Annotated in this window: 41 protein-coding genes; 22 read left to right on the top strand and 19 right to left on the bottom strand. The window is 71.6% G+C overall.

Annotation, left to right across the window (positions count from 1 at the left end):
* Positions 1–332: 332 nt before the first annotated feature.
* From FL311_RS07535 to FL311_RS07520, 4 genes are all read right to left on the bottom strand, one after another.
* Complete coding sequence (locus FL311_RS07535; RefSeq protein ID WP_141324251.1) at positions 333–2171, bottom strand: patatin-like phospholipase family protein; 1839 nt, start codon at positions 2169–2171, stop codon at positions 333–335.
* 450 nt (positions 2172–2621) lie between these two features.
* Positions 2622–3560 carry a hypothetical protein gene (locus FL311_RS07530; RefSeq protein WP_194869098.1) on the bottom strand — a complete coding sequence of 313 codons (939 nt, stop codon included), beginning with the start codon at positions 3558–3560 and terminating at the stop codon, positions 2622–2624.
* Between the two features lie 135 nt (positions 3561–3695).
* Positions 3696–4643, bottom strand: a complete 948-nt coding sequence (gluQRS, locus tag FL311_RS07525; protein WP_141324250.1) for a tRNA glutamyl-Q(34) synthetase GluQRS — start codon at positions 4641–4643, stop codon at positions 3696–3698.
* A complete protein-coding gene (locus FL311_RS07520; RefSeq protein WP_141324249.1) occupies positions 4640–5851 on the bottom strand; it encodes a PEGA domain-containing protein in 1212 nt (403 codons plus the stop codon). The genes gluQRS and FL311_RS07520 overlap by 4 nt, the downstream gene beginning before the upstream one ends.
* A gap of 449 nt (positions 5852–6300) precedes the next feature.
* On the opposite strand from FL311_RS07520, the gene FL311_RS07515 reads away from it, so the two are divergent.
* Together FL311_RS07515 and FL311_RS07510 are read left to right on the top strand one after the other, a co-directional pair.
* Positions 6301–7155, top strand: a complete 855-nt coding sequence (locus FL311_RS07515) for a metallophosphoesterase (protein WP_141324248.1) — start codon at positions 6301–6303, stop codon at positions 7153–7155.
* Positions 7156–7188: 33 nt separating this feature from the next.
* Positions 7189–8799: an adenylate/guanylate cyclase domain-containing protein gene (locus FL311_RS07510; protein WP_141324247.1), complete on the top strand. Its 1611-nt coding sequence runs from the start codon at positions 7189–7191 to the stop codon at positions 8797–8799.
* On the opposite strand, the gene FL311_RS07505 is transcribed toward FL311_RS07510, so the two are convergent.
* The gene (locus FL311_RS07505) at positions 8789–9172 is read right to left on the bottom strand and encodes a hypothetical protein (protein ID WP_046711388.1); all 384 of its coding nucleotides are present in this window, start codon (positions 9170–9172) and stop codon (positions 8789–8791) included. The genes FL311_RS07510 and FL311_RS07505 overlap by 11 nt on opposite strands.
* 188 nt (positions 9173–9360) lie before the next feature.
* The gene (rlmN, locus tag FL311_RS07500; RefSeq protein ID WP_046711389.1) at positions 9361–10440 is read right to left on the bottom strand and encodes a 23S rRNA (adenine(2503)-C(2))-methyltransferase RlmN; all 1080 of its coding nucleotides are present in this window, start codon (positions 10438–10440) and stop codon (positions 9361–9363) included.
* 167 nt (positions 10441–10607) lie between these two features.
* On the opposite strand from rlmN, the gene FL311_RS07495 reads away from it, so the two are divergent.
* The 3 genes from FL311_RS07495 to FL311_RS07485 all read left to right on the top strand — a co-directional run bounded on the left by FL311_RS07495 (position 10608) and on the right by FL311_RS07485 (position 14592).
* Entirely contained in the window at positions 10608–12098 is a 1491-nt protein-coding gene (locus FL311_RS07495; RefSeq protein ID WP_141324246.1) for a glutamate--cysteine ligase, read from the top strand.
* A gap of 114 nt (positions 12099–12212) precedes the next feature.
* Positions 12213–13640: a hypothetical protein gene (locus tag FL311_RS07490; RefSeq protein WP_141324245.1), complete on the top strand. Its 1428-nt coding sequence runs from the start codon at positions 12213–12215 to the stop codon at positions 13638–13640.
* A 205-nt stretch (positions 13641–13845) separates the two neighbouring features.
* Positions 13846–14592, top strand: a complete 747-nt coding sequence (locus FL311_RS07485; protein WP_228556729.1) for a hypothetical protein — start codon at positions 13846–13848, stop codon at positions 14590–14592.
* Between the two features lie 58 nt (positions 14593–14650).
* Here the strand turns inward: FL311_RS07485 and FL311_RS07480 are convergent, their stop codons facing one another.
* The 3 genes from FL311_RS07480 to hemG all read right to left on the bottom strand — a co-directional run bounded on the left by FL311_RS07480 (position 14651) and on the right by hemG (position 18121).
* Positions 14651–15430, bottom strand: a complete 780-nt coding sequence (locus FL311_RS07480; RefSeq protein ID WP_141324243.1) for a LytTR family DNA-binding domain-containing protein — start codon at positions 15428–15430, stop codon at positions 14651–14653.
* Entirely contained in the window at positions 15427–16482 is a 1056-nt protein-coding gene (locus FL311_RS07475) for a sensor histidine kinase (protein WP_141324242.1), read from the bottom strand. The genes FL311_RS07480 and FL311_RS07475 overlap by 4 nt, the downstream gene beginning before the upstream one ends.
* 253 nt (positions 16483–16735) lie before the next feature.
* Positions 16736–18121 (bottom strand): protoporphyrinogen oxidase, encoded by a 1386-nt coding sequence (gene hemG, locus FL311_RS07470; protein ID WP_141324241.1) that lies wholly within the window; start codon positions 18119–18121, stop codon positions 16736–16738.
* Positions 18122–18217: 96 nt separating this feature from the next.
* Here hemG and FL311_RS07465 point away from each other — a divergent pair, with 96 nt between their 5' ends.
* On the top strand, positions 18218–18916 hold the full coding sequence (locus tag FL311_RS07465; protein ID WP_228556728.1) for an SDR family oxidoreductase: 699 nt from the start codon (positions 18218–18220) through the stop codon (positions 18914–18916).
* Between the two features lie 17 nt (positions 18917–18933).
* Here the strand turns inward: FL311_RS07465 and pdxH are convergent, their stop codons facing one another.
* A complete protein-coding gene (pdxH, locus tag FL311_RS07460; RefSeq protein WP_141324240.1) occupies positions 18934–19518 on the bottom strand; it encodes a pyridoxamine 5'-phosphate oxidase in 585 nt (194 codons plus the stop codon).
* Positions 19519–19595: 77 nt separating this feature from the next.
* On the opposite strand from pdxH, the gene glgA reads away from it, so the two are divergent.
* The 3 genes from glgA to FL311_RS07445 are packed head-to-tail and all read left to right on the top strand — an operon-like array spanning position 19596 to position 22458.
* Complete coding sequence (gene glgA, locus FL311_RS07455) at positions 19596–21029, top strand: glycogen synthase GlgA (protein WP_141324239.1); 1434 nt, start codon at positions 19596–19598, stop codon at positions 21027–21029.
* Between the two features lie 35 nt (positions 21030–21064).
* Positions 21065–21982: a serine/threonine-protein kinase gene (locus FL311_RS07450; RefSeq protein WP_046711397.1), complete on the top strand. Its 918-nt coding sequence runs from the start codon at positions 21065–21067 to the stop codon at positions 21980–21982.
* On the top strand, positions 21982–22458 hold the full coding sequence (locus FL311_RS07445; RefSeq protein ID WP_141324238.1) for an LEA type 2 family protein: 477 nt from the start codon (positions 21982–21984) through the stop codon (positions 22456–22458). The genes FL311_RS07450 and FL311_RS07445 overlap by 1 nt, the downstream gene beginning before the upstream one ends.
* A 3-nt stretch (positions 22459–22461) precedes the next feature.
* Here FL311_RS07445 and FL311_RS07440 read toward each other — a convergent pair whose 3' ends face one another.
* Positions 22462–23805: a hemolysin family protein gene (locus FL311_RS07440; protein WP_141324237.1), complete on the bottom strand. Its 1344-nt coding sequence runs from the start codon at positions 23803–23805 to the stop codon at positions 22462–22464.
* 54 nt (positions 23806–23859) lie between these two features.
* Between FL311_RS07440 and FL311_RS07435 the strand changes: the two genes are divergently transcribed.
* Entirely contained in the window at positions 23860–24642 is a 783-nt protein-coding gene (locus FL311_RS07435) for a pilus assembly protein N-terminal domain-containing protein (protein ID WP_141324236.1), read from the top strand.
* A gap of 3 nt (positions 24643–24645) precedes the next feature.
* Here the strand turns inward: FL311_RS07435 and FL311_RS07430 are convergent, their stop codons facing one another.
* Entirely contained in the window at positions 24646–26199 is a 1554-nt protein-coding gene (locus tag FL311_RS07430) for an LVIVD repeat-containing protein (protein WP_228556727.1), read from the bottom strand.
* Positions 26200–26343: 144 nt separating this feature from the next.
* Here FL311_RS07430 and FL311_RS07425 point away from each other — a divergent pair, with 144 nt between their 5' ends.
* Complete coding sequence (locus FL311_RS07425; protein WP_141324235.1) at positions 26344–27351, top strand: hypothetical protein; 1008 nt, start codon at positions 26344–26346, stop codon at positions 27349–27351.
* 21 nt (positions 27352–27372) lie between these two features.
* On the opposite strand, the gene aat is transcribed toward FL311_RS07425, so the two are convergent.
* Positions 27373–28071 (bottom strand): leucyl/phenylalanyl-tRNA--protein transferase, encoded by a 699-nt coding sequence (aat, locus tag FL311_RS07420; RefSeq protein ID WP_141324234.1) that lies wholly within the window; start codon positions 28069–28071, stop codon positions 27373–27375.
* 12 nt (positions 28072–28083) lie between these two features.
* Positions 28084–28926: an LEA type 2 family protein gene (locus tag FL311_RS07415; RefSeq protein ID WP_194869097.1), complete on the bottom strand. Its 843-nt coding sequence runs from the start codon at positions 28924–28926 to the stop codon at positions 28084–28086.
* A 56-nt stretch (positions 28927–28982) separates the two neighbouring features.
* Here FL311_RS07415 and FL311_RS07410 point away from each other — a divergent pair, with 56 nt between their 5' ends.
* From FL311_RS07410 to FL311_RS07360, 11 genes are all read left to right on the top strand, one after another.
* The gene (locus tag FL311_RS07410; protein ID WP_141324232.1) at positions 28983–29621 is read left to right on the top strand and encodes a hypothetical protein; all 639 of its coding nucleotides are present in this window, start codon (positions 28983–28985) and stop codon (positions 29619–29621) included.
* A gap of 873 nt (positions 29622–30494) precedes the next feature.
* Entirely contained in the window at positions 30495–30719 is a 225-nt protein-coding gene (locus FL311_RS07405) for a hypothetical protein (RefSeq protein WP_228556726.1), read from the top strand.
* A gap of 137 nt (positions 30720–30856) precedes the next feature.
* A complete protein-coding gene (locus tag FL311_RS07400; RefSeq protein ID WP_141324231.1) occupies positions 30857–32974 on the top strand; it encodes a TonB-dependent siderophore receptor in 2118 nt (705 codons plus the stop codon).
* Positions 32975–33003: 29 nt separating this feature from the next.
* Complete coding sequence (locus tag FL311_RS07395) at positions 33004–33684, top strand: HmuY family protein (RefSeq protein ID WP_141324230.1); 681 nt, start codon at positions 33004–33006, stop codon at positions 33682–33684.
* A 37-nt stretch (positions 33685–33721) separates the two neighbouring features.
* Positions 33722–34813 carry a hemin-degrading factor gene (locus tag FL311_RS07390; RefSeq protein ID WP_141324229.1) on the top strand — a complete coding sequence of 364 codons (1092 nt, stop codon included), beginning with the start codon at positions 33722–33724 and terminating at the stop codon, positions 34811–34813.
* Positions 34810–35706, top strand: a complete 897-nt coding sequence (locus FL311_RS07385; RefSeq protein ID WP_141324228.1) for a hemin ABC transporter substrate-binding protein — start codon at positions 34810–34812, stop codon at positions 35704–35706. Before FL311_RS07390 ends, FL311_RS07385 begins: the two co-directional genes overlap by 4 nt.
* Positions 35703–36800: an iron ABC transporter permease gene (locus FL311_RS07380; RefSeq protein WP_141324227.1), complete on the top strand. Its 1098-nt coding sequence runs from the start codon at positions 35703–35705 to the stop codon at positions 36798–36800. The genes FL311_RS07385 and FL311_RS07380 overlap by 4 nt, the downstream gene beginning before the upstream one ends.
* Complete coding sequence (locus FL311_RS07375) at positions 36797–37600, top strand: heme ABC transporter ATP-binding protein (protein ID WP_141324226.1); 804 nt, start codon at positions 36797–36799, stop codon at positions 37598–37600. The genes FL311_RS07380 and FL311_RS07375 overlap by 4 nt, the downstream gene beginning before the upstream one ends.
* 270 nt (positions 37601–37870) lie before the next feature.
* Positions 37871–39562 (top strand): hypothetical protein, encoded by a 1692-nt coding sequence (locus tag FL311_RS07370; RefSeq protein WP_153882670.1) that lies wholly within the window; start codon positions 37871–37873, stop codon positions 39560–39562.
* 507 nt (positions 39563–40069) lie between these two features.
* Positions 40070–40468: a hypothetical protein gene (locus FL311_RS07365; RefSeq protein ID WP_141324225.1), complete on the top strand. Its 399-nt coding sequence runs from the start codon at positions 40070–40072 to the stop codon at positions 40466–40468.
* 170 nt (positions 40469–40638) lie between these two features.
* Positions 40639–41487, top strand: coding sequence for a DMT family transporter (locus tag FL311_RS07360; protein ID WP_141324224.1), 849 nt, complete (start codon positions 40639–40641; stop codon positions 41485–41487).
* 205 nt (positions 41488–41692) lie between these two features.
* Here the strand turns inward: FL311_RS07360 and FL311_RS07355 are convergent, their stop codons facing one another.
* From FL311_RS07355 to FL311_RS07335, 5 genes are all read right to left on the bottom strand, one after another.
* Positions 41693–43618, bottom strand: a complete 1926-nt coding sequence (locus FL311_RS07355) for a tetratricopeptide repeat protein (protein WP_141324223.1) — start codon at positions 43616–43618, stop codon at positions 41693–41695.
* Complete coding sequence (locus FL311_RS07350; protein ID WP_141324222.1) at positions 43618–44256, bottom strand: hypothetical protein; 639 nt, start codon at positions 44254–44256, stop codon at positions 43618–43620. Before FL311_RS07350 ends, FL311_RS07355 begins: the two co-directional genes overlap by 1 nt.
* The gene (locus tag FL311_RS07345) at positions 44253–44783 is read right to left on the bottom strand and encodes a hypothetical protein (protein WP_228556725.1); all 531 of its coding nucleotides are present in this window, start codon (positions 44781–44783) and stop codon (positions 44253–44255) included. Before FL311_RS07345 ends, FL311_RS07350 begins: the two co-directional genes overlap by 4 nt.
* Positions 44780–48052 (bottom strand): tetratricopeptide repeat protein, encoded by a 3273-nt coding sequence (locus tag FL311_RS07340; protein WP_141324221.1) that lies wholly within the window; start codon positions 48050–48052, stop codon positions 44780–44782. Before FL311_RS07340 ends, FL311_RS07345 begins: the two co-directional genes overlap by 4 nt.
* Positions 48049–49517: hypothetical protein (locus FL311_RS07335; protein WP_228556724.1), on the bottom strand; the 1469-nt coding region annotated here is incomplete at its 5' end. The genes FL311_RS07340 and FL311_RS07335, both read right to left, overlap by 4 nt.

Raw genomic sequence — 49517 nt, 5'->3', positions numbered from 1 at the left:
CCTGAGCCTCCTCCTGCTCCTGGCCGCCCTAGCCAGTAGGCCAGGGCGGCCAGGAGCAGGAGGAGGCTCAGGCAGACCAGGGGCAGGGCGAGCCAGCGGGTGGTGGAGCTCTGGGACATGGCGCACTCGGGTGAAGCGGGCGCGCGAGGATATGCCGACGCCGGTGTTCCGTGGAGCCCGCATGGCGCGGAGGCTGGCCGGTGAGCCCGCCGGCTCGTGGCGACAGGCGCGGCGGTGGCCTGGGCGCTGAGGGCCCATCGTGGCGACAGGCGCGGCGCCCGAGGGTGCATGGAGCCGGGGCGCGGAGGGTGGCCCCGGCTCTCCTGGGGACTTCAATCGCAGGAGCGCTGGTCGGGCTTGCCGTCGGTGCACTGGCCCATCGGGGCGAAGCGCGACTCGGCCTCGGTGACGACGTCGTCGACGGGGCGGGCGCACTCGCTCTGGGCGAGCGTGCCGCGCACCTCGAACAGGCGCAGCACCTCGGCGCAGCGCTGCTGGAAGGACTTCACGCCCTCCTTGAAGAGCGGGCGCATGACCTGGGGCGAGAACGCGTAGCCGCTGGCGGTGGCGAGCTGCGACTCGGGTCGGAACATCCACGACGAGCGCCAGCTGGACGCGACCTGCTCGAAGCGGGCGGGGCCCAGCCACATGCTGGTGGCGGCCTGGAGCGAGCGCGGCTCTGTGGGCACGAAGCCCGTGCCGGTGCGGCGGCAGTAGGGCTCCACCGCGGTGGGGTCCTCCACCTGGGCGAGCCGCAGCGCGCAGACGTTGTACTCGGCGAAGCGGCGGCCCACGGCGGCGAGCTCCGCCTGCTGCACCTCGCCCACGCGCGGCTGGGCGACGAACAGGTCGATGGTGCGCATCAGCGTGGTGACGGCGTTGTCCGGGGGCGGCACGGGCGTGGACTCGAGGTTGCCGGTGGAGATGACCAGCACGCGCTCGGCGCCGCGCTGCACGGCCTGGAGCACGGGCAGGCCCGAGCGCACGCCGCCATCCAGGAAGGTGCCCGTGTGGCGGCCCTTGCTGGAGGGAATCCAGGGGACGGGCTCGGCGAGCACGGGCTCCACGATGGAGGCGAGCACGGCGTTGATGAGGCCGTCCACGCGCTGCGCCTCGGTGGCGGTGGGCGAGAAGTCCGCGGGGTCCTGGTCGCTGACGCCGTGGACGTCACCGGTCTCGAAGTCCACGGAGACGGAGACCAGCTCCGTGCCGTTGGTGAGCTGCGCGGGGACGACCATGGCGCGCAGCTTGTTCTCGATGCCGTCGAAGCGGACCAGTCCCTTGAGGTCCGAGGCAATCTTCCAGACCCACGTCGAGTTGACGCAGTACAGGTCCGACTCCACCGAGCAGGTGTAGTTGCCCAGGAGCACGTCGCGGGCCTTCTGCTCGTACCCGGGCGTGTGGAACAGGTCCACGAGCGTGCTGATGAGCGCGCCGGTGCTGGAGCCCGCGGCCAGGTCGATGCGCGCGTCGCCGCAGCCCTCGGGCTCGGGCTTGCCGCGGCACTGCTCGAGCACGCCGAGCAGGCGCCACATGATGCCGGCGCTGAAGGCGCCGTTGGCGCCGCCGCCGCTGAGGACGATGGCGTTGGAGGGACGGCCCAGCTTGCGGCTCCAGCGGCGGGCGCTCACGTACTGCGCGGCGGACTCGGCGCCCTCGCGCAGGCCCTGGTTGAGCAGGCTGGGGTTCATCGGGTCCGAAAGCGAGTCACCCAGCGCGGCGAGCGACGCGGCGATGCCCATCGCATTGCCGAGGAAGCGCTGCGCGTCGACCTCCGCGGCGGTGGGCGCCGTCGGGCTGACGCTCCGGGGCTGGGCGGGCAGGCCCCAGAGGCCGCCGGGGACGGTGGCGCGAAGGAAGGCGTCGTAGCAGGTGGCGTTGCTGCCGCCGGCGTGGGCGCGCAGGCACTCCACCTGCTCGACGATGGGGCGGGGAGTGCTGCCGAGGGCGGACATCCACTTCGCCACCTCGGCGGGGTCGGCGTAGGCGTCGACCAGGTGGGAGCGCGTCAGGCGGCCCACGCGCTCGCGGAAGGAGGGGGGGAGGGGAGGCGTCTTCGGCTCCGAGGGCTCGTTGAGCGCCTCGAGGATGTAGCCGGTGCGCAGGAAGCAGCCGCCACTGAGGGTGGCGAGCAGCACGAGACACAGCAGGGACGTCCGACTTCGGTTCACGAGCTTCCCCCGTCATGGAGCGTGACTGGGGGCCTGGAGGTGTGAGGGCGCCCCCTGATGACGACTCGCGAGCAGGTTACCGCAGGAGGCCCACGGGGCAGCGCTCCGTCGTGAGGGGTAGGGTGCATCGTGAGGTGCCTGGCGGACGCGAGCGACGCCCTGACGTGGAGCGATGAACATCGCAACCCCGCGCCATGGCGCGGCGCGGACCCACCGAGGGGCGGCGCGAGCGAGTCGTGCTCCGTGTGACGCGGGTGCGCGCGAGGGCCCGCCGCCCGACTTCGCGGGGCCGTACGTCACGCGACGCTCCGTCGGGCACGGTTCGCCGCGGTCAGGACCCGACGGGGCGAGCGCGCCTCGGTGCTCGCTCTCGTGGCGGGATGGGGACGAAGCGAGGCCCACCCCGTGGAGGAGTGGGCCTCGCGCATGCCGCAAGGGCTCTTCGTCTCCTTACGGATACACCTCACGGCGGGTCGTCGTTCCCGGCGTGGAGATGGCGCCCTCGGCGTAGACGCGCTGGCGCTTGCTCACGCCCAGGCCCGCGCCGAGCACGGAGGCGATGAGGCCCAGCAGCAGCGCGCCGAAGATGCCCCAGAAGACGCGACCGGACTTGTCCGCGGCCACGAGCGCGCCCTGCTGCACCTGCTGGCCGACCTGGCCGACCTTCGCCCTGGCGGCGTCGATCTGGCCCTGCACGCGGTTGGCGACGTCCTCCGAGTCCTGCCGGGACAGGCGCGTGTTCTCCGCGATGGAGCTGACGAGCAGCTCGCGGTTCACGTCGCCGGTGCGTACGGCGGTGGTGACGATGTCCTTCGTCGCGGCCTCGAGCTGGTTGGCGGTGATGGCCGGCTTGCCCTCGGCGCGCAGCCGCTCGTTCACCGGACCGAGCGCGTCGTTGGCGTCGAGGCCGAAGGCGTTGGCGACCTGGTCACCCTGGGAGGCCGCGCCCGCGACGGCGGCGCCCGTGGCACCCACCACGCCGGTGGCGGTGCGCACCGCGGTGCCGACGATGGTGGAGATGACCATGCCCATGAGGGCAACGCCCGCGATGGTCGTCAGCCCCCACATCACGGCGCCGTGCATCGCGCCGCCGCCCTTGTCCACCACGCCCGCGGTGCGGGCGGCGACGAAGCCTCCCGCGAAGAGGGCGATGAGCGGAGCGATGAGGCCCCAGATGCCGGTGCCGATGCCCGCCGAGCGTGCACTGCCTGGGTTGCTCGGGTCGACGGACGACAGTCCGAGCGCGAGGCCCAGGGAGTACAGGAGGATGAGCACGCCGAGCGCGACGAAGGTGCCGCCGAGGATGGCGCCCCAGCTGAGCTTGAAGGGCGTTCCCGCGCTGGCGGAGATGACGCCGGGTTTCTCTCTTTCCACGATGGTTGTTGCCATGGGCCGGGCCTCCTGCCGCGGTGAGCACCCCTGAAGCGGGCTGCTCGGGTTCCGCGGCAAACATGGGCATCGTCGGGCCGCGGACGATTCCACGGCTCCAGGACGCCTCCTCGGTGAGAGGGAGACGGCGGGGGCTCACCGCAGGTCGAGTGCCTTGAGGAGCACGGCTTCCTTCGCCACCACGGGCGAGCGGGGGAGGGCTTCGATGGAGAAGGCGCGCAGCAGCTCTTCGAGTGTCCTGGGGGTACCGTCTCCGAGTCCGCTCCACGCGGCGAGCAGGCCCAGCACGCGCTCGGGTGCGACGCCGCGCTCGCGCAGCTCAGTGAGGGCGAAGGCACCCTCGCGCTTGGCGAGGCGCTTGCCGTCCTCTCCGTGCACGAGTGGGACGTGGAGGAAGTCGGGCGCTCGTTTCGCCAGGGCGTCGTAGAGCTGGAGCTGGCGGGGCGTGGAGGAGAGCAGGTCGTCGCCGCGCAGCACGTGGGTGATGTCGGAGGCCGCGTCATCGACGACGACGGCGAGCTGGTAGCTGGCGACGCCGTCGTTGCGGCGCACGACGAAGTCACCGACCACGGCGTCGACGTCTTGGGTGTAGGGGCCCATCAGGGCGTCGATGAAGTGGACCTCTCCGGGACGGGCGCGGAAGCGGATGGCGGGGGCGCGGGTCCTGGCGCGCTCGGCGATTTGCGCGGAGGTGAGGTGGGCGCAGGTGCCGGGGTAGCGGGGGCCTTCCTCGGAGAGGCCGTGGGGTGCGCTGACGGCGCGGGCAATCTCCGCGCGGGTGCAGAAACACGGATAGACGAGGTCTTGTTGTTCCAGCGTGGCGAGGGCCTCGCGGTAGAGGTCGTCGCGCTGACTTTGGACGAGGGGAGTTTCATCCCAGTCCAGGCCGAGCCAGCGCAGGTCCTGCATCAGGTCGTCGACGTACTGGGGCTTGCAGCGGGCGCGGTCGAGGTCCTCGATGCGCAAGAGGAAGCGCCCGTTGGCGGCGCGAGCCTGGAGCCAGCCGAGCAGCGCGCTGCGGATGTTGCCCAGGTGCATGCGGCCCGTGGGGCTGGGCGCGAAGCGTCCGCGGAAGGTGCTCATGGACGGACGAGCGGCTTGCGGATGGCATCCGCGGGCTTGCGGACGGGGGCGACGGGCTTCGCAGAATCCGCGACAGGCACGGCGTAGACCGTCTGCGAGACGTGTGCGTTGCGCGAGGCGCCGGGGGTCGGTGAGAGCGGAACGGACTCGGCGAGTCCCGCCTCCACGCCGTGCGAGGCGAGCTGTGCCGCTATCTCGCGCAGCGGGTCACCCGCGTCGAGCAGCTCCAGGTCCATGGCGATGCGCGGCAGCCTGCGCGGCGAGGTGTCCCCGGGTGTGAGGACGAACGCGTCGAGGGCGAGGCCCGAGCCCAAGCGGGACAGCGTGCCGAGCACGACGAAGTCGGCGCCGAGGTCGCGACCGAGCTTCGACGCGGCCTTGAGCGCGGACGCATCGAGTTGATTGTTGGAGAGCGACCTCGCCAGCGACGCGGCGGGGCCATCCCCTGGAGGCATGAGGAGCACGGGCACCTCGCGCTCGGCCACGGCCTCGGCCACGCCCGCGACGACCTCTCCCGAGGGGAGCGTGGCGCGCCACAGGTGCGCGCCCGGAGGCACGTGCAGCACGCGCACCGGCGTGCTGCCGACGGAGACGCCATCGAGCGTGACTTCGACGCCGGAGGGAACGGACTCGAAGCGGAGCGTGGCGCGAGGCTGCGCGGCGTGGGTGGTGCGAACGCGCTCGACGGTGTGCGCGAAGAGCGGGGACGTGGCGGCAAGGGGGAGGGGACGTCCAGGCGCGATGGAGAGCGCGTGCGTGAGGGCCTGGGTGGCCTCGTCATCGCGGCCGACGGCGTAGCGCACGGCGGCGCGCAGGGCGTAGGTGTCCGCGAGCTCCGCGCCATCCGTGAGATGAACGGCGTTGTCCGCGTAGGCCTCGAGCGCGCGGCCGAGCGCTGCATCCGCGCGGGAGAAGCGACGGGCGGCACGTGCGGCGGTGGCCTCCTGCACGGCGGCACGCGCGGCGGCGAGCGCGTCGACCGTGGTCTCGGAGGGCGGGGTCGCGGGAGTGTCGACGAGCGCGAGCCCCGCGGTGCCATGGACCTCGGAGGCGAGCCGCGCGGAGAGCCGTGGGCCAGCGCGCGCGGGGACATCGCCGGAGATGGCCTGGAAGGGCAGCACGGCCACCTTCTTCCGAGGCACGCGCGGCTGCGCGGCGAGGGGAGAGGCGCCCAGGACGAGGCAGAGCAGGAGCGCGAATCGCTTCATGGTCGGCAGTGACTCCGACCGTGTTCCTAGCACGGAGCGGCGTCCCGTGGCGCCCGCCCCTCCTGCCCGACAGTGCTTCGTGAGCGCCGACTGCTGAATCGACGTGGGACGGGAAGTTCCTCGGCGAACGGTTGCGGCGGGACCGCATCCACGACGAGGCACCTCATCGAATCGAGTGCTGGGCGCTGATGGGCAGAGACAAGGGGCGAGGCTTCAGTCCATGGCGCTGCTCGAGCGCGGTCCACTCCAGGGAGAAGGCACGGAATGTCTCCTGGGCTCTCTCGTCGAAGGACTTGTTGAGTTCGGGGACGGGGCGAGGAGGAGGTGGCGCTTCACCGAGACGCTCTCGCAACAGCGTGATTCAGGAGGCCCGCCGATGGCGCTTCCCCTCATTCGCCATCTGGAGAGAATGTCCGCACCCGGCCGCCCGTTCCCGGGCGGGAGTCTCGATGCGCTTCATCCACTGTTCCGACGTCCACATCACCGACGACTACTTCGCGCTGCCCCTGCACAAGCTCGGCTGGCGCCGCTGGGTCGCCCTGGCCGAGCTCACCGTCGGCGGCCGCGCGAAGCGCTACGCCCGCGCCCCCCACGCCCTCTCCGCCATCGCCCGCGAAGTCGACCGCCACGCCGCGGACCACTTCATCCTCTCCGGCGACCTCACCGCGTACGCGCTCGACAGCGAGTTCAGGGGCGCGCGCCAGGCCCTGGGCCCCCTCGCCGACGACCCGAGCCGCTGCACCATCATCCCCGGCAACCACGACGTCTACACCCCCGGCAGCCACCAGAAGGGCCGCTTCGCCAGCCACTTCGGCCACCTGCTCCACAGCGACCTGCCCGAGCACCGCCGCGAGGGCGCCTTCCCCTTCGTGCGCCTCGTGGGCTCCGAGGCCGCCGTCGTGGGCCTCTTGTCCGCCCGCGTCCCCGCCTCGCCCGGACTCTCCTTCGGCGTCATCGGCGACGCCCAGCTCGACGGCCTCGCGGCCCTGCTGAAGGACCCCCGGCTGGACGGCCGCGCCATCCTCGTCGTCGTCCACCACGCGCCCCTCACGCGCAAGGGACGCGCCGACCGCTGGCACCACGGCCTGCGCGACGCCCAGGCCTTGCTGCAGCTGCTCCCAGGCCCCCGCCACGCCGTCCTCCACGGTCACATCCACCAGCGCTACCACCACCCCGCCACCAACGAGCGCCCCCACATCTTCGGCGCCGGCTCCTCCACCGAGGCCGGCCACGAGGGCTACTGGCTCATCGAGGTGGCCCACGGTCAGGTCGTGGGCGGCCAGGTCCAGACGCCGCCCCTGTGACAACGCCGCGTCCTCGGCGGTAGAACCCGCCTCATGACGCATCCGCCGGCCACGGACCTGAGCCTCGAGGAATACAAGACGCTGCGCGCGCTCCACCGCGCGGTGGATGACCTCCTCGAGGAGAGCCTCCGCGCGCGTGAGAACCTCACCCAGACCTTCCGCCGCTGCTTCCCGCCCATCCTCGCCCTCACCGGCGCCCGCGCCGTGGCGCTGACCACGCGCGACGAGGACCTGCGCACCCGCACCTGGCAGGAAGGCGACTGGGGCGGAGACTTCCCCGGCCCGCTGCTCGACGGCGCCCCCGGCTCCCAGCGCATCGGGGACGCGACGCTCGTCACCCAGCCGCTCGACGTCGCCGGAGACCCCGTGGGCTTCTTCGGCCTGCTCTTCTCCGGAGACCACACGTCACCGGAGGCCTCCGCCCGTGCTCTGCGCCTGCTCGACACCATCGCCGAGCAGCTCGACACCGTGCTGTGCCTGGTCCACACCGCGTCGGAGAAGCACCAGCTCATCCTCCAGTGCAACGCGCACCTGGCCAACCCCGTGTTCGAGGTGGGCATGGACCAGGCGGTGCTCACGCTGGCCCAGCGCGTGCGCGTGCCCTCCTTCCTCCTGCTCTACCGCGACGCCGTGCGCCCCCAGGTGCTCCACTACCGCCTGTACCGCAACGGCCACCTGGAGTTCGAGAGCGGCGAGCAGCCCAGCCAGGACGTGGAGCGCGCCCTGCGCCAGCACGGCCACCGCCTGCTGTCCGAGGAGGTCTCCGCCCTGCGCCAGCTGCTCCCCGGCCGCACCACCGAGGCGGTGCTCATCTCCGGCTCCGCCACCAGCGAGCCGTTGGGGAAGATCGCTGTCGCCTGCGACGAGGGCTTCTCCGCGTACACGATGGACCTCTTGCGCGTGCTGGCCTCCACGCTCAGCCAGCGCCTGCTCGACTACAACCGCGAGCGCATCCACCTGTCGCAGTTCTTCCCCACCAGCATCATCGACGCGCTCCTGCAGGACCCCAACTACGCGCAGCACCTGCGAGCGCAGGACCAGGAGGTGGGAATCCTCTTCGCGGACATCAACGGCTTCACGCGCATCTGCGAGCACGGCTTCGACAGTCCGCGCAACATCGGACGCTTCGTGGACGAGTGGAGCGCGCGCGCCGTGGACTGCATCTGGGAGCACGGCGGCGTGTTCGACAAGATGGTCGGTGACTGCGTCATCGGCCTGTTCGGCCCGCCCTTCTTCAAGTCCAGCCGCAAGGAGCGCGCCGAGGCCGCCGTGCGGGCCGCGTGCGACATCCAGGCGCTCACCGCCAGGCTCGGCGCACGTGAGGAAGTGGCCGCGCTGTGCGAGCGCGTGAAGCTCCCCGGACTGGGCGTGGCCGTGGGCGTCAACCTGGCCCACGTCAACTGCGGCCTCTTCGGCCCCAACCGTCAGTACACCGCCTTCTCCAGCGGCATGAACCAGGCGGCGCGCCTGCAGTCACTGGCGGGCTTCCGCGAGACGCTCGTCATGGCGAGCGCCCGGGACGTGCTGGTGGACTCCACCGAGCCCTTCATCCAGGGCCTGCGCTTCGGCGCGCTCACCGAGACGCCGGTGAAGAACGTGGCGCAGCCCCTGCGCCATCACCGACTGGACAGCCTCACGCCGTGAGGTGCGAGGCCGCGTAGCGCCGGGAGAAGTGGATCCACCGGCGCTCGTCCACCTCCACCTGCCACTCGGAGTTGGGCGTGAGCGGCAGCCGCTCCTTGAGGAAGCTCTCCAGCTGGTCCGCCGCCTTCACGGGCGTCAGCCCCGGCGCGCGGAAGGCGATGTGCAGCAGCACCTCCAGCCCCGCGGAGACCTCCACGCACGCGCTGATGCGCAGCGGGCCCACCCGGCGCTGGTACAGCGTGTTCTGACCCGGCCATACGGCAGGGTCCGTCTCCCGGCGCGCGGCCGAGAGCCAGTTGGACGGCTGGAGGATGAAGTCGAGCAGGTCGCTGCTCGCTTCTTCCGTCGTCGAATGCTCCTGGATGGAAAGCATCGCCCACCTCCCCGGGGAAGCCGATGGAAAGAATGTGCCCACGGCCATGGAGCGTGCAAGAGCCCCCCCGCGGAAACCTCGCGGGTGTCCTCCAGCGACACAAGATGAGGGTGTGGGTCCGGAGCTCGGCACAAGGCCTCCGGCGGCGCGACGTTAACGGGCGCGGCTGACATGCGCGCGCGAGCGCGTCACGGGCTGGTGGGAAGTGAACGGCGCGAGCGTCGCTCCACGGCGGACTTGAGCTGACCACAGCCCGCGTCGATGTCGATGCCCCGGCGTTGACGCACGGTGCTGGGGACACCGTGCGACATCAGCACGTCCTGGAAGGTGCGCACCGACTCGGGGCGGCTCGGCCCGCCGTCGTAGCCCACCGTGGGGTTGAGGGGGATGACGTTGACGTGCGCGTCCATGTCACCCAACAGCGCGCCCAGCGTGTGGGCGTGCTCCACCGTGTCGTTGCGTCCCTCGATGAGCGTCCACTCGAAGAAGATGCGGCGCTTGCGTCGGGCGATGTAGTAGCGGCACGCGTCCATCAGCTCCGCCAGAGGCCAGCGTCGCCCCGCGGGCACCAGCGCCGCGCGCTCCGCGTCCGTCGCGCCGTGCAGGCTCACCGCCAGCTGCACCGGTCGGTCCTCGTCCGCGAGTCGACGGATGCCGGGCACCACGCCCACCGTGCTCAGCGTGATGAAGCGCGGCGCCATGGCCAGGCCCAGCGGGTCCACCAGGACATCCACCGCGGCCAGGGTGTTGTCGTAGTTGTGCAAGGGCTCGCCCATGCCCATGAGCACGACGTTGCGCAGCGTCTCGCCCGACTCGCGGAGGATGCGCTGCACGTGGAGGATCTGCCCCACGATTTCGCCGGGCGTCAGGTGACGCGACAGGCCCATCTGTCCCGTGGCGCAGAAGACACAGCCCATGGCGCACCCGGCCTGGGTGCTGATGCACACCGTCGCGCGGCCCTTGAAGCGCATGAGGACGGTCTCGATGGTCTGCCCGTCCTCCAGCTTCATGAGCAGCTTGTGCGTGTGGCCGTCGGAGCTGAACGCCTCGTGGTGCGTGGTGAGCTGCCCCAGCCGCGCGCGCTCGCGCAGGGCCTCGCGCAGGTCCGCGCGCAGCCCCTCCACCTCGTCCAGCGCTCGGGCCTGCTGTCGGTACAGGCCGGACCAGAGCACGTCGCGGTGGTGGGGCCGGTAGCCCCAGTCGGACAGCAGCGCGCCGAGCGCGGGCCGCGTCAGGTCGTAGAGGTTGGTGGGCGTGTCGGACGGCATGGCCAGGACGCCAGATAACACACCCGGGCCCCTCGTCACCCGGGTGCCACGGGGTGGGAGACGGGCGCGCCTCCGGAGCCGACGGCCCGAGGCGGTCCCGGCGGCCGGGCCAGCGAGCCCCTGGCGAGTGCTGCCGGTGCGGGCGACCGTGCACAGGTTGTCCGCGCATGGGGCTCTCCATCCAGCAGGAGGAATTCGGTCCGGAGGACTTCGAGCGCTTCTCGCGCAGGCTCGACGAGAGCCTGGAGGCGCTGCGCGTCGTCCTCGCCAGGCCCGGCTTCGGCGAGGGGCCGACGACGATTGGCGCGGAGCTGGAGTTGTTCCTCGTGGACGACCGGGGCTTCCCGCTGCCGATGAACCAGCAGGTGCTCGCGCGCACGAAGGACCCGCGCGTGACGCTGGAGATGGACCGCTTCAACCTGGAGGTCAACCTGCGCCCGGGGCCGCTGTCGGGGAGGCCCTTCACCGCGCTTGAGGCGGAGCTGGAGGACTCGCTCCGCGAGGTGCGGCGCGCGGCGGCGGCCGAGGGCGCGCGGGTGGCGGTGATTGGAATCCTGCCCACGCTGCGCGAGGCGGACCTGGGCAAGGGCGCGCTGACGGCCCAGCCCCGCTACCGCGCGCTGAACAACGCCATCCGCCAGCGCCGCGGCAAGCCCATCGAGGTCGCCATCCGGGGCGACGAGGAGGCGCTGACGCTCGCCTGGGACGACACGACGCTCGAGGGCGCGAACACGTCCTTCCAGCTCCACCTGCGCGTGACGCCCGCCGACTTCGCGCGCCTGTACAACGCCGCGCAGCTGGCCACCGCGCCCGCGCTGGCCATCAGCGCCAACTCGCCGCTGTTCCTGGGGCGCAAGCTCTGGGACGAGACACGCGTGGCGCTGTTCCGTCAGTCCGTGGATGACCGGGGCGAGCCGGGCGAGGGCGGCTTCCAGCCCCACGGGCGCGTGACGTTCGGCCACGGCTGGGTGCGCGAGGGCGCCTACGAGCTGTTCGCCGAGTCGGTGGCGCTGCACCCGCCGCTGCTGCCCGTGGTGGGGCACGAGTCCCCGCTGGAGCACGCGGCCTCGGGCCGTCCGCCGGGGCTGGAGGAACTGCGGCTGCACCAGAGCACGGTGTGGTCCTGGAACCGGGCCGTCTACGACCCGAAGGACGCGGGGCACCTGCGCATCGAGCTGCGCGCGCTGCCCGCGGGGCCCTCCGTGGTGGACATGGTGGCCAACGGCGCGTTCCTCCTGGGCCTGACGCTGGGGCTCGCCGAGCGCATCGACGCGCTGCTGCCCGCGCTGCCCTTCGCGCACGCTGCGGGCAACTTCATCCGCGCCTCGCGCAGGGGGCTGGACGCGGAGCTGCTGTGGCCGGGCGAGTCCGCGCCGAGTCCCCGCGTGGTGCCCGTGGTGGACCTGGTGCGCAGGCTCATCCCCGTGGCGCACCGCGGGCTGGTGTCCGCGGGCGTGGCGGCGGACGAGGCGGACCGGATGCTGGAGGTCATCTCCCGCCGGGTGGACACGCGCAGGACGGGGGCGCGCTGGCAGCGGCAGGTGCTCACGCGGCTGGAGGCGGGCATGCCTCGCAGGGACGCCCTGGCGGCGATGCTGGAGCGCTACCTGGAGCTCACGGCCTCCGGCGCCCCCGTGCACGACTGGCCGGTGGAGTAGGCCCGGGCGGGCGGGCGGCCTCGGGAGGACCCCCTCCGTTGCGAGCCGGGCGCGGCTGGGGCGAATATCCGGGCGCCCGCCACGTCAGCGGCAGAGGTCCTGCTCTTCTCGCCCATGTCCCGACTCCTTCCTCCGCTGTTGCTGCTCGCTCTTTTGGGAAGTGCCTGCTCCACCCTGCGAGGTCGCGCCGACGAGCTGGCGCGCAACGGCCAGTTCGTCGAGGCCGCCAGCCTCTATGACGACCTCGTCGCCAAGGACCCGCATGACAAGTCGCTGGTCATCGAGCGCGATGGCCTGCGCGGCAAGGCGCTCAGTCAGCTGCTCGGCAACGCGCGGCGCTTCCGGTTGGACGGCATCGACGAGAAGGCCGAGGACGACCTGTTGCGCTTCCTCGACCGGCGCGTGCAGTGGAACGCGAAGCTCAGCGGTGGCCTGGAGAGCTCGCTCCTGGAGGAGATGGAGGGCACGCACCGGCACCTGCGCGCCGTCATCGTCGCGCCCGCGAGCCAGGGCCACGCGCTGACGGCGGAGGAGACGCTCATCCGCAAGCGTCCGCTGCTCGCGCACAAGGAGATGGTCGGCATCCAGCGCGAGATGGAGTCCTCCGTGCTCCAGAGCGGCAAGGACACCTGCGGGCGCCTCAAGGCCGTGACGTCCGACACCGGCGCGCACTGGCGCGAGGTGGTGTCGCGCTACTGCCGCCACTGGCGCGAGCCCGCCCCCGAGCCCGCTCCGGCCCCCGAGCTCACCCGCGTGCCCACGTGGGAGGGCCAGGTGTCGGGCCTCGACGCCGCGCGCATGGAGCTGTTGCGCTCGCGGCTCGCGCGCGCCTACGAGCTGTCGCCCTGGTACTCGCCCGCCGCGAAGCCCCAGCCGGAGCTCTTGCTCGCCGGCCGCTTCGACACGCGCCGCGGCAGCGAGAACGTGGCCATGACGGCGCCGTACACGGAGCGGGTCCCCTACACCGACCACGAGGAGCGCAAGGAGACCATCGAGGAGCCGTTCGAGGCGGACGAGACGTACACCGACAAGGACGGCAAGACGCAGACGCGCAAGGTGACCAAGGTGCGCACGTACACGCGCAACTTCACCGTGCCCGTCACGCGCTACAGGGATGTGGCGCGCACCTTCGAGTACCACGCCCTGCGCCTGTCGGTGGAGCACCAGCTCACGCTGTCCTCCTCGGGTGTGCTGGACGCGCGTCGGGCCCCGCTGGCGACGGTGCTCCAGGACCACCTGTCCGAGTCCTCGCTCGAGCACGACGTCCACTTCGAGCCCGGTGAGATTCGCCCGCGCCGCGCCAGCTTCACCTCGCCCGAGGGCTGGCTGGAGCAGCGCGTGGAGCTGATGGCCCGCCGCTTCGCCGAGTCCCTCTCCGTCCACTGGCGCGAGTCCTACTGCGACGTGCCCATGCGCACATTGGACGAGGCTTCCCGCTGTGCACGCGCCGGCACCACGCTTCCCACTCCTGCGCACCAGCTCCTCTCGGAAGTGCTGGGTGACGACGCGGCGCGCATCCCGGCGCTGTTCGTCAACCGCTGACGCGGTGCGAGAGGCGCGTTGGGTAATCGGCGGGTCAATTGAGACTGGGTGGATTGTTCCAGCAGTCTGACGTGAAATACCCGTGAGTGCGGGTCAGACTCCTTTGTCAGTATTCGTACTCGGCAGCGGAAATTTTCACACAGAGGACCGTATGCATCCGAATGAAGTCCGAAGCATCGCTCGTCGCGGGACACTCGTGATGTGGATGGCTTCTTCTCTGGCGCTGACCGCTTGCGGTGGCGCGGACATGGAGGCCGCATCCTCCGGCGGTGACACCACCGTGGCGGAGCAGTCGCAGGGCGCCGTCGCGGACCGACGCATCATCGTCTACCTCACGCCGAGCCAGCAGCTTTACGGCGTGAAGGACGGCAAGTCGACGCTCATCGCCGAGCGCGCGAGCGCCCCGTCGGTGTCGCCGGACGGCAGCCAGGTGGTGTTCGCCAAGCTGCCCTCCTCGTGGAACGTGGGCCAGCCGGTGACCAGCGCGGAGCTCCACCTCTACAAGGCGAGCAACGGCAAGACGGAGCGGCTGACGACGGGCCATGACGACCAGAGCCCGTCGTGGACGCCGGACGGCAAGAGCATCCTGTTCCAGTCGAAGCTGCGCTCGGGGCTCGCGTCCTTCTGGCGCGTGAAGCCCAACGGGAAGAACCTGGCGCAGGTGACGAACCAGGGCACGTCGTTCGCCACGGACCCCGCCTACGTGCCCGCCCCGGTGAGCAACACCCCCGTGCAGTGGGGGCCCAACCAGCGCCGCATCATCGTCTACCTCGCGCCGCAGACGACGACCACCACCGAGGTGCGGGTGATGAAGCTCGACGCCCAGGACAACGTCGCGTCGGCCTACAGCCTGGGTCAGGGCACCTCGCCCGCGTGGACCGAGGAGGGCAACGTGCGCTTCCAGCGCGAGGAGAACGGCCAGCTCGTCGACGTCGAGGTGAGCGTGCAGTAGTCGCAGGTGAGGTGCGGCGCGAGCTGGGCGCGCCGCGACACGCGAGGGGGACCTGCGGTCAGCCCTCGTCCTCGGCGCCCTTGCGCAGACCCAGCATCCTTCGCAGCTCGCGCGCGGACTGGCGGCTGACCTCCACCGCGTGGCCCCGCGACGTGCGCGCCAGGTAGCCCCCCGTCTCCAGGGGCTCCAGCCTGGCGACGTGGCGCAGGTTGAGCAGCGCCCGGCGGTGGACCCGTTGGAACAGGTCCTGGGGCAGCTTCTCTGCCAGCTCGTTGAGCGTGAAGTCGGTGAGGAACTCGCCCTGCGCGGTGAACACCGTCACCAGCTCGTCATCCAGCGCCGCGTGGGAGATGGTCTCCGGGTCCACCAGGACGATGCCCTGCCGCGTGGGGATGGGCAGCCGCGCCAGCGCCCGGGCCTGCTGCGGCGGCTTCTCCGTGGGGGCGCCGTCCCCGCGGGCGCGGGGCTCCGCGCCGATTCTCGCGCGCACGCGCTCCAGGGCCTTCTGCAGCCGCGCGGGCTCCACGGGCTTCAAGACGTAGTCCACGGCGCCGTGCTCGAAGGCGTCCACGGCGTGCTCGGCGTGCGCGGTGCAGAGCACCACGCGGGGGCCGTCTTCCGACAGCAGCGCGAGTGCGTCCAGGCCACTGAGGCCGGGCATGTGGATGTCCAGCAGCACCACGTCCACGCCGCCCGCGCGCACCGCGGCGAGCACCGCCTCCCCGTCGGCCGCCTCGCCGCACACCTGCACGTCGGGCAGCGCGCCCAACAGTCGCGACAGGCGCTTGCGGGCGAGCAGCTCGTCGTCGGCGATGAGGACACGCAGAGGGGGGCTCACGTGATGACTCCTGGCAGGGGGCCCGAGCGGGGCAGGGTGACGGTGACACGGGTGCGCTCCGCGTCACTGGTGAGCGACAGGCGCGCCTGTTCGCCATAGGCCAGCGCGAGCCTGCGCTCCACGGTGGGCAGGCCCGCGCTGCCCTCGCGCGGCCCCCGGGAGGCGCCGGGGTTCTCGATGGCCACCGCCACCTGGCCGTCGCGCACCTGCACCTCCAGCGACAGCCGGCCCCGGTGGCCCGCGGCGGGGCCGTGCTTCACCGCGTTCTCCGCCAGGGGCAGGAGCACCAGCGGCGGCACCGGCACGTCCTCGGCGCCGGGGCGGATGTCCACCGCGAGCTGGAACAGCTCCGGGTCCCTGAGCAGGTGGAGGTCGAAGAGGGTGCGCATCAGCGCCAGCTCCTCCGAGAGGGGCCAGGTCGCCTTGCGCACGCCCGCGAGCACCGAGCGCAGCATGGTGGACAGCCTGAGCACCGCGGCCTCCGCCACCGCGCCGTCCTCGCGGCACCACTCGGCGATGGCGTTGAGCGTGTTGAAGAGGAAGTGCGGGTCCAGGTGGCTGCGCAGCGCGAGCAGCTGCGCCTGCTCGGCCTCCAGCGCGAAGCGGGCCGCGCGGGCGCGCTCCTTGGCCAGGGACTCCTCGAAGCCGATGTCCCGCCCCAGCCCCCAGCCGCCGACGAGGAACAGCGCGTTGCACACCATGAGGTTGGTGCGCTGGGTGAGGAACGTGGGCCCCATGTCCAGGAGCTTGGGCAGCACGATGCCCATCATCAGCACCACGCCGCTGCCCAGCGTGCCGTACATCAGCACGCGCACGCCGCCGTGGCTCAAATCCAGCCCGCTGGGGAAGAGGACCCGGTAGGTGACGGGGGCCACGCCCACGAAGACCAGGCACATGAGCACGCCCAGGTGCGGGGCGAGCGGCTCGCGGCTGAAGCTCACCTGCGCGGCGACGAGCGGGGCGCAGACGAGGAGGATGGGCACCAGCCTGCGGGGCTCCGCGAGGGCCCGCAGGGTGGCGCGGACGATGGACCCTTCGGGCTTCTCCGACATGCTCCCGACGAAGCCTACACCGTCGGAGGCGTCACTGCTCGGGGGCCTTGTCCACGTCGAGCTCGAGTGCGTCGACGAGGATGCTTCCGGCGAGGACGACGGGGAACAGGACGATGGCGGCGGCGACGAGGAGGGTGGGGGGCATGGGGGTCTCCGGAGGCTGCGCAGCATGCACGCCCAGTCTGACGTGCCCCTCGTGCCCCCACGGACCCGGCGCGCCGGACGGTCGCCGCCCGGGGCCGAGCCGTCGTTTTCAGGCCCCCGCGTCCACCAGCGCGTCCGCGAGCGCCAGCCCGTTGCGGATGCAGTCGTTGAGGCCCACGCCCTTGTAGGCGTTCCCCGCCAGGTGCAGCCCGGGCAGGCGCGTGAGCGCCCGGTCCACGCCGTCCATCCGCTCCAGGTGGCCCACGTTGTACTGGGGGATGCCCCGCTTCCAGCGGAAGACCTCGGTGAGCGTCGGCGTGGCGGTGACGCCCGCGAGCGCCTTCAGCTCCTCGCGCGCCAGCGCCACCAGCGCGGCCTCGTCCAGCGCCACCAGGTCCGGCCGCGTCGCGCCGCCCACCATGCACGTGTAGAGCACCCGGCCCGCCTCCACGCGGAAGGGGAACACGGTGGAGGCGTGGATGGCGCCGAGCAGGCGGCGCTTCTCCATCGGCGGCACCAGGAAGCCGAAGCCGTCCGGCGCGGGCGTCGTCCCCGCGTCGAAGCCCAGGTGCACCACGGCGATGGGCGCGTAGTCGATGCCGCCCACGCGAGAAGCCAGCTCCGCGTCCAGCGGCGCCAACAGGCCCCGCGTCACGTATGTGGGCGCGGCCAGCACCACGTGGGACGCCTTCAGCTCCGAGCGCTGTCCCCGCTCGCTCACCGCGAGCCGCCAGCCGTCGTCTGCCCGCGTCAGGCCCTCCACCGTGGCGCCGGTGCGCGCCGCGTCCCCGAGCGCCGTGCCCAGGGCGTCGATGAGCGTGCCGAGCCCGCCCTCGAAGGTGCTCAGCGCGCCGCTCAGCTTCGGCGCGGTGCTGCCCGCGGGCAGGGCCTTCTGCGCCTTCGCCTGGGCCTTCTGGGCGTGGATGGCGCCGAGCAGGAGGCTTCTGTGCTCGCGCTCCAGCTTCACGAGCTGCGGGAACGTGGCGCCCACGCTCAGCTTCTCCACGTCGCCCGCGAAGATGCCCGTCTGCACCGCGTCCAGCAGCACCCGCGTCGCCGTGGCCCCCAGGTGCCGGCGCCCGAAGTCCGCCAGGGATTCGTCCACGCCAGCCGCCGCGCGGCCGCTGAACAGCTCCCCCATCACCCGCAGCTTCGCGCCGAAGGGGAGGATGTCCGACTTCAGGAACGCCGGCGGCGATGCGGGCACCGCGCGCGGCTTCCCCCGCGTGTAGACATACCGCCGCTTCGCCGCCCCATCCGCCGCGCGAATCCTGTGTTCCAGGTTGAGCGCGGATGCCAGCTCTCTCATGGCGGGCTCGCGGTCCAGGAAGCTGTTGGGGCCCGTCTCCAGGAGGAAGCCCTGCTGCGCGCGCGTGCCCACCGCGCCACCGAGCCGGGGGGTTGTCTCCAGGAGAACGGCATCCCTACCGCGGGAGCGCAATCGCCAGGCGACGACCAGACCTGAAATCCCACCTCCTACGACGGCGACAGTCATGGGTTGTCTCTCCTGAATCAAATTTTCCGGTGACCAGCGTGCACTCACTCGCGTCATTCGTCCGTGTTTTGCCAAGGACATCCATTCGGCGCGTTAATGAAGAGCATGCGCTACGTCATCACCGGAGCGAGCAGGGGCATTGGGTATGAGTTCGTCCAACAGCTCCTCGAGCGCGGCGACATCGTCGACGCCGGGGTGCGCACCGAGGAGGGGAGGCGGCGGCTGGAGCCGCTGAAACACGACTGTGCGGGGCGCTTGAGAGTCCATGCGCTGGACGTGGCCGACGAGGCGAGTGTCAGGGATTTCGCCGACGAGGTGCTGCTGGAGCCGGTGGATGTCCTCATCAACAACGCGGGCGTGCCAGGGTTGTGGTGCGCGCTGACGGACGTGGACTACGCGGACGTGGTGCGCACCTTCGCCGTCAACGCGCTGGGGCCGCTGCGTGTCACCAGCGCGCTGCTCCCGGGGCTCCTGCGGGGCCGCTCGCGCAAGGTGGCCTACGTCACCTCGCGCATGGGCTCGCTGTCGTCCAACAGCGACGGCGGCGCTTATGCCTATCGGATGTCCAAGGTCGCGTTGAACATGGGCGTGCGCAACCTGTCCAATGACTTGCGTGCCCAGGGCATCGTCCCCGTGCTCCTGCACCCCGGCTGGGTGAAGACGGACATGGGCGGGCCGGACGCGCCCTTGCCGCCACGCGACTCGGTGCGAGGGATGCTCAACGTCATCGATGAGCTGCGCGCGGAGCACAGTGGTCGCTTCTTTGACTACCAGGGCGCGGAGGTGCCCTGGTAGCACGAGGGGCCGCGTCGCTACGGGTAGAGCATCTGCGTGCGCCACGCGTCGCCGTCGCGCAGGTAGACGTGCCGGTCATGCAGCCGGCTGGGCTGGGCGTGCCAGAACTCGATGCGGTCGGGCACCACGCGGAAGCCGGACCAGTGCGGCGGGCGCGGCACGTCCCCTCCCGCGTAGCGCTTCTCCACGTCCTCCACGCGCGACTCCAATTCATCGCGCGAGCCCAGCCGCTGGCTCTGGAGGCTGGCCCACGCGCCCACCTGGCTGCCGCGCGCGCGGCTCCTGAAGTACTGGTCCGCCTCCTCGGGGGACACCACCTCCACGCGGCCCTCCACGCGGACCTGCTCGTCCAGGGGCTGCCAGTAGAAGCACAGCGCGGCGAAGGGGTGCGCGCGCAGCTCCTGGCCCTTGCGGCTCTCGTGGTTGGTGAAGAACACGAAGCCGCGCGCATCGAAGTCCTTGAGCAGGACGACGCGCGCGCTGGGGCGTCCGTCGGCGCCGACGCTGGCCACCACCACCGCGTTGGGGTCCACGGGGATGGCCTTCTTGGCGCGCTCGAAGACGTCCGCGAAGCGCTGGATGGGGTCGGGAGGTATCAGCACGGGCGCACCATAAAGGACGCGGACAGTGGGCGCACGTTCACGGTTGACTCATCCGGCGCAACCGTCATGGTTGTCACATGAAGATTCTCTTCATCTCCTCGGAGGTGGCGCCCTTTTCGAAGACGGGGGGACTGGGGGACGTGGCCGGCGCGCTGCCCGCCGCGCTCGCCTCGCTGGGCCACGACGTCAAGGTCGTCACCCCGCGCTACCGCGACTTGCGCGACGCCGGACGGCTCGCGCCCACCGGACAGTCGCTCCAGCTGCGCTTCCCCTTCGGCGAGGTGGGCGGGCCCATCCTCTCCGCCCGCGTGGCGCAGGGCCTGGAGGTCCTCTTCCTGGAGAACGAGCACTTCTTCGGCGGCCGCCACGGGCTGTACGGCGACGCGGCGGGCGAGTTCGGCGACAACGCGCGGCGCTTCGCCTACCTGTCCGTGGGCGCGCTCCAGGCGGCCCAGCGCGTGGGCTTCCAGCCGGACATCATCCACGCGAACGACTGGCAGACGGGGCTGGTCCCCGTGGCGCTGCGGCGCGGCTTCCAGTCCACGCCGCTGTCGCGCGCCAGGAGCGTGTTCACCATCCACAACCTGGCCTACCAGGGACAGTTCCAGAAGGACGTGATGGCGGACCTGGGGCTGCCCTGGGACTTGTTCACCTCGGAGGGCGGGCTGGAGTTCTACGACACCGTCAACCTGCTCAAGGGGGGCCTGGTCTTCTCCGACGCGCTCACCACCGTGTCGCCCACGTACGCGCGCGAAATCCAGACGCCCGAGCAGGGCTACGGCCTGGACGGGCTGTTGCGCCGCCGCGCCCACCGGCTGCACGGCATCCTCAACGGCGTGGACGTGCACGAGTGGAACCCCGTCACGGACCCCTACCTGCCGGCGCGCTTCGGCCCTCGGGAGATGGAGGGCAAGGCGGTGTGCAAGCGGGCGCTGCTCGAGCGCTTCGGCCTGCCGGAGGGGGACGCGCCCGTGTTCGCCATCGTCAGCCGGCTGGCGTGGCAGAAGGGCATGGACCTGCTCCTGGAGGTGCTGCCCACCGCGCTGCAGGCGGACCTCCGCTTCGTGGGCGTGGGCAGCGGCGAGGGCCCCCTGGAGGAGGGCCTGCGCGCCCTGCAGGCCCGCTTCCCGCGCCAGGTGTCCGTGCACCTGGGCTTCGACCCCGCCCTGTCACATCTGGTGGAGGCCGGCGCCGACTTCTTCCTGATGCCCAGCCGCTACGAGCCGTGTGGGCTGAACCAGATGTATTCGCTGCGTTACGGGACCGTCCCCATCGTCCGGGCCACCGGGGGGCTGGTGGACACCGTGGAGGGGGGGCTGGACGGCAACGGCATCCTCTTCGAGGCCTTCCACAAGGCCGCGCTCCTGGCCGCCTTCCGCCGGGCCCAGGCCCTCTACGCGGACCCGCCCCGGCTCGCGGATTTCCGGCGGCGGGGCATGGAGAAGGACTTTTCCTGGGATGTCTCCGCCCGGCGATACGAGGCCCTGTATTCAGCCTTGATGGCTGAATAGTGGGTGCCTGCGGAAAATCGCAGTAGGCTTGTGTCGTGGCGGATGCTCCGGACCTGGGTGGCTACGAGGTAGTCGGCCGACTGGCCGTTGGCGGCATGGCGGAGGTGTACCAGGCGCGAGCCCGGTCCACGACGCAGCGCTCGCCCGGCGAGCCTGACGAAGTTGTCATCAAGCGGTTGCACCCGTCGTTCCGCAATGACACGGCCTACGTGAAGGCCTTCGTCGACGAGGCGAAGCTGACGGTGCGCCTGCGACACGCGCACATCGTCCGGACGTTCCGCCTGTTCAAGGCGGGGCCGGACTACCTCATGGTGCAGGAGCTCGTCAGTGGCCGGACGCTCGGCTACATGCAGGAGCTCTTGCTCAAGGCCGGCGCGGCGATGCCGCCCGAGGCCGCGTGCTACATCGCGTGGTGCCTGCTCAAGGCGCTCGACTACATCCACCGGGCGAAGGTGGGGGAGAACGGCGCCACCATCGTCCACCGCGACCTCAACCCGGCCAACGTGCTGCTCGGCATCAACGGCGACGTGAAGCTGACGGACTTCGGCGTGGCGGAGGTGGAGGGGATGATGCGCGGCGACGCGGGCGCGCTGCGCGGCACGCTGCCGTACATGAGCCCCGAGCAGGTGCTGGGGCAGGCGGTGGACGCGCGCACCGACTTGTTCGCGGTGGGCATCATCCTGTGGGAGCTGTTCGCCAGCCGGCGGCTGTACTCGGGCGACAACGAGGCGGACCTGATGCACAAGGTGCGCGACGCGCGGGTGCCGCTGCTCTCCTCGGTGACGTCGGACCTGCCGGACTACGCCGGGCTGGTGGTGCGCAAGGCGCTCTTCGCGGACCGGGCGCGGCGCTTCCAGTCGGCGGCGGAGTTCATCAAGGCGCTGGAGGCGCTGGCCCGCCGGGCGGGCTGGCCCCTCACGGTGGAGGCGCTCCAGCCCCTGTTGGGCGGCTGATGCGCGCGCGGCTCCTCGTCCTCGGGGCATGGGCGGCGCTCGTCGGCCCGGGCTGCCTGGGCGCGGTGCCCCTCAAGCCGCGCGCCTACGACGAGGCGGTGCGCGTCGAGTCGCTGGACGTGGACTTCCAGGCGGACGGCTCGGGCCTGCTCGACGTGGGGCTCCAGGTGAGGAACCCCGCGTCGGACCCGGCGACGCTGACCGCGGTGGACTTCGAGCTGTGGGTGGACGGACGGCGCGTGGCCACCGGCCAGCAGCAGGTGGACGCGGCGCTGCCGCCCCAGGGCGAGGTGCCCCTGCGCGTGCTCTTCCCGCTGGCCGCCGAGCGCGTGGCGCCGGTGACGGGGGCGGTGCCGGTGCGGCTGCGCGGCGGGGTGGTGCTGCGCTTCGGCGGCACGGAGCGGCGGGCGTCCTTCCGGGCCCAGGGCTCGCGCAAGCTCACGCACGTGCCCCCGCTGGAGGGCATGGCGGAGTGACGCTCAGGACTTGGCCGCGGGGGCCTCGGAGCGAGGCTCCTTGGGGCGCGCGTCCTTGGTGGGCGCGGCGCTCTTGAGCCGGGACATGCGCACGCGGTCGATGCGGGCGCCTTCCTTGTTGGCCACGACGAACTGCCAGCCGTTGTAGGTGAAGCGCTCGCCCACGTCCGGCAGGTGGCCGGCGAGCGACGACAGGTAGCCGCCCAGCGTGTCGAAGTCGCCCTCGGGCAGCGGGAAGCCGAAGGCCTGGGTGAAGCTGTCCACCTCCATGGCGGCGTCCACCATGAAGCTGCCGTCCGCCATCTTCTCGACCTGCTTCTCCTCCACCTCGAACTCGTCGCCGATGTCGCCGACGATTTCACGCAGGATGTCCTCCAGCGTGACGACGCCCATGAAGCCGCCGTACTCGTCCACGACGATGGCCATGTGGATCTTCCGCTTCTGCATGTCGCGCAGGAGGTCGCCGATGGGCTTCATCCACGGCACGAAGTGCGCGGGGCGGATGATGTCCTGCAGGACGATGAGCTCCGGGTGCTGCAGGAGTGGGATGATGTCGCGCGCGTGCAGCACGCCGATGATGTGGTCCACGTCGTCCCGGTACACGGGGATGCGCGAGTGGTTCTCCTCGGCGAGCAGCCGCAGCAGGTCCTCGGAGGAGATGGTGCTGTCGACGGTGACGACCTCGGTGCGCGGCACCATGACGTCGCGGCAGCGCTTGTCGGACAGCTCGAAGATGGAGCGGATGAGCTGGGGCGCGCTCTTGTCGACCTCGTTCTTCGCGGCCTGCGCGGCGAGCAGCTTCTCCAGCTCCTCCAGCGGCGGCGGTGGCGGCTCGAAGCGCAGCGTGCGGCCGAAGGTGCGCGCCATCAGGTTGAGCACGCCGAGCACCACGCGCATGGGCGGATAGAGCACCGCCACCAGCAGCGACACCACGCCCGACAGCCGCAGCGCCCAGCGCTCCGGGTTCGCGTTGGCGAGGCCCCGCATGGTGACCTCCATGAGGCTGGCCAGCACGCCGACGAACAGCGCGCCCGCGGCCACGGTGGCGACGGGCAGCCACGCGGCCTCACCGTAGCGCGTCAAATCCAGCATGCGCGGCGGGACGAACGCGCCGATGGCGGCGGCGAGGAACCCGCTGAGCAGGGTGCCCAGGCGCAGCGCGGTGGCGGTGGCCTCGCGCTCGGTCTTGTGACGCAGCACGCGTCGGCTCGACGCGCCCTTGTGGGACTCGGCCAGCTCCTGTGCACGCAGGTCCGACGTTCCGTAGAGCGCGGATTCGGCCGCGGCGACCAGCGACCTGACGAAGCACAGCGCCAGGCAGGCGACCCAGAGGGCCCAGGTAGGCATAGAGCACCGTTCTTATCCCGTGCTAAGGGTCCGTTCCACCCCGCCGGAGCCCCGATGCCCGCTCGCATGTATTCCCTTGGAGCACTCCTGGCCCTCCTCGTCCCCGCGCTGGCCCTGGCGTGGCCGGTGGACCTGGTCCGTTCCCTGGACGTCGACAAGGAGCAGTTCCAGAAGCTGGCGGCCGTCGAGTGGGTGGAGGTGGAGGACCCCTCCGTGGCCCACGTGGAGGTGCTCCAGGGCAGCAACGAACTGTTGCTCAGTGGGCGAAAGCCCGGGCGCACGCTGATGCTGCTCTACGCGGAGGGGCGCTTCGCCGTGTGGCGGCTCACCGTGGGCAACCCTCCGGACGAGGACGTCACGCCCCGGCTGGCGGCGGCGCGCAAGGCGTGTCCGGACCTGAAGGCCACGCAGGGCACGGAGCGCGCGCTGACGGCTACGGTGAAGGACGCGGCGTGCCGCGCGGCGCTGCTGGAGGTGCTGCGCACGGACGCCTTCGTCGCGCGGGAGCTGGAGCTGACGTTCGACGTGCCGGCGCTCCAGGAGCAGCTCACGTCGTTCACCACCGCGCTGCAGCCGCTGGGGCTGGAGGCGCGCTACAGCGGCGCGGGGCTGGTGGTGTCGGGCTCGGCGAGCCGCGAGGACTGGCACAAGGCGCTGTGGGAGCTGTTCCGCCGCTCGGCGGGGCGGGTGCCGCTGGAGGACCGGGTGGAGGTGAAGGCCCCGGAGCCCTCGGCCGCCACGCCGGACGCGGGCCCCGACGTGAAGTCGGAGCCCCCGGTGGAGATTGAAATCCTCAAGCCGGCGCCGAAGAAGCCCTCGCGCAAGAAGGCGCAGTGAGGCTCAGGGCGTCTCGCGCAGGATGAGCAGGCCGCGCGAGGTGTCCACCGCGTAGATGAAGCCGTCCCCGGGCACGCGCATGCCGATGGCGCCATCGTAGAAGCTCTCGCCGCGCATCGGGTCGTCCGGACGGAAGGTGTTGTAGTGGGCCACCTCGCGGGGGCTCTCCGGGGTGGACACGTCCAGCACGCGCACGCCCTCGTGGTACCAGGCGACGTAGAGCTTCGTGCCGGACAGCACCATGTTGTGGATGGAGACGTGCTGGCGCAGGCGGTACTCGCCGATGCGCTTGGGGTTGGCCGCGTCCGTCACGTCCAGCACGCGCAGGTGCGCGCCCCAGTCCTCGCCGCCCTCGAAGGCGATGAGGCGCTCGCCGTAGCGCGCGACGGCGCTGGCGTGGCTGTTGGAGTGCTCGTAGCGGTAGGCGCCGAGCTGACGGGGCGCGGCGTCGTCCTGCAGCGACGCGATGACGTAGCCGGCGCGCCAGAAGTTGACGTAGAGCCGGCCCTCGAAGGCGAACATGTCGTGGGGGCCGTAGGACGTCGCCGCGGTGAAGCCCGTGGCCTGGAAGGTGCCCGTCAGCTGGGGGTCGAGCGGCTGGGAGATGTCGTAGACGAGCACCTCTCCCGTGGGCGCGGGGGACGCGGCGAACAGGCGATTTCCCTCGACGAACACCGTGTGCACGTTGGTGCGCGCGGTGCCCATCGCGCGCACCTCCAGCGGCTCGCCCGGAGTGCTGATGTCGAAGACGATGACGCCGCGCGAGTCGCTGGCGATGTAGAGCGCGTCGTCCTTCGCCCACACGCCGTTCCAGTAGTTGTCGTTCGCGCGGCGGATGTTGCGGGTGAGCCGGGGGTTGGCCGGGTCGCTCACGTCGTAGACGAAGAGGCCGCCGTACAGGGACACGACGTAGGCGTGGCCCTTGGTGACGTAGACGTCGGCGGCGAGGCCCGCCGACACGGCGGTCTCGGACAGCAGCTCCAGGCCGGAGGACACCGGCTCGCCGTCGCGAGGCGTGACCTTCCATGCGTCGAAGGTGCCCTCGCTCTCGAGCCGGCCGTTGATGCAGTCCACGTAGCAGCCCTGCAGGCGGTTCGGGGCGGGGGACTGGCAGCCGATGAACGAGCGGCGTCGGGAGGTGGTGCCCGAGGTGAACGAGCCGGAGGCGAAGACGACGCCACCGGCATGCACCTGCCGCGTGTCGAGGGGCAGGCCGCCCGCGTACTGGTCGCCCGAGTCCGCCAGCCGCATCGACTGCGACGAGAAGGCGTAGGTGTTGCCGTAGCGGGGCGTGCGCGCGCGCACGTGAAGCGTGTAGACGCCGTCGGGGTCCAGCGAGGCGAGCTGCCCGGGGGTGCAGCCGGTGATGTCGAAGCTGCCCAGGCTGCCGCAGGCGTTGGAGGCGGCGTCCACGCCGCAGGTGGCGAAGGGGCCCGTGTCCTCCCAGTCGCCCTCGTCGGCGTCGCTGACGGGAGGTTGGGGCTCGGGGTCGGGCTTGTCCTTGCCGCAGGCCATCAAGGCCAGTGTCATCGCGGCCAGCATCGACAGGGCGCGCATGGGCTCATCCTGGTGAGTGGGTGTCGGGGTGTTCATATCGCGAAGGTGCTGGCCGTGCTTCGGGCGCGGTGCGTCGAGGTGCCGCGGCGCGCCGGGCTTGGGGTATGAACGCATGCGGGATTCGAGTCGCCTGGAGGAGAGCGGATGCGAGTGTCGATGCGGTCGACTGCGTGGGTGTTGGGATGGGCGCTGCTCGCGCCGTGGAGCGCGGGGGCGCAGGACGATGATGGCTCGGTGAAGTTCATCGTCCCCTCCGACGTGGAGCGGGGCTGTCCGAAGCGCCCGGACGTGGTGCCCTTCACCCAGCGCTCGCAGGCGGGGCTGGAGGGCTCGGGCTGGCTGGTGCACCAGGCCATCATCCCCGAGTCGAAGGACCCCTACTTCAAGGGGCTGGAGCGGGAGCGCGCCGGCTTCAAGCGGGTGGACGAGCTGGACATCCGGAAGCTGGGCGCGCCGGACCCGACGATTCCGCTGTGGATCTACGGCAAGACGGACACGGTGCCCTGTCGCGCGGTGCCGAGCGCCTGGTGGGCCGTGCGCATGGGCGCCACGGACGCGGAACGCAAGACGTTCCTCATGGCGGAGGTGCAGGCGGAGTGTGACCTGCTGCCGCCGGGCAGGTTGTCCGGCACGCCGGTGGCGCTGCGGCAGAAGGACGAGCCCACGGGCTGCAAGCTGCGCCGACCGACGGAGCGCGAGACGGGCAAGGAGGCGGAGGGGCTCCCCTCGGACGTGATGGAGTACGTGCCCGCGCGCGACTGCGACATGCCGGAGTGCGGACGGCTGTGGGAGCGCATCGGCGCGAGCTGGGAGGACGGCACCACGGTGAGCGACTTCCTGGTGACGTGGATGGAGCGCGCGGGGAAGAAGAACCCGTGTGACTGGGCCACGGAGGACCTGTCCCTGGTGCTGCACAAGCCCATTGGCGCGCTGACGCCGGTGCAGCTGCGCAACGGTGGCTCGGTGTTCTTCGGCGGCCTGCACGACAGCGGCGGGCTGAAGTTCATCCTCACGCGGGACTTGATGTCGCTCTATGTGCACGAGGTGGCCAGGCCCAAGGCCGCGCCGAAGGCCGTGCGCTACAGCAGCCCCTCGGAGGAGGACCTGATGGTGCAGCAGCGCACCCTGTCCCCGTGCAAGGTGAGGCGCTGAAGGGCGCGGGACCCGCTCGTGTCACTCGGACGCGGGCTGGGTCCACTTCCCCTGCCGCGTCGGCTGGCGCAGGGCCTCGCGCAGCGCGGTGAGGAAGCGCTTCCGGGGCCAGGACTCCGCGCCGAAGCGCGACAGGTGCTCGGTCTCCACCTGGCAGTCCACGAACTGGAAGCCCCACGCCTTGAAGCGCTCCACCGCGGTGACGAAGGCCACCTTCGACGCGTCCGGCGCCAGCGCGAACATGCTCTCGCCGAAGAACGCCGCGCCCAGCGACACGCCGTACAGCCCGCCCTTCAGCTCGCCTTCCGCCCACGCCTCCACCGAGTGCGCATAGCCGCGCTCGTGCAGCGCGACGTACGCCTCCAGCATCTCGTCGGTGATCCACGTGCCGCTCTGCCCGGGGCGCGTCACGCGGCCGCACTCGGTGATGACGCGCGCGAAGGCCGTGTCGTAGCGCACCTCGTACTCGCCCCGCGCCAGCGTCTTCCTCAGGCTGCGGCCCACGTGGAGCTTGTCCGGCTCCAGCACGAAGCGCGGGTCCGGCGAGTGCCACAGGATGGGGTCCCCCTCGCTGAACCAGGGGAAGATGCCACGCGAGTATGCCGCCAGCAGCCGCTCGGGGCTCAGGTCCCCGCCCACGGCGAGCACGCCGCTCTTGTCCGCGCGGTCCGGAGGAGGGAACAGCTCCGGGTGCTCTTCACTCAACAGATAGATGGGCACGCATCGCCCATCCTAGCGGGACACGTTCAGCTTCACCTCGCCCGTCAGCGAGTACGGCACCCGCATCAGTGGACCCGTCAGCTCTCCTGTCACCCCATAGGGCAGGATTCCTCGGGAGATGAGGGACTTCACCTCCGGCCCCCACGAGTCCTTCGTCACCGCCACCTCCACCGGGTACACACCCGTGGCGGACGCATCCACGCTGTCCGCCTGGGCCAGCGTCCCGCTGTCCAGCGCCTTGCCCGCCACGGCCACCTGCCACGTCAGCCCATCCAGCTTCAGCGGGAAGGGGTTGGGGTTGCGGATACCCAGCCGGAGGTTGAGCTGCACCTCCTCGGCCGAGTAGCGCGCCCCATCCAGCTCCTCCACCACCACGGTGGGGAGGCGGGGCACGCGCACCGCGCGGCTCGCGGCGAAGGGGACCTGCTGCTCGGAGTCACCGGAGCGCACCACCAGCACGCCTCGGAGGGCGAGCAGCACCGTGCCGCCCTGGGCGCTCAGGCGCGCGAGGTCCTCGGGGCTCTGGACGTAGGCGGCCTTCTCCTCGAAGGACACCTCCGTCGCGGCCCCGGGCTGGAGGGCCGTCTCCAGCCTGGCGGAGCCCTTCTTGAGGACCTTCCCGTCGGAGACGAGCTCGTAGTCGGCCCGCTCCACCATGCCGGGGCCGGTGCTCTCGAGCTGGGCGCCGAAGCGCAGGGTGGCCTCGGTGAGGCCCTGGGATTCCACGGAGGTCTGCTGGCCTGTCAGCGAGGCCGAGGCCGACGGACGGGACGGGGCCGAGGCGCACCCCAGAGCCAAGCAGACGAGTGCCGCGAGCTGGACGACGAGCGAGGTCTTGCGCATGACGCTAGACATTGTGTGCACCCTGGAGGGCCTCCCCAAGGGCTTTTCCGCTAGACTGTCCACCACTCGTGGTCCGACGCCGCCCCAACTTCAACAAGACGGTCCGCGCCCTCGTCCGGGACATCGCGACGAAGCTGCCGGAGTTCGCCCACGTGAAGGCGGGCCGCATCCTGGTGGTGGCGGGTGAGGCGCGCCGAGCCTCCCGCGGCACCGTCAAGCCCCTGTGCTTCCGGGGCGGCAAGTGCAAGGACCGCCGGGGCCGGCGCAAGCCCGTCATCCGCATCCGCGGCCGGCGGATGCTCTACTGCATCACCCTCCGGCCGCTGTTCTTCCGGGGGTCCACCGCCCAGGCCCGGCTGGAGACGGTGATGCACGAGCTCTTCCACATGTCGCGCCGCTTCGACGGCACGCTGCACTCGGGGCGCAGGCACGCGGTGCTCGGCAAGGACTTCTCCCGGAAGCTGCGCCCCCTGGTGCGCCGCTACCTCAAGCAGTGCCCTCCGGAGCTGCTCTCCGCCCTGGCCCTCACCGGCGAGGTGCGCGTGCTCCAGTGGCTGGAGCGTCCCGGCCCCGCCTACGTCCCCGGCACCCACCGGCGCGTGCGCAAGGTCTACACCGAGGACCAGCTCTATTACGGCATCGCCCGGATGGTGACGCCCAAGCCTCGCATCCAGCGCGAAGCCGCCGCGCGCCCCAAGCTCCACTAGGTCGAGGGGAAGCGCCCGGCGCTCGCCTCGACGGCGAGGCCGCCAGTTGTGCGAAGCGCCGCAGCGCCGAGGGTTGGCGCCGGGTTCCCTCCTCGGCGGCGAGGCCATCCGCGCCAGCCTCCACGGCGCACGCGCCCGCGCTGTGCCGCCTGGGCCGAGCCCTCATCCAGAGGCCGTCAGCGCCGAGCTCCACGGTGCCACCGCCGCGCTGAGCCGCCTGGGCCGAGACCTCATCTCGAGGCCGTCTGCGCCGAGCTCCACGGCGCCCCCGCCGCGCTGAGCCGCCTGGGCCGAGACCTCATCTCGAGGCCGTCTGCGCCGAGCTCCACGGCGCCCCGCCCACGCGGTGCCGCCTGGGCCGAGACCTCATCTCGAGGCCGTCTGCGCCGAGCTCCACGGCGCCCCGCCCGCGCTGTGCCGCCTGGGCCGAGACCTCATCTCGAGGCCGTCTGCGCCGAGCTCCACGGCGCCCCGCCCGCGCGGTGCCGCTCCTCATCGAGAGGCCGTCAGCGCCCGTCTCCAAGGCGCCCCGCCCACGCGGTGCCGCTCCTCACCCAGAGGCCGTCTGTGCCCAGCTTCACGGTGCCTCCACCCGCGCGGTGCCGCCCCTCATCCAGAGGCCGTCTGTGCCCAGCTCCACGGTGCCCCCACCCGCGCGGTGCCGCTCCCTATCCAGAGGCCGTCCGCGCCCAGCTCCACGGTGCCCCCGCCCGCGCGGCATGGCCCTGGCCGCGAGCCCTCCGCCCGCGCCGGGCCCCACGGAGTGTCCGCTCCGGACTGTCCCTGGGTGCGCCAATCCCTACTCACCGTCCTCCTGGAACCCGCACCTGTCCGCCCCGGGACAGAACCTGGGAGAGGAGGTTGACTTTGATAATGAGTATCAATATCGTCGGTCGCGTTTCAGACACCGGGGTGGAGATGCGCGACGGATGCCAGCGGGAAGGCGAGGCGGGCGAGCTGCGGTGTCTGTGCGGAAGTCTGCTGGCGAGGCTGGTGCCCGAGGGCGTGGAGCTCAAGTGCCGGCGGTGTCATCGGACGCGGGTGGTGCCGCTGGAGCGGCCGCCGGGTGATGGGAGCGCGACGGGCGCGCACGGTTGAGCGGTGGGAGTTCCGGGGCGCCCGTCCCGGGGTGTCACAGGTTTGGACTTTGAGGCCCGAGGCCGTTGAGCCCAGTGCCCCGTCGGAACTCCAGGACGCCTTGGAGTCTCGACCGGTCGCGGGCCGGAGGACGTTGTATGCGCGGCAGTTGGTGTCTCTTCGTGTTGGCCTGTGCCGCGCCGTCGATGGCGTGGGGCTCGAGGTCGTCGGAGCCCGGGGATGCCGCGCCCGAGTCCTCTGTCCCTGCTGAAGTTCAGTCCGCCGGGGAGCAGGTCCCGGCGCAGTCGGAGTCTTCCGCGTCGGGCGTCACCGAGGATGCGGCGGAGCAGTCGAAGCAGGCCGAGGTCGTCGCGGGTCCAGGGGCCTCGACGACCTCGGCATCTTCGACGCCCGTGCCCGCGCCGACGGACGCGTCGCTCGACGAGGTGCCCACGGCGCGCACGGTGGTGACGGCGTCGCGCAGGCAGGAGCGACTGAGCGAGACACCGGTGGCCACCGAGGTCATCACCCGCGCGGAGATCGTCGCCAGCGGCGCGCGCGACGCGTCGGAGTTGCTCGCGGCGCACCCGGGCCTGGTGGTGAACCAGACGTTCGCGGGCGCGTCGCTCCAGGTGCAGGGCCTGGGGCCCGAGTACGTGCTGGTGCTGGTGGACGGCGAGCGCGTCGCGGGCCGCGTGGCCGGCAGCGTGGACCTGTCGCGCCTGTCCCTCGAGGACGTGGAGCAGGTCGAAATCGTGAAGGGCCCCTCGTCCGTCCTCTACGGCAGCGACGCGGTGGGCGGCGTGGTGAACTTCATCACCCGTCGCGCGCGCAGGCCGCTCGGCGGAGAGCTGCGGCTGGCGTACGGCCAGCTGGACCGGCTGGACCTGGACGCCACGGGTGAGGCGCGAGGCGAGAGCTGGGGGCTGCGGCTGAGCGGCGGCCTGCAGCGCCGCGCGTCCTACGATTTGGACACGACCGACGTCGGCACCAGCGGCAGCAGCCTGGACGGCTTCGACGTCTCGGCGAGCGGCGACCTGAAGAGCCAGGGGGCGATGTCGCTGGAGGCGTCCGCGGGCGTCTCGCGGCGCACCCAGCGCGGCATCGACCTGGGGGCCACCGGCGCGGTGTTCGACCGGGCCAGCCGCGACACGTCCATCAACTCGCGCGTGGCGCCGTCGTGGAAGCTGAGCGACGACGCGTCGCTGCGCGTGGAGGGCTCGTACTCGCGCTTCCAGCGGACGTACCTGCGCGACCAGCGCCGCTCCTCCGCGCTGGACTCGGTGGAACAGACGCGCGACCAGCAGGCCCGCCTGGGCACGCAGCTGGACGCGCGGCTGGGTGAGCGGCACGCGCTCGTCGTCGGCGCGGAGGCGCTGGGCGAGTGGCTGACGGCGGACCGGCTGGAGACGGGCACGGGCGAGCGGGGCCGTGGCTCGCTCTACGCGCAGGACAGCTGGACGCTCTTGACGGAGCCCAGGCTGGTGGTGGTCCCCGGCGCGCGCGTGGACGTGGACACGCAGTTCGGCTCGGCGGTGACGCCCCGGCTCGCGGCGAAGGTGGACCCGCTGTCGTGGCTCACCGTGCGCGCCAGCTACGGCTGGGGCTACCGGGCGCCGGGCTTCCAGGAGCTGCTCATCGACTTCGAGAACCCCTCGGTGGGCTACGTCGTGCGCGGCAACCCGGACCTGAAGCCGGAGCGCTCGCGCAGCTTCAGCGTCGCCACCGAGGTGCGCCCCACGGAGCGCTCGCTCTTGTGGGTGAGCGCGTTCCAGCACTCGCTGCGCGACATGATTGGGACGTCGGTGGAGCAGGGCGGCGAGCAGCAGCAGTTCTCCTACGTCAACGTGGCGCGCGCGCGGGTGCGCGGCGGCGAGCTGGGCCTCCGTCAGCAGCTCCCGTGGCGACTGTCGGGGGAGCTGGCGTACTCGCTCACCGACGGCCGCGACCAGTCGCAGGAGCGCGCGCTGGAGGGCCAGGCGCGCCACCGGCTGACGGCGCAGGTCACCTGGCGCCACCGCGAGTGGGGCCTGGAGACGTGGGTGCGCGGCGCGCTCGTCGGCCAGCGGCCCTTCTATCCGGACACGGATGGGGACGGCGTCGCCAACCCGTACGACTCGGACGCGTACCTCTCCCTGGACGCGCGCATCGCGTGGCGTCCGCGCGAGGCGCTCCAGTTCTTCGTCCTCGGCTCCAACCTGGCCGATGCGGGCAACCCGACGGACCTGCCCATTCCTCCGCGTTCCTTCCAGGCCGGCGTCGCTGTCCGGCTGTGAGCTTCCACCCCCACTTCCCAGGAGCCCGTATGTCCCGTCCCACCTTCCTCTGCGCGTCCCGCGTCGCCGCCGCGCTGTGCCTGTCCGGTCTGCTCGCCGCCTGCGGTGACGACCTGGAGCCCACGCCGGGCGAGGACCTGGATCCGACGGACGGCACGCACATCAGCCACGTGAGCAACGCGGACGGCTCCATCACCACCACGGTGAACGCCACGGACTCGTCGGTCTGGATTGGCCTGGACCTGGACGAGGGCGCGCAGGTGCCGCCGGAGACAGACGCGCTCTGGGACTTGTCCTTCAATCGCTACCACATCCGCTCGCGCGGCGGCGTCAACGGCACGGGCGGCGTGGAGGTGGCGGTGGTGTCCGGTCAGGACTTCGCGGGGCTGACCCAGGCGCCCGCGAGCGGCTACGCGGTGGACAAGGACGACGGGGACGACGAGGGCTCCGACCCGGACACCGTCTTCGAGGCGAACGGCGCCTGGTACTCGTATGACGTGTCCACGCACAAGCTGACGCCGCGCGCGCAGGTGTACGTGGTGCGCACCGACTCCGGCGCGTACGTCAAGGTGAAGATGGAGTCCTACTACGACGACGCCGGCACGCCCGCGATGCTGAAGCTGCGCTGGTCGAAGCTGACGGCGCCCACGGGTGGTGCGGCCGTCGATGACGTGCCGTCCGAAGAAGTCTCCGCCGAGGCCTCGCGTTGAGGTCGCCGCTCTGTTCCCCCCTTTCCAGGTGTCCGCCATGATTTCCAACCCTGCCTCCACGGCCTCCTCCTCCGAGCCCACCGCCCTCCTCCAGCGCTGGAACGCGCTGCGCGAGGCCGAGCCGCGCACGCGCATCCGCGACGCGGCCCAGCAGCTGGGCGTGAGCGAGGCCCAGCTGCTCGCCACCGGCGTGGGCGGCGACGTCGTCCGGTTGGACCTGCGCCTCGATGCCCTGCTGCCCCGGCTGGACACGCTGGGCAAGGTGATGACGCTCACGCGCAACGAGAGCGCGGTGCACGAGAAGCGCGGCCTGTATCGCAACATCGAGGTGAACGGCGCCGTCGCGCTGGTGCTCGACGAGAACATCGACCTGCGCCTGTTCCTGACGCGCTGGCGCTTCGGCTACGCGGTGCGCGAGACGCGGCCCGAGGGCATCCGCCGCAGCCTGCACTTCTTCGACGCCACCGGCATGGCCCTCCACAAAATCTATCTGGAGGACGCGCAGGGCGTCTCCGCGTTCGAGCGCATCGTCGAGGACTTCACCCACGCGGAGCAGACGAAGCTCGTCCCCGTGGAGGCGGCCACCGCTCCCGAGGCGCCGCGTCCGGACGCGGACATCGACGTGGCGGGCCTGGTGGAGGGCTGGCGCGGGCTGCAGGACACGCATGACTTCTTCCCGCTGCTGCGCCGCTTCAAGGTCGCGCGCACCCAGGCGCTGCGGCTGGTGGGCAAGGAGTTCGTCACGCCCGTGGCGCCCGCGTCGCTGACGTGGGTGCTGGAGAAGGTGGCGGCCTCGGGGCTGGCCATCATGGTGTTCGTGGGCAACCCCGGCGCCATCCAGATCCACACCGGCCCGGTGCACACGGTGAAGGCCATGGGCCCGTGGATGAACGTGCTGGACCCCAGCTTCAACCTGCACCTGCGCACCGACCACATCCACTCGGCCTGGATCGTCCGCAAGCCCACGCGGGACGGCGTCGTCACGTCGCTGGAGCTGTTCGACAAGGACGGCGAGAACATCGCGCTCCTCTTCGGCAAGCGGAAGCCGGGCGTGCCCGAGTCCACCGACTGGCGGGCCCTGGTGGAAGAGCTCGTCGCCGTGCTGCCCGCGCCCGGGGTGGCGTCATGAAGCGCTGGAGCCTGGGGCTCGCCGCGCTGCTCCTGTCGCAGGGGGCGCTGGCCGCCGCGCCCGCCGCGAAGAGCGCGCCCACGGGGGCTCCCGCGCCGAAGGGCGCGCCCGTGAAGCTGGTGACGGTGGGGCCCGCCGTCACCGAGACGGTGTTCGCGCTGGGGATGGGCGAGGCCGTGGTGGGCGTGGACGACACCAGCCTCGCGCTCCCGGTGGCGCGGGGCCGCCCCAAGGTGGGCTACCAGCGCGCGCTCGCGTCGGAGCCCCTGGTCGCGCTCGGCGCCACGGCGCTGCTCGCGTCCGAGGAGGCGGGGCCTCCGGGCGTGCTCGAGCAGCTGCGCTCGGCGGGCCTGGACGTCGTCATCCTGTCCAACAAGCCGACGCTGGACGAGGCGCGCAACCGCGTCCGCGTGCTCGCCAGGAAGCTGGGGCGCGAGTCCCAGGGCGAGGCGCTGGTGGCGGACCTGGAGAAGCAGCTCCAGGACGCGGCGGCGCGGGCCGCCAAGGGCAAGCAGGGCAAGCCCGTGCGCATCCTCGCGCTGTACGCGCGGGGCGCCAACGCGCTGATGGTGGCGGGCAAGCAGACGCCCACCGACGAGCTCATCCGCCTGTCGGGCGGCGTCAACGCCGTGACGGAGTACTCGGGGCACCGGCCGCTGACGGCGGAGGGTGTCATCGTCGCGGCGCCCGACATCATCCTGGTGCCAGACGGCACGCTGACGGCGCTCGGCGGTGAGGCGGCGCTCCGCAACGTGCCGGGGCTGTCCCAGGTGAAGGGCTGGAAGACGACCACCGTCGAGGACGTGCACTTCATGAGCCTGGGGCCGAACCTGGGCAAGGCCGTGCAGCGCATCCAGGACGGCATGGGGTTGCCGGCGCGGGACGCGAAATGAGCGCCTCGGACGTGGCACCGGCTCCCGCGAGCTATCCCGCGCGCGAGCTGGTGAATCCGGCCCGGCTCCGTCCACGTCCGTGGTGGGTGTTGGGCGCGGTGCTCGCGGTGGCCGCGCTGACGTCGCTCTCGGTGGGCTCGGTGCGGGTGCCGCTGTTGGGGCTGGCGGGCAGCGTGCTGGGAGCGCTCGGAGTGGAGACGGGACATCGGCTGGAGGCCGTGCAGGAGGCGGTGTTGCTGTCCATCCGCCTGCCGCGCGTGGTGCTCGGGGTGATGGTGGGCGCGGTGCTGGCCACGTGCGGCGCGGCGCTCCAGGCCCTGTTCCGCAACCCGCTCGTGGAGCCGGGGTTGTTGGGCACCTCGGGCGGCGCGGCGCTGGGCGCGGTGCTGGCCATCATCCTGGACCTGTCCATCGATTCGAGGCTGGGCGCGTTCCGGCTGCTGGCGGTGCCGGGCATGGCCTTCATGGGCGCGCTGGGCGCGACGTTGCTCGCGCAGCGGCTGGGCACGGGGGGAGGACGCTCGGAGACGACGCGGGTGCTGCTCGCGGGCGTGGCGGTGACGGCGGGCGCGGGGGCGGGCATCGGCCTGCTCACGCACATCGCGACCGACGCGCAGCTGCGCACCATCACCTTCTGGACGTGGGGCAGCCTGAGCGGGTCCTCGTGGAGCGTGGTGGGCGCGGCCGCGGCGCCGCTCTTGGTGGCGCTGGCGCTGCTGTTGCGCGAGGCGCGCTCGCTCAACCTGCTGCTGCTGGGAGAGCGCGAGGCGTGGCACCTGGGCGTGGACGTGGAGCGGCTCAAGCGCAGGCTCATCCTGGCGGGAGCGCTCGGCGTCGGGGCGGCGGTGTCTGCGTCGGGCGTCATCGGCTTCGTGGGCCTGATGGTCCCCGCGCTGCTGCGGCTCGGGATGGGGCCGGACCACCGGCGGTTGATGGGGGCCTCGGCGCTGCTGGGCGCGGCGCTGCTCGTCGTGGCGGACACGCTGACGCGCACCCTGGCGGCTCCGGTGGAGCTGCCCGTGGGCGCGCTGACGTCGGCGCTGGGGGTGCCCGTCTTCATCGTGTTGCTGGCGCGCGGCAAGGGGACCCTATGAGCCTGGAGGCACGAGGAGTCGAGGTGTGGCGGGGCCGAGGGCGCACGCTGGGGCCGCTGTCCCTGGAGCTGGTGCCCGGCGAGGTGCTCGCCGTGGTGGGGCCCAACGGCGCGGGCAAGTCCACGCTGTTGTCCGCGTTCTCGGGCGAGCTGCCCTGCACCGTGGGCGAGGTGCTGCTGGATGGGCGCCCGCTCTTGAAGTGGCCGTCTCGCGAGCGCGCGCTGCGGCTGGGCGTGCTCCCGCAGGAGTCGTCCCTGGGGTTCGGCTTCACCGTGCTGGAGGTGGCGCTGCTGGGACGCAGTCCGCATCCGATGCGCGGTGACAGTGGCGCGGACCTGGACGTGGCGCAGGCGGCGCTGGACGTGATGGACATCCGTCACCTGTCCTCGCGTCCGTATACGTCGCTGTCGGGCGGCGAGCGGCAGCGCGTGCAGCTGGCGCGCGTGTTGGCGCAACTCTGGGATGCGCCCGCGCATGGGGGCCGTTACCTGTTGCTCGACGAGCCCACGTCGAGCCTGGATTTGTCGCATCAGCACCTGGTGCTGGAAGAGGCGACGCACTTCGCGCGCAACGGTGGCGCGGTGCTCGCGGTGCTCCATGACTTGAACCTGGCGTCGCGGTACGCGCATCGCATCGCCGTCATCGCGGGAGGTCGGTTGGTGGAGCTGGGCCCTCCCGCGCAGGTGCTCCGCGCGGACCTCATCGCGAGCACCTTTGGTCTGCAGGTCCAGGTCGTCGAGTGGCCGGAGGTGCCCGGTCCCTTCGTCATCCCCTCGGGCCGCGTCTCACCTCCCGCGTGAGCGGGAGTCTGGCAGTTGTTGTCTGAAGCTGCTTCTCGCGGGGGTGTGCGGCGAACCCGGCCTCCCTCCAGGCTGTACCGCCGGGCGCCCGCCCCCGCGAGGAGTGTTCTTGTCTGACCCCAGGCTGACCGCCCGTCCTCGGGCGTGGAGCAGCCGGGCAGGCGGTGTTCCAGCTGCTGTTGTCTCCTGATGGACAGAGTGCGCGCTCGGATGCGAGCGAGCAGGGGACCCCCGCGCTTCCTGCTCCTGCGGTCCTCGGAGGAGCGCGTGTTGTCCTGCCGCGCACCCGTCACCAGTGTGGCGGGCGTGGAGGATGTCCCCCTGGTGGGTTTCGAGTCCGCGGTGCGAGCGTGGGCGCTGGTGGTGTGGAGCGTGGGGTTGCTGGCGTGCGGCGCGGGCGCGCCCTGTGATTCCGCGTGCGAGCCCTCCGATGAGGCGTGCCGACAGAGCGCGTGCGGCGCCCTGCCCGAGGAGAGCCCTCGGATGCGCATCGCCTGTGACGCGCTTCCCCCCGAGGGGCGATGTCTGGGCCCTCGCGTGGTGGAGCGCTGTGTCGATGGACGGCTCCAGCAGCGGGACTGCGCGATGGGTGAGGCCTGTGTGGAAGCAGGTGGCGCGCACTGCGAGGCCGCGGCGGCCTGTGTGGAGGGCATGTCCCGTTGCTCCGACGCGGGCGCGCTGGAGCGCTGCGCGGATGGGCGCTGGGCGTCCTCCGCGTGTGACGCGGGCTGTGTGGCGGAGGGGAACCGCGGTTTCTGCGGCGCTCCCGGGCGGACGCTGAGCGGCGTGGCCCGCTATGCGCGGCGACTGCCGGACCCGTCGTTCCGCGACTGGGCGCCGGAGGCGGAGTGGGTGTCCGCGCGGGGCTTCCTCGTCGCGTCGTTCCAGGGCGGGGCGCTCGTGGACCTGGCCGTGACGGATGGCTCCGGGCGGTTCACCGTGCGCGTGGCGCGGGAGGTGGGCGCGGAGGACGCCGTGGTGGTGTACGCGGCGGGGCAGGGGCAGACGGGGTTGGTGGAGTACGCGGTGGCGGACCCGGGACTGTCGGGTGCGCAGGGCGTGCCCGCGACGCCTGGTTCCTCGGCGCGCATCTGGAGCTGGTCGAGGCCGACGCGTGCGCTGCTCGATTCACCCGTGGTCGCCATCGAGGAGTCCGAGGGCTCCGGGGCCGCGGCGGTGTTCGAGGCGGTGAGCGCGGCGTGGCACGGGACGCGGGAGCGATATGGCGACACGGGGCTGCCGCTGGTGGCCTGGCTGGGCTTCGGTACGACGTGGTCCTGTGGGGCGTGCTTCGCGCCGTGGCAGGTGACGGCGGTGGGGCGCCGCTGGTCCGCGCAGCTCTGGCTGCCCGGGGACTCGGATGCGGCGTGGTGGTCCGAGGCGATGGTGCTCCACGAGCTGGGACACTGGGCCATGGCGAGCCATGGGACGAGCCCGGCCGAGGGCGGGCCTCATTTCCTGGGCGTGCCGACGTTTCCGGGGCAGGCGTGGAGCGAGGGGTGGGCCACATGGTTCAGCTCGGACACACGTGGCAGTCCCCGCTACTACGACCGCCAGGGCGGGACGATGTTCTGGCTGGACCTGGAGACACGCTCACCGGAGATGATTGCGTGGAGCCGGCCTCGTCCCGAGGACGGGCTGCTCCAGCCCATCGAGGAGAACGAGGTGGCCGCCATCCTCTATCGGCTGGGCACGAGCACGCCGTCGCGGCAGCTGTTGTACGAGTCGCTCGCGGCTCCGGCGATGAACCTGGCTCCGTGGGCGCGGGGCTATCGCAAGCACACGTGGCGCATGGAGGAGGGGACGCCCGTGGATGTGGCGGAGACGCTGGAGGCCGCGCCGTGTCTGGCGGACTTCCTGGATGCGCTCATGTGCGGAGGCTTTCCCCGCGAGCTGATGGACGCCGCCACCGAGCCCGCCGTGGCGTATCCGTATCCGAGCCACGCGCCCCTGTGCAGGTGAGCGGAGCATGTCCATGTTCGCGCCAGGGGCCGTAGGGAGTTCGTCGTGTCGATGATGGGGAGTGGACGCGGGTCGCCCATGAGGTGGCTCGAGAGTCCTCGACGGCGCATCGCGGGTGCGGTGCTGGCGTTGGTGGGAGCGCTCTCGGCGGGAGTGGCCTCGGGAGTGGAGCGAGCCCGAGGGCGTCCACGTAGGAGTCCGGAGCCTTCGCCGCCGCTCTCACAGCAGGAGGGCGCAGCCGTGGGCCGTGGAGTGTCTTCACGTGCCACGCCTCGGATGGCGCGCGAAGTGGAGGCACCTGCTCGGGCCTCGTCTCGCGGGAGCGTGTCGACGGCAACCGCCGTGGTGCGCGAGTCGGGTGCGCGTCATCAGGTGCGAGAGGCGCTCTTTCGGACACCTTCTTCGCGCGGTCGCGAGGAAGAACCCCGGACCTCGTCGGACGAACATGTCCACTCGGGAAGTGCCACGGGCGCGGCGATGGGGCTGACGTCGCGAATGCCCGCGCCGATGCGGGTCGATTGGCGCGAGGTGGTGTCCGAGGGCGGTGCTCTGTCACTCGTGGCCGAGGTGGAGCGACGCGCGGGTTTCGACGCGGACATCGAGGTGAGCATCGTGCTCCCCGAGGGTGCGCGTGTCGTCGAGGGCTCCACGGAGTTCGTGTTGCCGAGGAGCGCGGGGGCCCATGCTCGGGTGACGCCCTGTGTGGTGGCGGTTGCTCCCGGCGTGGTTCCGGAGACGGACCTGGTGTTGTCCGCGCAGGCGCGAGGCGGGTCCTTCGGGGCGCACGCGGAGGCGCGGTACACCTTCGGACGCGAGCGCCAGCTCGAACGTCAGCCCGTGCCCACGGGGCCGGTGTTGCCTGCACGGTTCTTCTCTGGGAGCGGGCCCGGTGAATCGGACCCGTGAGCAGGTGAGGACCTGCGCGAGGCGGATGGCGCGTCAACCTTCGCCCACCAGGCCCGGGTTCCTCTCGGGAGCGTGATGCCAGGCAGACCGGATGGCGCCTCGTGAGCAGATGAGGACCCGAGCGGGGCGGCTGGAGTAGATACGGAGCCTCGTCGTTCCGAGGTGCCTCGTTGCAGACCGCTGCCCTGGTGTTGGTGTTGCTGTCCGCCTTCCTCCACGCGTCGTGGAACGCGATGCTCAAGCGGCATCCGAATCCGGAGGCCGGGGTGGTGGGCGTCATCACCGTGGCCACGGTGGGCGGAGGACTGTGGGCGCTCGGGATGCGGGGCGATGCATTCCCGACGACGCGAGGGTTGATGTGGGCGCTGTGCGCGGGAGCGTGCGAGAGCGTCTACCTGGTGGCGCTCGCGCGAGCCCTGCGCCGGGCACCGCTGGGGCTCGCGTACACGGTGTCGCGCGGTGGCGCGATGTTGCTGGTGTGGCCGGTGTCGGTGCTGCTGCTGGCGGAGCGCGTGTCCGTGTGGTCACTGACGGGCGCGTGGGTGCTGGGCGCGGGGCTGGTGGTGATGCACGTGTCGCGTCCTCAGGGCCGCGCGGCCTCGGGCGTCGCGTGGGCCGCGCTGTCAGCGGTGGCGATTGCGGGCTATCACCTGAGCTACAAGCTGGCGCTGGCGGAGCGTGCGCTGCCGCCCGCCCTGTTCACCACGGGCCTGCTCATCGCGCTCCCGGTGTTGATGGTGGAGCGCGGGCGACAGCTCGGCTTCGTGGAGCTCCTGCGACAGGCGTGGTGCCGGCCCTGGCTGGTGCTCATCGGCGGAACCATCAGCATGCTGTCCTTCTCGCTCTTGCTGACGGCGTTGAGTGACAGCGGGGCAGGGGTGGTGCTCACGCTGCGCAACACCTCCATTGCCTTCGCGCTGCTGCTCGCCGCGTTCCAGGGAGAGCGCCTCGGACACCGTCAGCTCTCGGGTGCGGTGCTCGTGTCCGTGGGTGCGGTGCTGCTCGGCATCCCGGCGTAACAACCGCCCATGCGGAGTGAACTCAGGAGGAGCCGCTGCTGTGTCCGCTGGCGTGAAGCCGCTGGCTGGGGGGACGCGCCAGCGCGGACACGGTGCTCGCGTCAGTCGGTGCTGCTCGGCATCCCGGCGTGAATCACCGCCACTCGGACCCGGGCCAGGGCCGTGGCCCCGGGTTGACGAGGGCGGGCATTCGCCCGCCGGCTGACTACTCCGCCTTCGCGGACGCGGCACCGCCCAGGCGTTTCAGGGCGATTTGCGCATCCTCGTGATTCGGCTGGAGCTTCAGCGCCGTCTGATACTCCTGCTTCGCCTCATCCACACGCTGGGTCGCCTCGAGCAGCTGCCCCAGGGCGTTGTGCGGCTCGGCGAACGTCGGGTCCACCTGCGCGGAGCCCCGGAAGGACTTCTCCGCGTCCTTCGTGTTGCCCTGCTGGTACAGCGCATGGCCCAGGTACAACAACGTCAGCGCGTTGCGAGGCTCCACCGCCAGCGCATCACTCAGCACCTTGCGCGCCTTCGCCCCATCACCACCACGCAGGTACAGGAAGCCCAGCTCCGCGCGCGCCTCAATCTGCGCCGGGTCCTTGGCCACCACCGCCTCCAGCTCCGTCACCGCCAGCTCCGGTCGCCCGCGCCGCGAGTGGACGATGCCCAGCCGCGCCAGCGCCGCCGTGTCGGCCTCCTCGCCCTCCTTCGGGCGCAGGTACGTCTCCGCGCCGGGGTAGTCCCCCATCGCCATCAGCAGGTCCGCCAGCCCCAGCTTCGCCGCGCGGTGGTTCGGGTCCTCCTTCAGCACGCCCAGGAACAGGGGCTGCGCCTTCGCCGCCACGCGCTTCTTCGCGTACGTGTCCGCCAGCGCCAGCCGGTTCTCCACCGTCGGCGACAGGGCGACGCACTCCTCGTACTCCGCGATGGCGCCATCCAGGTCCCCCTTGGCCTTGAGCGCCTCGCCGTAACCCGCGCGCGCCGCCGCGTCCTTGGGGAACGCCTCCACCGCCGTCTTCAGCGTGGCCACCGCCTCGTCCGCCTTGCCCAGCGAGAGGTACGCCCGGGCCAGGCCCTGGTACGCCTCCGTCGTCTTCTTCCCGTCGTCGGAGCTCTTCTCGATGGCCTTCTTGAACGCCTCCACCGCCTGCTTCTTCTTGCCCTGCTCCAGGTACAGGTGGCCCAGCTGCGTGTACGGGCCACTGGCCCGACGCGGCTCGAGCACCAGCGCCTTCTCGAAGGCCTTGGTGGCGCGCACGTTGTCGCCCAGCTGGTAGTACGCGAGCCCCAGGTTGAAGTGCGCCTCCGCGTACTTCGGGTCCGCCGCGATGGCCTTGATGAACGCGTCGGTGGCCTTGCGCGGGTCGCCCTTCTCGTTGAGCGCCACGCCCAGGTTGTTCTGCGCGCGCGCGTGCTTCGGGTCCGCCGCGATGGCGCGCTGGTACTCGCCGATGGCGCCGTCGAAGTCGTTCTCGCGCAGCAGGATGACGCCCAGGTTGTAGTGCGCCTCCGCGTCACCCAGCTTCTCGCGCGTGGCCTCGCGCAAGGTCGCCTTCGCCTCGCCGTTGAGGCCCTTCTCCGCCAGCGCCTTGCCCAGGTTGATGCGCGCGACGTTCAACTGGCCGTTGAGCTTCAGCGCCTCACGGTATGCCTCGATGGCGTCGTCCGTGCGGTTGGCGCGCTGCAGGGCCTCGCCCAGGTTGAAGCGCAGCTCCGCGTCCTGGGGCGACAGCTCCACCGCCACCGAGTACTGGCTGATGGCCACGTCCGTCTCGTCCAGCACGCGCGCCAGCAGCCCGCGCTCCGAGCGCAGCGTCGCGTCCTCGGGGAAGGCCGCGATGGCCTGGTCCAGCAGCGTGCGCGCCTTCTGCGCGTCGCCCGCCAGCCTGAGCGCGCGGCCCAGCGCCAGCCTCGGCGGGACGAGCTCCGGCTCCAGCTCCACCAGCTTCGTCAGCGGCTCCACCGCCTTCTTCGGCTTGTTCAGCGCGAGGAAGGCCGTGCCCAGACGGTAGAGGGCGTCGGCGTCGTCCGGGGACGTGCGCAACCGGGCACTCTCCACCGCCGCGGTGCGTTCGAGCGCCGCCGCGTCGGGTTGAGACGTCTGGGCGGTGAGCAACTGGAGGACTAGGACGCCGGCTTTCGTCATCACAGGTTCTCCACGTAGGGACTGGCGCGCGCGTCGAACGTCTTCTTGGCGAGGGCGGACTTCTTCGCCTCCCACGCCTCACGCGCCGTCTTCTCTTCCTTCTCTTCCTCGGCGAGCTCGGCCCTCTCCGACTTCACCTCCGCCTCGCACTCGGCCACCTGCTCCTCGAACTCCTTCGGGTCCAGCTCCTGGCTGCCCTGTACCTTCGCCTTGCGGGCCGACGTCAGCTTGGCCAGCTCGAACTTCGCGAAGGCGCAGTCGCGCGCCAGCTCCGACACGTCCCGCAGGCCCACCGACAGCCGCTGCTTCGCGCGCAGGTACTCCACGCGCGCCTCGGACTCCTCGATGGCCAGCTTCGCCACCTCGCGCGACACCTCGTCCGTCGCCCGGTCCACCTCGTCCTCGGCCGCCTCCAAGCGGTCCTTGGCGCGGCGGATGTGGTCGCGGGCCCGGTCGATTTCGTTGTTCGCCTCGTCCACCTTGTCGACGGCGAGCGCCAGCTCGTTCTCCGCCTCGAGCAGCTCGATGCGGACCTCGAACGGGAGCTTCTTCACCAACGAGTTGGGCACCTTCATGCCGTAGCTGGAGCCGCAGCCGGCGGCGAGCAGGGGAAGGGTGAGCAGGAGCAAGTGCTTCATGGAACGGTGGCCTCGAAGCTGCCGAAGATGGTGCGGCCGGAATAGATGTCGGTGCCGTTGACGAACGTGACGTGGAACTCGCCGCTGATGCGCTGGCCCTGCGCCGTGGGAATCCGCTGCACCACCAGCGAGCCCCGCTCCAGCGGAGGGAAGACGCGCGCCGGCTCGTCCAGCACGCTGCGGCCGATGGCGCCTCGCTGCGCGCCACCCTCCAAAACCTCCGCGAGGTTGATGTCCAACCCGCCCGTGTAGCCCTCGGGAATCATGTCCCCCACGCGCGCGCTGACCTTCAGGAGCGTGTTGACGCCGGGCCCCTGCGGCTTGACGAAGTTGATGGACAGCTCGCCCTCGGCCAGCACCGCCTCCGAGCGCGTGTAGCGCAGGTCCAGCAGCGGCGACACGCTGCCCTCCAGCCGGCCGCCCTCGTCGCCGCACGCGCACAGACCGGCCACCAGCACGGCGGCCAGCGCCAGCCCCCGGAAGGGCCGGCCACTGGAGACGGACGTGGCGCGGATGCCCGGGCTCACTTGCACGCCTTCCAGCCCGCGCTGTCCACGTCCGAGCCCGTGAGCGAGCCCACGTCCTTGAGGACCGCCAGCTCCCGCCGGGCCCCGTCCACGTCGCCGAAGCGGCAGCGCAGCGCGGCCAGGTTGAGGCGGGCCTTGTCGTAGGTGGGGTCGGAGTCCATCGCCTTGGCGTAGGCCTCGCGCGCGCCCATCGCGTCGCCCATGTTGAGCAGCGCCCAGCCCAGCGCGGAGTGCGCCGAGGCCTTGGTGTCCTGCAGCTCCGTCACGCGGCCGAACGTCAGCTGCGCCACGCCGAACTGCCGCGCGTCCAGGTACGCCATGCCCAGCGCCTCCAGCGCCTCTACGCTGAGCGTGCGCTCGGCCTTCTTGCGCAGCTCGTCCAGCGCGGCCGACTGCATGGGCGCGCCCGGCTGCGGCACCGGCAGCGACGCCTGCTCGGAGCGGGCACGGCAGCCCACCACCGCCGCGTTGAAGACCTCCAGCGACTCGGCGCGGGACAGACACGCCTTGAAGGCCTCCTCGGAGCGCGCCTTGAGCGGCCCGACCTGCTCCTTCACCGCCGCCTGGAACTGCTGCGACTCGGAGGCCGACAGCCCGCCCGGCACCGGCGTGGACTCCACCACGTCCGCGATGTGCCCGTACGCCAGCGCCAGCCGCCACAGCGACGCCACCGCCCACTCGGGGTAACCCAGCGACGCGGCCTGCGTGTAGATGCCCTCCAGGCCCTGCAGCGCGGCGACCTTCTCCTCCACCTTGTCCGCTGGCAGGTCCTTGTAGCCGCGGTAGAGGATCTCGCCCAGGTACCACAGGCCCTTGGCCGCCTCCTCCGTCTGCCCATTGGGGCCCTGCACCGCCGTGGTGAGCGTGGCCACCAGCGCGTCCGCGCTCGCCGTGGGCGCCGTGGTCGCCTGCACCTCGGCGAGCACCGCCGCGGCGCCCGCGCTCCTGGGGTCCTGCTTCAGCGCGGCCTCCGCGGCCAGCTTCGCGCGCGAGTAGTCCTTCGCCTTCAGCCGCGCCTCGGCCAGCAGCACCAGCACGTCGCCCTTGCGAGCGCCGGAGGACTCCGCCGCCGTCTCCAGGTTGCGCGCGGCCTCCTTGTACTCGCCCAGCGCCATGCGCAGCCTGGCGCCCGCGAGCCACCCGTCCACGCCGGCCACGTCCGAGCCCAGCTTCTGGCCCACCTGCTCGAACCACGAAGCCGCCTCGCCGAACGCCGCGGCCTCCGCCGCGTGACGACCGAGCGTCAGGAGCACGTCCGACAGGTACTGGCTCTTGGGGTAGTCCTGCGACAGCTTGGAGCCCAGCTCGCGCTCGGCCTGCAAGTCCCGCTTCTCGCGCGCCGCCGTGAAGGCGCCGTACAGGGCCTTCTCGCCGATGTCGCTGTTCTTGTTGTCGTCGGCCACCTTCACGAGGCCCTGGATGACGTCGCCCGTCTCCTGGGCGCTCTGCAGGGCCAGCTCGTCGAGCGCCTCCGCGCGGCTCTGCGTGAGGATCTTCTGCACCTCCGCGCGGAAGTTGCCCGGCAGGGGCGCGCCGAGGAACTTCTTGCCCGTCTCGTCCAGGCCCTTGAAGTCGTTGACCTGCCGCAGGCTGTCCAGCGCCAGGTTGCCGGCGACGGTGGACTCCTTGTGCTGCGGATGGGAGAGGGCGAAGGCGGTGAACAGCTCCGCGGCCTTGGGGTAGTCGCCGTCCTCGTAGAAGGCGCGCGCGATGTTGAACTTCACGTCCAGGGCGTTGGGGCTCTTGGGGTAGCGCGACACGTACTCCGCGCCGAGCAGCTTCATGGCCTGGCGCGCGTCCGCCACCTCATACGCGTTGCGCTTGAGCGCCTCCTCCGGCTTGAGCGTGGAGAAGTGCGCGAGCAGCGCCGCGTAGAGGGCGTCCTCCTCGCCCTTCGCGTCCTTGGCCTTGGCCTCGTAGCGGGCCAGCTCCTCGAACTGGCGCGCCGCCTCCGGGAAGGCCTTGGCGGAGAAGAGCGCCTCCGCGCGGTTCTTCATCATCGGCCGCACGTATTGCTCGGGACGGAAGAGGCTCAGGTACGCCTCGTACGCCTCGGCGGTGCTCAGGTAGAGCTCCTTCTCCTCCTTCTTCTGCGCCGCCAGGTGCAGCTGGGTGGCCAGGTCGCGGCCCATCTCCTCCAGCTCCGCGAGCTGCTTCTTGCGCTCGACCTCCACCAGCTCCGGGTCCGTCTTGCTCTGCACCGCCGCGCGCACCAGCACGCGCAGGTCCTCCGGCTCCGGCAGCACCTTGCCCTTGGCCGCCTTGAGCGCGTCGTAGAGCTTCTGGCTCCGCTCCAGGTCCAGCTCCGGGTCGTGCTGGATCTCCATCAGCTTGCGCAGCGCGGGGATGGCCCACTCGTACTGCTGCTTGATGAAGTAGCGGTTGCCCAGCTTGTCCAGCGCGAGCGCGTACGTGGCCCGGCTGTCGCTGAGCTTCTCGAAGTAGTTGAGCGCGCCCTTGGCGGGCTTCGCCTCGGTGTAGCTGTAGACCAGGTCCAGCAGCGCCTCGCGCTTGACGTTGAGCGCCTTCTTCACGTCCACGCCCGGCAGGGGCGCGCTGGCCGCCGCGGCCTCGAAGAACGTCACCGCCTCCGCGTGCTTGGCCTGGTTCACGCGAATCCAGCCCATCTTGTAGCGGGCCAGGTCGTGAACGGGGGAGGGCGGCGCCTCGAGGATGGCCTGATAGTGCTTCTCCGCCTCGACCAGGTCGGCCTTGTCGAAGAAGTGGTCGCCGAGGATCTGCTCCGCCTCCAGCCTGAGCGGGCTGTTGGGGAACTTGCGCGTCAAATCGCCCAGCGTCTTGAGCATCTCGTCGAACTGGCCGAGCTCGCGCTGCTCGTGCGCCAGGTAGAACGTCACCTGGTCGCCGTCCTTGAAGTCCGGATACTCGCGCAACAGGCGGTAGTACATCTGCACCGCCTTCTGCTTCATCAGCCGCGTCTCGGGAGAGACGATGGCGCCCGTGGCTCCCTCGGGCCGGGACTCGGCCTGCAGGTAGTACACGTAGCGGCTCTTCTCCACGTAGAGCTCGGCCAGCCGGAACTGGAGGTCCGGCAGGTACGGCGCGTTGCGGCTCTTGGAGATGAGCTTCTCCGTCTCGCCGATGGCGCGGTCCACCTTGAAGATGTCGCGCTTGAGCTTGGCGATGAGCTCGTCGCGCTCCTTCGCCTTGGACACGATGGGGTTGAAGCCCGCGGCGTTGCGGCCAGGGCTTCCAGGGGCGGCCGCCAGCAGGGCGGCGGCAATCAGGCCGGTAAGCTGGCCGGTCATGGGGTCTCCTCGATGCAGCGGCTCTCGATGCTGACCCGGTACGACTTGAGCTCGTCGTTCCAGTACTCGCCGTCGAAGCGGAAGGCGACGCTGTCGGGCGTCAGCAGGGGCTCATCCACCGGCACCACCAGCTTGGAGCCCTTCTTCACGCGCTCGTACAGCTTCAGTCCCACTTCGTATTCCATCAGCCGCACCTGCTCGGCCGCGCGCAGGAGCGTGTCCGCCTCCTGCCGCACCGCCTTGGCCAGCCGCGCGTCGTACACCCGCACGGCCTCCGCGCGGGACAGGTCATACAGCTTCGTCAGGTGGGTGAAGAGCCGGTCGCCGAAGCTGCCGGCGTAGCGGCCCAGGCGCTCGCCCTCCAGGTCCAGCGTCTCCACGAAGCGCGCCGCCCGCTTCGTGCCGCCGTGCGAGTTGGCCGCGCGGCGCAGGCGGATGTCCTGCGTCAGGTCATCGCGGTTGCGCACCGCCTCCAGCGAGTCCGCGAAGCGGCGCGTGAGCTCCTTGGCGGCGCGCTTGGCGGGCAGGTAGTGGCACAGGTCGCGGTAGATGAGCGCGCGCAGCAGGTACTTGTCCGGCAGGAACTCGTCGCGGAAGGACGGCGCGTCCAGCGTGGTGAGGATGCCCAGCGACGCGCGCGGCTCACCCAGCTTGTAGCGGGTCCACGCCTCCTCCAGGTAGAGGCTGGCGCGGCCCGGGTCCAGCTCGGGCAGCTTCACCAGGTTGTAGGCCTCCAGCGCGCCCGTGTAGTCCTGGCGCTCGTAGCGCAGGCGGGCCACCGCGAGCGCCGCCTCGTTGCGCGCCGAGCGGGTGAGCTTCTCGTCCTTGGACAGCGTGAGGAAGTCTGAGATGAGCTCCTCGGACGGCTCCTTCACCTGCTTGAGCCGGGTGACGAGCAGCGCGAACTTCGCGTGGCTCGCCTCCGCGCTCGTCTCCGCCAGCTTGGCGAAGTGCGTGTTGGCCCAGCGCTCGTTGCCCACGCGCAGGTCCACCAGGCCCTGCTGGTAGTGCGCGTACGCGCCCGTGTCCTCGGGCAGGAAGCCCAGGTCCAGCGCGCCGAACACCTGCTCGTCGATCATCACGTCATCGTGCGGCTGGTCCGTCAGCGCCTTGAGGGCGTCGAGCGCGCGCGGGATGACGTTGGGGTTGGTGCGCTCGCGCGCGATGCGCGCCAGGTACGACGCGCCCGCGTGCGTGAGCCCCAGGTCGATGAGGCTCCTGGCCAGGAAGTACTGGCCCCAGGCGTAGTTGTCGTCCGTCTTGGGCGCGGCCTCGAGCCAGGCGTACAGGGGGCCGGCGGCGTCGCGCGGCTTGCCGTCGAAGTAGTCCTGCAGCGCGCGGTCGAACGTGGCCGGGTCCACCTTCTGCGGCAGCGACGCCGGGGGAGCCTCGGCCTTCTTGTCGCCCTCGGCCTTCTTGTCGGCGCCGCTCGCCTCCGGGGGGGCGCTGCCTTCAGCCGGCGGGG

It is taken from the genome of Myxococcus sp. AB025B (genome assembly GCF_006518215.1).
Classification (GTDB): Bacteria; Myxococcota; Myxococcia; order Myxococcales; family Myxococcaceae; genus Myxococcus; species Myxococcus fulvus.
This window is presented reverse-complemented; position numbering and strand designations above follow the sequence as displayed.

Excerpts from the sequence above, each read along its gene's own strand:
- rlmN (WP_046711389.1), bottom strand. The coding sequence starts at position 10,440 with ATGCCGTCCGACACGCCCACCAACCTCTACGACCTGACGCGGCCCGCG.
- FL311_RS07520 (WP_141324249.1), bottom strand. The coding sequence starts at position 5,851 with ATGAAGCGATTCGCGCTCCTGCTCTGCCTCGTCCTGGGCGCCTCTCCC.
- FL311_RS07380 (WP_141324227.1), top strand. The coding sequence starts at position 35,703 with ATGAGCGCCTCGGACGTGGCACCGGCTCCCGCGAGCTATCCCGCGCGC.
- FL311_RS07475 (WP_141324242.1), bottom strand. The coding sequence starts at position 16,482 with ATGTCGGAGAAGCCCGAAGGGTCCATCGTCCGCGCCACCCTGCGGGCC.
- FL311_RS07510 (WP_141324247.1), top strand. The coding sequence starts at position 7,189 with ATGACGCATCCGCCGGCCACGGACCTGAGCCTCGAGGAATACAAGACG.
- FL311_RS07400 (WP_141324231.1), top strand. The coding sequence starts at position 30,857 with ATGCGCGGCAGTTGGTGTCTCTTCGTGTTGGCCTGTGCCGCGCCGTCG.
- FL311_RS07430 (WP_228556727.1), bottom strand. The coding sequence starts at position 26,199 with ATGCGCGCCCTGTCGATGCTGGCCGCGATGACACTGGCCTTGATGGCC.
- FL311_RS07415 (WP_194869097.1), bottom strand. The coding sequence starts at position 28,926 with ATGTCTAGCGTCATGCGCAAGACCTCGCTCGTCGTCCAGCTCGCGGCA.
- FL311_RS07340 (WP_141324221.1), bottom strand. The coding sequence starts at position 48,052 with ATGACCGGCCAGCTTACCGGCCTGATTGCCGCCGCCCTGCTGGCGGCC.
- FL311_RS07435 (WP_141324236.1), top strand. The coding sequence starts at position 23,860 with ATGCCCGCTCGCATGTATTCCCTTGGAGCACTCCTGGCCCTCCTCGTC.
- FL311_RS07405 (WP_228556726.1), top strand. The coding sequence starts at position 30,495 with ATGAGTATCAATATCGTCGGTCGCGTTTCAGACACCGGGGTGGAGATG.
- FL311_RS07490 (WP_141324245.1), top strand. The coding sequence starts at position 12,213 with ATGTCCCGACTCCTTCCTCCGCTGTTGCTGCTCGCTCTTTTGGGAAGT.
- FL311_RS07365 (WP_141324225.1), top strand. The coding sequence starts at position 40,070 with ATGCGGGTCGATTGGCGCGAGGTGGTGTCCGAGGGCGGTGCTCTGTCA.
- FL311_RS07390 (WP_141324229.1), top strand. The coding sequence starts at position 33,722 with ATGATTTCCAACCCTGCCTCCACGGCCTCCTCCTCCGAGCCCACCGCC.
- FL311_RS07385 (WP_141324228.1), top strand. The coding sequence starts at position 34,810 with ATGAAGCGCTGGAGCCTGGGGCTCGCCGCGCTGCTCCTGTCGCAGGGG.
- FL311_RS07350 (WP_141324222.1), bottom strand. The coding sequence starts at position 44,256 with ATGAAGCACTTGCTCCTGCTCACCCTTCCCCTGCTCGCCGCCGGCTGC.
- FL311_RS07495 (WP_141324246.1), top strand. The coding sequence starts at position 10,608 with ATGGGGCTCTCCATCCAGCAGGAGGAATTCGGTCCGGAGGACTTCGAG.
- FL311_RS07375 (WP_141324226.1), top strand. The coding sequence starts at position 36,797 with ATGAGCCTGGAGGCACGAGGAGTCGAGGTGTGGCGGGGCCGAGGGCGC.
- FL311_RS07440 (WP_141324237.1), bottom strand. The coding sequence starts at position 23,805 with ATGCCTACCTGGGCCCTCTGGGTCGCCTGCCTGGCGCTGTGCTTCGTC.
- FL311_RS07485 (WP_228556729.1), top strand. The coding sequence starts at position 13,846 with ATGGCTTCTTCTCTGGCGCTGACCGCTTGCGGTGGCGCGGACATGGAG.
- FL311_RS07515 (WP_141324248.1), top strand. The coding sequence starts at position 6,301 with ATGCGCTTCATCCACTGTTCCGACGTCCACATCACCGACGACTACTTC.
- FL311_RS07465 (WP_228556728.1), top strand. The coding sequence starts at position 18,218 with ATGAAGAGCATGCGCTACGTCATCACCGGAGCGAGCAGGGGCATTGGG.
- FL311_RS07530 (WP_194869098.1), bottom strand. The coding sequence starts at position 3,560 with ATGGCAACAACCATCGTGGAAAGAGAGAAACCCGGCGTCATCTCCGCC.
- gluQRS (WP_141324250.1), bottom strand. The coding sequence starts at position 4,643 with ATGAGCACCTTCCGCGGACGCTTCGCGCCCAGCCCCACGGGCCGCATG.
- FL311_RS07355 (WP_141324223.1), bottom strand. The coding sequence starts at position 43,618 with ATGACGAAAGCCGGCGTCCTAGTCCTCCAGTTGCTCACCGCCCAGACG.
- FL311_RS07445 (WP_141324238.1), top strand. The coding sequence starts at position 21,982 with ATGCGCGCGCGGCTCCTCGTCCTCGGGGCATGGGCGGCGCTCGTCGGC.
- FL311_RS07395 (WP_141324230.1), top strand. The coding sequence starts at position 33,004 with ATGTCCCGTCCCACCTTCCTCTGCGCGTCCCGCGTCGCCGCCGCGCTG.
- FL311_RS07425 (WP_141324235.1), top strand. The coding sequence starts at position 26,344 with ATGCGAGTGTCGATGCGGTCGACTGCGTGGGTGTTGGGATGGGCGCTG.
- glgA (WP_141324239.1), top strand. The coding sequence starts at position 19,596 with ATGAAGATTCTCTTCATCTCCTCGGAGGTGGCGCCCTTTTCGAAGACG.
- hemG (WP_141324241.1), bottom strand. The coding sequence starts at position 18,121 with ATGACTGTCGCCGTCGTAGGAGGTGGGATTTCAGGTCTGGTCGTCGCC.
- FL311_RS07505 (WP_046711388.1), bottom strand. The coding sequence starts at position 9,172 with ATGCTTTCCATCCAGGAGCATTCGACGACGGAAGAAGCGAGCAGCGAC.